The organism is Mesorhizobium sp. BH1-1-4, from assembly GCF_020165665.1.
In the GTDB taxonomy this organism is placed as follows: Bacteria; Pseudomonadota; Alphaproteobacteria; order Rhizobiales; family Rhizobiaceae; genus Mesorhizobium.
In genome coordinates, this window is record NZ_JAIUIN010000013.1 from 55354 (window position 1) to 111147 (window position 55794).

At 63.9% G+C, this 55794-nt stretch carries 55 protein-coding genes and 1 tRNA gene (2 of these 56 cut by a window edge); 21 read left to right on the forward strand and 35 right to left on the reverse strand.

The window, feature by feature from the left end:
* Positions 1–437: the end of a magnesium-protoporphyrin IX monomethyl ester anaerobic oxidative cyclase gene (gene bchE, locus LB569_RS21040; RefSeq protein ID WP_224693938.1), read on the forward strand. The gene continues 1132 nt to the left of window position 1, outside the view; the window shows 437 of its 1569 coding nt (coding positions 1133–1569); its start codon lies beyond the left edge, outside the window; the stop codon is at positions 435–437.
* 7 nt (positions 438–444) lie between these two features.
* Here the strand turns inward: bchE and argB are convergent, their stop codons facing one another.
* Together argB and LB569_RS21050 are read right to left on the reverse strand one after the other, a co-directional pair.
* The gene (argB, locus tag LB569_RS21045) at positions 445–1338 is read right to left on the reverse strand and encodes an acetylglutamate kinase (RefSeq protein WP_140703007.1); all 894 of its coding nucleotides are present in this window, start codon (positions 1336–1338) and stop codon (positions 445–447) included.
* A gap of 103 nt (positions 1339–1441) precedes the next feature.
* Positions 1442–2941: an amidase gene (locus LB569_RS21050; RefSeq protein WP_224693939.1), complete on the reverse strand. Its 1500-nt coding sequence runs from the start codon at positions 2939–2941 to the stop codon at positions 1442–1444.
* 138 nt (positions 2942–3079) lie between these two features.
* Between LB569_RS21050 and LB569_RS21055 the strand changes: the two genes are divergently transcribed.
* The 4 genes from LB569_RS21055 to msrB all read left to right on the forward strand — a co-directional run bounded on the left by LB569_RS21055 (position 3080) and on the right by msrB (position 5852).
* Positions 3080–3619: a sigma-70 family RNA polymerase sigma factor gene (locus LB569_RS21055; protein ID WP_027040874.1), complete on the forward strand. Its 540-nt coding sequence runs from the start codon at positions 3080–3082 to the stop codon at positions 3617–3619.
* On the forward strand, positions 3616–4338 hold the full coding sequence (locus LB569_RS21060; RefSeq protein WP_224693989.1) for an anti-sigma factor domain-containing protein: 723 nt from the start codon (positions 3616–3618) through the stop codon (positions 4336–4338). The genes LB569_RS21055 and LB569_RS21060 overlap by 4 nt, the downstream gene beginning before the upstream one ends.
* A gap of 224 nt (positions 4339–4562) precedes the next feature.
* On the forward strand, positions 4563–5120 hold the full coding sequence (locus tag LB569_RS21065; RefSeq protein WP_224693940.1) for a fasciclin domain-containing protein: 558 nt from the start codon (positions 4563–4565) through the stop codon (positions 5118–5120).
* A gap of 228 nt (positions 5121–5348) precedes the next feature.
* Positions 5349–5852, forward strand: a complete 504-nt coding sequence (gene msrB / locus LB569_RS21070) for a peptide-methionine (R)-S-oxide reductase MsrB (protein ID WP_140703001.1) — start codon at positions 5349–5351, stop codon at positions 5850–5852.
* Between the two features lie 163 nt (positions 5853–6015).
* Here the strand turns inward: msrB and LB569_RS21075 are convergent, their stop codons facing one another.
* Positions 6016–7572 carry a DHA2 family efflux MFS transporter permease subunit gene (locus tag LB569_RS21075; protein ID WP_224542423.1) on the reverse strand — a complete coding sequence of 519 codons (1557 nt, stop codon included), beginning with the start codon at positions 7570–7572 and terminating at the stop codon, positions 6016–6018.
* A 124-nt stretch (positions 7573–7696) separates the two neighbouring features.
* A complete protein-coding gene (locus LB569_RS21080) occupies positions 7697–8887 on the reverse strand; it encodes an HlyD family secretion protein (RefSeq protein WP_140702997.1) in 1191 nt (396 codons plus the stop codon).
* A gap of 127 nt (positions 8888–9014) precedes the next feature.
* Between LB569_RS21080 and LB569_RS21085 the strand changes: the two genes are divergently transcribed.
* Entirely contained in the window at positions 9015–9749 is a 735-nt protein-coding gene (locus LB569_RS21085) for a TetR/AcrR family transcriptional regulator (protein ID WP_224693941.1), read from the forward strand.
* Positions 9750–9975: 226 nt separating this feature from the next.
* On the opposite strand, the gene yihA is transcribed toward LB569_RS21085, so the two are convergent.
* The 3 genes from yihA to LB569_RS21100 all read right to left on the reverse strand — a co-directional run bounded on the left by yihA (position 9976) and on the right by LB569_RS21100 (position 11768).
* On the reverse strand, positions 9976–10635 hold the full coding sequence (gene yihA / locus LB569_RS21090; RefSeq protein ID WP_140702993.1) for a ribosome biogenesis GTP-binding protein YihA/YsxC: 660 nt from the start codon (positions 10633–10635) through the stop codon (positions 9976–9978).
* Positions 10632–11270 (reverse strand): CatB-related O-acetyltransferase, encoded by a 639-nt coding sequence (locus tag LB569_RS21095; RefSeq protein WP_224693990.1) that lies wholly within the window; start codon positions 11268–11270, stop codon positions 10632–10634. The genes yihA and LB569_RS21095 overlap by 4 nt, the downstream gene beginning before the upstream one ends.
* Positions 11271–11393: 123 nt before the next feature.
* On the reverse strand, positions 11394–11768 hold the full coding sequence (locus LB569_RS21100; RefSeq protein ID WP_224693942.1) for a hypothetical protein: 375 nt from the start codon (positions 11766–11768) through the stop codon (positions 11394–11396).
* Between the two features lie 324 nt (positions 11769–12092).
* Here LB569_RS21100 and LB569_RS21105 point away from each other — a divergent pair, with 324 nt between their 5' ends.
* Together LB569_RS21105 and LB569_RS21110 are read left to right on the forward strand one after the other, a co-directional pair.
* Complete coding sequence (locus LB569_RS21105; RefSeq protein ID WP_224693943.1) at positions 12093–13388, forward strand: HlyD family secretion protein; 1296 nt, start codon at positions 12093–12095, stop codon at positions 13386–13388.
* Entirely contained in the window at positions 13385–14932 is a 1548-nt protein-coding gene (locus LB569_RS21110) for a DHA2 family efflux MFS transporter permease subunit (RefSeq protein ID WP_140702987.1), read from the forward strand. The genes LB569_RS21105 and LB569_RS21110 overlap by 4 nt, the downstream gene beginning before the upstream one ends.
* A 193-nt stretch (positions 14933–15125) precedes the next feature.
* On the opposite strand, the gene LB569_RS21115 is transcribed toward LB569_RS21110, so the two are convergent.
* The 4 genes from LB569_RS21115 to rpmH all read right to left on the reverse strand — a co-directional run bounded on the left by LB569_RS21115 (position 15126) and on the right by rpmH (position 18202).
* On the reverse strand, positions 15126–15686 hold the full coding sequence (locus tag LB569_RS21115; protein WP_224542375.1) for a fasciclin domain-containing protein: 561 nt from the start codon (positions 15684–15686) through the stop codon (positions 15126–15128).
* Between the two features lie 178 nt (positions 15687–15864).
* Positions 15865–17685, reverse strand: a complete 1821-nt coding sequence (gene yidC / locus LB569_RS21120; RefSeq protein ID WP_140702983.1) for a membrane protein insertase YidC — start codon at positions 17683–17685, stop codon at positions 15865–15867.
* Positions 17686–17699: 14 nt separating this feature from the next.
* Positions 17700–18053: a ribonuclease P protein component gene (rnpA, locus tag LB569_RS21125; protein WP_140702981.1), complete on the reverse strand. Its 354-nt coding sequence runs from the start codon at positions 18051–18053 to the stop codon at positions 17700–17702.
* Positions 18054–18067: 14 nt separating this feature from the next.
* Positions 18068–18202 carry a 50S ribosomal protein L34 gene (rpmH, locus tag LB569_RS21130; RefSeq protein ID WP_008833937.1) on the reverse strand — a complete coding sequence of 45 codons (135 nt, stop codon included), beginning with the start codon at positions 18200–18202 and terminating at the stop codon, positions 18068–18070.
* 275 nt (positions 18203–18477) lie between these two features.
* Here rpmH and LB569_RS21135 point away from each other — a divergent pair, with 275 nt between their 5' ends.
* Positions 18478–19965, forward strand: a complete 1488-nt coding sequence (locus LB569_RS21135) for an ATP-binding protein (protein WP_224693944.1) — start codon at positions 18478–18480, stop codon at positions 19963–19965.
* Positions 19966–20234: 269 nt separating this feature from the next.
* Positions 20235–20311 (forward strand) — tRNA-Arg (locus tag LB569_RS21140).
* 337 nt (positions 20312–20648) lie between these two features.
* On the opposite strand, the gene LB569_RS21145 is transcribed toward LB569_RS21140, so the two are convergent.
* Both LB569_RS21145 and LB569_RS21150 read right to left on the reverse strand, forming a co-directional pair.
* Positions 20649–21437 carry an SDR family oxidoreductase gene (locus LB569_RS21145; RefSeq protein ID WP_224693945.1) on the reverse strand — a complete coding sequence of 263 codons (789 nt, stop codon included), beginning with the start codon at positions 21435–21437 and terminating at the stop codon, positions 20649–20651.
* On the reverse strand, positions 21434–21763 hold the full coding sequence (locus LB569_RS21150; protein ID WP_224693946.1) for a nuclear transport factor 2 family protein: 330 nt from the start codon (positions 21761–21763) through the stop codon (positions 21434–21436). Before LB569_RS21150 ends, LB569_RS21145 begins: the two co-directional genes overlap by 4 nt.
* 67 nt (positions 21764–21830) lie before the next feature.
* Here LB569_RS21150 and LB569_RS21155 point away from each other — a divergent pair, with 67 nt between their 5' ends.
* Positions 21831–22826 (forward strand): LysR family transcriptional regulator, encoded by a 996-nt coding sequence (locus tag LB569_RS21155; RefSeq protein WP_224693947.1) that lies wholly within the window; start codon positions 21831–21833, stop codon positions 22824–22826.
* A gap of 271 nt (positions 22827–23097) precedes the next feature.
* Here the strand turns inward: LB569_RS21155 and LB569_RS21160 are convergent, their stop codons facing one another.
* From LB569_RS21160 to LB569_RS21185, 6 genes are all read right to left on the reverse strand, one after another.
* Positions 23098–24756, reverse strand: coding sequence for an FAD-binding dehydrogenase (locus LB569_RS21160; RefSeq protein WP_224693948.1), 1659 nt, complete (start codon positions 24754–24756; stop codon positions 23098–23100).
* Positions 24757–24797: 41 nt separating this feature from the next.
* The gene (locus LB569_RS21165) at positions 24798–25787 is read right to left on the reverse strand and encodes a Gfo/Idh/MocA family protein (protein ID WP_224693949.1); all 990 of its coding nucleotides are present in this window, start codon (positions 25785–25787) and stop codon (positions 24798–24800) included.
* A 171-nt stretch (positions 25788–25958) separates the two neighbouring features.
* Complete coding sequence (locus LB569_RS21170; RefSeq protein ID WP_224693950.1) at positions 25959–26879, reverse strand: IS110 family transposase; 921 nt, start codon at positions 26877–26879, stop codon at positions 25959–25961.
* A gap of 258 nt (positions 26880–27137) precedes the next feature.
* Positions 27138–27713, reverse strand: a complete 576-nt coding sequence (locus LB569_RS21175) for a YceI family protein (protein ID WP_224693951.1) — start codon at positions 27711–27713, stop codon at positions 27138–27140.
* A 70-nt stretch (positions 27714–27783) separates the two neighbouring features.
* On the reverse strand, positions 27784–28353 hold the full coding sequence (locus LB569_RS21180; RefSeq protein ID WP_224693991.1) for a cytochrome b: 570 nt from the start codon (positions 28351–28353) through the stop codon (positions 27784–27786).
* A 202-nt stretch (positions 28354–28555) separates the two neighbouring features.
* Positions 28556–29446 carry a LysR family transcriptional regulator gene (locus LB569_RS21185; RefSeq protein WP_224693952.1) on the reverse strand — a complete coding sequence of 297 codons (891 nt, stop codon included), beginning with the start codon at positions 29444–29446 and terminating at the stop codon, positions 28556–28558.
* A gap of 96 nt (positions 29447–29542) precedes the next feature.
* Here LB569_RS21185 and LB569_RS21190 point away from each other — a divergent pair, with 96 nt between their 5' ends.
* Positions 29543–30538, forward strand: coding sequence for an aldo/keto reductase (locus tag LB569_RS21190; protein ID WP_224693953.1), 996 nt, complete (start codon positions 29543–29545; stop codon positions 30536–30538).
* A 221-nt stretch (positions 30539–30759) separates the two neighbouring features.
* On the opposite strand, the gene LB569_RS21195 is transcribed toward LB569_RS21190, so the two are convergent.
* From LB569_RS21195 to infC, 7 genes are all read right to left on the reverse strand, one after another.
* Positions 30760–31362 (reverse strand): nucleotidyltransferase family protein, encoded by a 603-nt coding sequence (locus LB569_RS21195; RefSeq protein WP_140702964.1) that lies wholly within the window; start codon positions 31360–31362, stop codon positions 30760–30762.
* 46 nt (positions 31363–31408) lie between these two features.
* A complete protein-coding gene (gene pheT / locus LB569_RS21200; protein ID WP_224693954.1) occupies positions 31409–33817 on the reverse strand; it encodes a phenylalanine--tRNA ligase subunit beta in 2409 nt (802 codons plus the stop codon).
* Positions 33818–33860: 43 nt separating this feature from the next.
* On the reverse strand, positions 33861–34991 hold the full coding sequence (gene pheS / locus LB569_RS21205) for a phenylalanine--tRNA ligase subunit alpha (protein ID WP_224693955.1): 1131 nt from the start codon (positions 34989–34991) through the stop codon (positions 33861–33863).
* Positions 34992–35103: 112 nt separating this feature from the next.
* Positions 35104–35505, reverse strand: coding sequence for a 50S ribosomal protein L20 (gene rplT, locus LB569_RS21210; RefSeq protein ID WP_006201247.1), 402 nt, complete (start codon positions 35503–35505; stop codon positions 35104–35106).
* A gap of 19 nt (positions 35506–35524) precedes the next feature.
* A complete protein-coding gene (gene rpmI, locus LB569_RS21215) occupies positions 35525–35728 on the reverse strand; it encodes a 50S ribosomal protein L35 (RefSeq protein ID WP_006201248.1) in 204 nt (67 codons plus the stop codon).
* A gap of 192 nt (positions 35729–35920) precedes the next feature.
* Positions 35921–36568, reverse strand: coding sequence for a methyltransferase family protein (locus LB569_RS21220; RefSeq protein WP_140702956.1), 648 nt, complete (start codon positions 36566–36568; stop codon positions 35921–35923).
* Positions 36569–36746: 178 nt separating this feature from the next.
* A complete protein-coding gene (gene infC / locus LB569_RS21225; RefSeq protein ID WP_010912915.1) occupies positions 36747–37283 on the reverse strand; it encodes a translation initiation factor IF-3 in 537 nt (178 codons plus the stop codon).
* 222 nt (positions 37284–37505) lie between these two features.
* Here infC and LB569_RS21230 point away from each other — a divergent pair, with 222 nt between their 5' ends.
* The 4 genes from LB569_RS21230 (at position 37506) to LB569_RS21245 (ending at position 40894) form a co-directional block, all read left to right on the forward strand.
* Complete coding sequence (locus tag LB569_RS21230; RefSeq protein WP_224693956.1) at positions 37506–38291, forward strand: alpha/beta hydrolase; 786 nt, start codon at positions 37506–37508, stop codon at positions 38289–38291.
* Positions 38292–38293: 2 nt separating this feature from the next.
* Entirely contained in the window at positions 38294–39436 is a 1143-nt protein-coding gene (locus LB569_RS21235; protein ID WP_224693957.1) for a benzoate/H(+) symporter BenE family transporter, read from the forward strand.
* Between the two features lie 117 nt (positions 39437–39553).
* Positions 39554–40036, forward strand: coding sequence for a DUF2852 domain-containing protein (locus tag LB569_RS21240; RefSeq protein WP_224693958.1), 483 nt, complete (start codon positions 39554–39556; stop codon positions 40034–40036).
* 99 nt (positions 40037–40135) lie between these two features.
* A complete protein-coding gene (locus LB569_RS21245) occupies positions 40136–40894 on the forward strand; it encodes a M48 family metallopeptidase (protein WP_224693959.1) in 759 nt (252 codons plus the stop codon).
* Positions 40895–40900: 6 nt separating this feature from the next.
* On the opposite strand, the gene LB569_RS21250 is transcribed toward LB569_RS21245, so the two are convergent.
* Together LB569_RS21250 and LB569_RS21255 are read right to left on the reverse strand one after the other, a co-directional pair.
* Positions 40901–41524 carry a hypothetical protein gene (locus LB569_RS21250; protein WP_224693960.1) on the reverse strand — a complete coding sequence of 208 codons (624 nt, stop codon included), beginning with the start codon at positions 41522–41524 and terminating at the stop codon, positions 40901–40903.
* A gap of 69 nt (positions 41525–41593) precedes the next feature.
* Positions 41594–41812 (reverse strand): hypothetical protein, encoded by a 219-nt coding sequence (locus LB569_RS21255; protein ID WP_224542391.1) that lies wholly within the window; start codon positions 41810–41812, stop codon positions 41594–41596.
* A gap of 112 nt (positions 41813–41924) precedes the next feature.
* Between LB569_RS21255 and LB569_RS21260 the strand changes: the two genes are divergently transcribed.
* The 5 genes from LB569_RS21260 (at position 41925) to LB569_RS21280 (ending at position 47230) form a co-directional block, all read left to right on the forward strand.
* Positions 41925–42584, forward strand: coding sequence for a phosphoribosylanthranilate isomerase (locus tag LB569_RS21260; protein WP_224693961.1), 660 nt, complete (start codon positions 41925–41927; stop codon positions 42582–42584).
* An 86-nt stretch (positions 42585–42670) separates the two neighbouring features.
* On the forward strand, positions 42671–43891 hold the full coding sequence (trpB, locus tag LB569_RS21265) for a tryptophan synthase subunit beta (protein ID WP_224693962.1): 1221 nt from the start codon (positions 42671–42673) through the stop codon (positions 43889–43891).
* 62 nt (positions 43892–43953) lie between these two features.
* Positions 43954–44793, forward strand: coding sequence for a tryptophan synthase subunit alpha (gene trpA, locus LB569_RS21270; RefSeq protein ID WP_224693963.1), 840 nt, complete (start codon positions 43954–43956; stop codon positions 44791–44793).
* 45 nt (positions 44794–44838) lie between these two features.
* The gene (gene accD, locus LB569_RS21275) at positions 44839–45765 is read left to right on the forward strand and encodes an acetyl-CoA carboxylase, carboxyltransferase subunit beta (RefSeq protein ID WP_140702937.1); all 927 of its coding nucleotides are present in this window, start codon (positions 44839–44841) and stop codon (positions 45763–45765) included.
* A gap of 139 nt (positions 45766–45904) precedes the next feature.
* Entirely contained in the window at positions 45905–47230 is a 1326-nt protein-coding gene (locus LB569_RS21280; RefSeq protein WP_224693964.1) for a bifunctional folylpolyglutamate synthase/dihydrofolate synthase, read from the forward strand.
* A 73-nt stretch (positions 47231–47303) separates the two neighbouring features.
* On the opposite strand, the gene LB569_RS21285 is transcribed toward LB569_RS21280, so the two are convergent.
* From LB569_RS21285 to LB569_RS21315, 7 genes are all read right to left on the reverse strand, one after another.
* Positions 47304–47717 carry a type II toxin-antitoxin system VapC family toxin gene (locus LB569_RS21285; protein WP_224693965.1) on the reverse strand — a complete coding sequence of 138 codons (414 nt, stop codon included), beginning with the start codon at positions 47715–47717 and terminating at the stop codon, positions 47304–47306.
* Entirely contained in the window at positions 47714–47959 is a 246-nt protein-coding gene (locus tag LB569_RS21290; protein WP_140703905.1) for a type II toxin-antitoxin system VapB family antitoxin, read from the reverse strand. Before LB569_RS21290 ends, LB569_RS21285 begins: the two co-directional genes overlap by 4 nt.
* A gap of 85 nt (positions 47960–48044) precedes the next feature.
* Entirely contained in the window at positions 48045–48326 is a 282-nt protein-coding gene (locus LB569_RS21295; RefSeq protein ID WP_023681396.1) for a cupin domain-containing protein, read from the reverse strand.
* 135 nt (positions 48327–48461) lie between these two features.
* Positions 48462–48782 (reverse strand): thioredoxin, encoded by a 321-nt coding sequence (gene trxA / locus LB569_RS21300; protein WP_224693966.1) that lies wholly within the window; start codon positions 48780–48782, stop codon positions 48462–48464.
* 74 nt (positions 48783–48856) lie between these two features.
* Positions 48857–52363, reverse strand: a complete 3507-nt coding sequence (gene addA, locus LB569_RS21305) for a double-strand break repair helicase AddA (protein WP_224693967.1) — start codon at positions 52361–52363, stop codon at positions 48857–48859.
* Complete coding sequence (gene addB / locus LB569_RS21310; protein WP_224693968.1) at positions 52360–55494, reverse strand: double-strand break repair protein AddB; 3135 nt, start codon at positions 55492–55494, stop codon at positions 52360–52362. The genes addA and addB overlap by 4 nt, the downstream gene beginning before the upstream one ends.
* Positions 55491–55794, reverse strand: the end of a protein-coding gene (locus LB569_RS21315) for a nucleotidyltransferase family protein (protein ID WP_224693969.1). It continues 425 nt past the right edge of the window; the window shows 304 of its 729 coding nt (coding positions 426–729); its start codon lies beyond the right edge, outside the window; the stop codon is at positions 55491–55493. The genes addB and LB569_RS21315 overlap by 4 nt, the downstream gene beginning before the upstream one ends.

A 55794-nucleotide genomic window follows, 5' to 3' on the forward strand; every position in this document is an offset into this window, starting at 1 on the left:
GCTGGACGCCGTTCTTCCGCATCGCGCGCGACCGCAAGGTCATCCAGCAGGACGCGCGTCTATGGGATTACAAACACCAAGTCCTGCACATGACCCGGCTGAAGCCGTGGATGCTGTTCTTTTCGGTCAAGCTGATCGAAGTGGCGGTGCAATCGCGGCCGAAGGCTTTGGCGCGCATCCTGTTTCATCCCGATCCCGAGCAGCGGCACTCGATGCGCTGGTACACGCAAATGGGCCGCCGCGTCTGGTTCCGCGAGGTCTGGGGATTCCTGGCGACGGACCGCCGTGTGAAGGATGGTCCGACGCTGGCCGAATTCTGGGGCGCGCCGCAGGACGCCGAAGAGGAATCGATGAGGGTTTCACGCCCGGCGCGAAAGCTGGCCGTCCCCGTCATCGAGGGCAGTCAGGTGCCAGGAGAACAGAAGTTAGCCGGCTGATCGTCGGCTACGGCACGATCAGCGTGCCGGCGCCGTGCTCGGTGAACAGTTCGAGCAGCACCGAATGCGGCGTCTTGCCGTTGAGGATGACGACGCCCTCGACGCCCCGCTCGATCGCCTCGATGCAGGTCTCGACCTTCGGGATCATGCCGCCCGACACGGTGCCGTCCTTGATCAGCGCCTTGGCCTCGGCGACCGTCAGCTCATCGATCAGCTTCTTGTTCTTGTCGAGCACGCCGGGCACGTCGGTGAGGAACAAAAGGCGCGAAGCCTTGCAGGCGCCGGCGATGGCACCTGCAAACGTGTCGGCGTTGATGTTGTAGGTGTGGCCGTCGCGGCCGGGCGCCACCGGCGCCAGCACCGGGATCATTTCGGAGCGGGCCAGAAGATCGAGCAGCGTGCGGTCGACCTCGACCGGCTCGCCGACGAAGCCGAGATCGAGCACGCGCTCGATGTTGGAGTCGGGGTCGATCATGGTCTTGCGCGCCTTTTCGGCGAAAACCATGTTGCCGTCCTTGCCGCAGAGCCCGATCGCCCATTCGCCCTCGGCGTTGATCAGCGCGACGATCTCCTTGTTGATCGAGCCCGCCAGCACCATCTCGACGATCTCGACCGTCTTCTGGTCGGTGACGCGCAGCCCGCCCTCGAACTTGGATTCGATGCCCATCTTGGCCAGCATGGCGCCGATCTGCGGACCGCCGCCATGGACGACGATCGGATTGACGCCGGACTGCTTGAGCAGAGCGATGTCGCGGGCGAAGGCCTTGCCGAGTTCGAGATCGCCCATGGCATGGCCGCCATATTTCACCACGACCGTCTTGTGCTCGTAGCGCTGCATGTAAGGCAGCGCGCGCGACAAGAGGGCGGCCTGCATTTCGGCGGTGGCGGCGACGTCCGTCATCGGCGTGGTTCCCTGGATAATACTAGCTAAGGACGGCGGCGTCTTAGCGGGAATTGACGCGAGCCGCAAATGGCATTGCTGTCATAGTCGGTTCACGGTGTCGTCATTGTGACGGCACCATCAGCGGCGCCCTGCGGCCAAGCCAGCCCGAGATTTTCTCCATCTGCGCGGCGAACGACAAAAGCGTTTCCTCGTCGCCCGGCCGGCCGGCGGCCTGGATGCCGAGCGGCAGGCCGGCCGCCGTGACATGGACGGGCAACGCGATCGACGGCTGGCCGCTGACATTGTGGATCGCCGGCCAGTGCGTGAACCAAAGGCTCTTGTCCATCAACTGGCCGAACAGGGGCTTGATCCTGAGCAACGGGGTGAGGTGAAGCTTGTCGAGCAGGTTTTCGATCAGTTCGTCGGCACCTTTGGGATCCATGGCGCCGCAGGGAAGCGGCGGGTGCGCGATGATGGGCATGAGGACGGCGTCGTACTGCGCGGTTTCCTCGATCATCCGCCGTGAGGCGGCGTGCAGCCGCTGCAGGCTGGCATAGACCTCGCCGGCCGAGACCAATTCGCCCAACCGGCCGAGCACCCGCGTGGCGCGCTCGATGTCGCCCGTCACGGAGCGGCCGACGCGCAGCGCTTCACCCCGCAATGAACCGGCAACGGCGGAGGCGACCGTCGTGCAGAAATCGGCGAAGAACTCGCGGCCGATGAAGGGCAGCTCGATGTCCTCGACGGTATGGCCGCCCTCGCGGGCGAGCGCCACCGCAATGTCGAGCGCCTTGAGCGTCTCGGCCGAGATCGGCAGGCCGAGGGGTGATTTGCGGTACACCGCCAGCTTGAGCTTGCCGGGATCGCGCGCGGCGGCCGCGGCGAACGGGCCCTTGGGCGGCAGCGCGGCATAAGGCGCCAGCGGATCGGGACCGTGAGTGAGGTCGAGCAGCACGGCGCAGTCGCGCACCGAACGGGTGACGGCGTGATCGACGACCATGCCGTACCAGCTCTCGCTCACCAGCGGCGACAGCGGAATGCGGCCGCGCGAGGTCTTGAGGCCGACAAGCCCGCTGCAGGCGGACGGCACCCGGATCGAGCCGCCGCCATCCGAAGCATGCGCCACCGGCACGACGCCGGCGGCGACCAGTGCCGCCGCGCCGCCGGACGATCCGCCGGTGGTGTGGCCGGTGTTCCAGGGATTGCGGGTGATGCCGAAGGCTTTCGACTCGGTCATCAACCGCAGCCCGTGTTCCGGCGATGTCGAGGTGACGATCGGGATCAGTCCGGCGGCGAGGTAGCGCTCCGTCATCACCGAGTTGAAATCGGGCACCCAGGCGGGAATGCGGCTGCCGCCATGCGTGGGCACGCCCTTGACGGCGATGCCGAGATCCTTGATGGCAAAGGGCACGCCGGCCAGCGGCAGCGAACGGTCGATGCTCTTCGCCCGGACCCGTGCCGCCTCATAGAGCGGCTCCGCCGTGGCGTTGATTGCGGGCCTTGTTGCCTCCGCGCGGGCGATCGCCGCTTCAGTCAGCTCGATCGCTGTCAGTTCGCCCTTGCGCACCAGACCGGCAAGGCCGGTTGCGTCTTCTTCCCACAGGACCCGTTCGACCGACATGCGCGCTCCCCCCGTTTGCCGCCACGCTAGTGAGCGGCAATTCCCTTGGCAATCGCAGCCTGCGCGTGGCGCCGAACTTTAGGTGCACAGCATATTTCCGGCGTTGCAAATACAACGCAATCGCCTAATTTGGCTCGCATGACGCCGCAGGACATTACCAAGCTGATCGTCCGGACTTCGATGAAGGATCGGGCAGCGTTCGATCTGCTTTACCGACAGACCAGTGCGAAACTTTTCGGCGTATGCCTTCGTGTATTGAACGACCGGGGAGATGCTGAAGAAGCGCTGCAGGAAGTCTTCGTCAAGATATGGACGAAGGCGGATCGCTTTGCTGTCTCCGATCTGAGCCCGATCTCCTGGTTGGTAGCGATCGCGCGCAATCATGCGATCGATCGCATCAGGGCGCGGCGCAAGCCCGCCGCCGATATCGATGCCGCGCTCGACGTGGCCGATCCGGCGCCGGGGCCTGAAGCGATGGTGGTGGCGGGCGACGAATCCGAGCGTATCCATCATTGTCTCGACGAGTTGGAAAAAGACCGGGCGGCGGCCGTCCGGGGCGCTTATCTCAAGGGCGAAAGCTATGCCGAACTGGCGGAACGCCACGGCGTGCCGTTGAACACGATGCGTACCTGGCTGCGCCGCAGCCTGATGAAACTGAGAGAATGTCTGGAAAGATGACGCTGGCAGAGGACAACGGACCGGAACGAGGGGGCGACGACCTGTTCGCCGCCGAATACGTTCTTGGCGTGTTGCCGGTCGAAGAGCGGCAGATAGCCTCCAGGCGCATCGACGCCGAGACCGATTTCGCGCGGCTCGTCGATGGCTGGGAAGTTCGCCTGTCGCCGCTGGCCGCGGCCTATCCGGAAGTCGAGCCGCCGGCTTCGGTGAAGCGGGCGATCGACGGCCGGCTATTTTCATCCGCCGCCGCGGCACCTGCCGAACCGCGTGCCGGCCTGTGGTCCAGCCTCGCCTTCTGGCGCGGACTAGCCGCCGCGGCGGTCGCCGCACTGGCGATCTACATTGCGATCCCTTACGTCAACCCACCGGTCGCACAGCCGCAGGCTCGGCTCGTCGCCTCGCTGGCTGCCGATGGCAGCGACGTCAAATATCTGGCCGTTTATGATGCGGCGCATCACGAGGTTGGCCTGTCGCATGTCTCCGGTGAGCGTGCCTCCGGCAAGGACTTCGAACTTTGGATGATCGAGGGCAAGAATCCGCCGGTGTCGATGGGTGTCATCCCGGTCGGGTCAACAGCGCATATCGTCGTCTCGCCGGCAGCCCAGCAGAAGCTTGCCCAAGGTGCGGTGCTGGCCGTCAGTCTTGAGCCCGCCGGTGGTTCGCCTACCGGGCAGCCCACCGGGCCGGTGGTGGCCGCGGGCGACCTGAAGAGCATCTGACCTCGTCTCCTCACCGCGAAACCGTCACCAGAATAATTCCAATGCATCTTATGTCATGCGTGTCTAAACAGACGCGTAAGCCGGCAAAATATTGAGTCGAATAAATCTCTCGACCGCACGATTAAATTGAAAATTCAAAAACATTCTGAAACTCACGCGTTTGTGTCTCGTATCTCCTCGCGTCCCCAAAGATGGGAAGAGAAAACCCGAGGAGTTTTAATACAATGCGTAGATTCGCCACCCTTTTGCTCGCCGGTACGATCGCTGTCTCGGCGCTTGCCACGGCTGCTTATGCTGAAAACCCGATGGTCGGCGGCGCCGCCATGTATGCCAACAAGACCATCGTCGACAACGCCGTCAATTCCAAGGATCACACGACCCTGGTCGCCGCCGTCAAGGCCGCCGGCCTGGTCGAGACCTTGCAGGGCGCCGGCCCGTTCACCGTCTTCGCGCCGACCAACGAAGCCTTCGCCGCGCTGCCGGCCGGTACGGTCGACACGCTGCTCAAGCCCGAGAACAAGGACAAGCTCACCAAGATCCTGACCTGCCATGTCATTGGCGCCAAGGCCATGGCGGCTGACGTGGTCGCGATGGCCAAGGCCGACGGCGGCACACACAAGGTCAAGACGGTCGGCGGCTGCGAACTGTCGCTCAAGGCCGATGGCGGCAAGGTCACCGTCACCGACGAGAACGGCAATGTCGCCAATGTGACGATCGCCGATGTCGAACAGTCCAACGGCGTCATCCACGTCATCGACAAGGTTCTGCTCCCGAAGATGTGATCGGGTGGAGGATGTAACGGGGAGGCTGTCGCGGACGAACCCGTTGCAAGAGCTCTCCGTCGATCGCGTCGTCTCGCTCCCGTGATCCGCTATCGACATGCGTGCTCCGCGCCGTTCCATGGTCAATCGTGGAACGGCGCGGGGTTCGTTTGAGAGCAGCCGCCACCGGCTTTTGACTTTCGCGTGGCGGGTATAGTTTGGCAAAACGGACGACAGGAGGAACTGGTCATGAACCGTCGCGACTTTCTTTTGAGCGGTGCCGCCGCCATCGGCGTCGTTGGAGCCGCGGCAGCAATGCTGCGCATGGGCGCCCCGCAGGCCGCACTGGCCGCCGAGAAATTCGAGGTCACCAAGACCGACGACGAATGGAAGGCCATCCTGTCGCCGGCCGCCTTCAATGTGCTGCGCAAGGAGGGCACGGAGTATCCCGGCACCAGCCCGCTGCTCAACGAACACCGCAAGGGCATCTTCGCCTGCGCCGGCTGCGACCTGCCGGTCTATCCCTCGGAGACGAAATTCGATTCCGGCACCGGCTGGCCGAGCTTTTGGCAGGAGATCGCCAACGGCATCGGCAAGACCGAGGACCGCTCGCTGGGCATGACCCGCACCGAAGTGCATTGCCGGCGCTGCGGCGGCCATCTCGGCCACGTCTTCGACGATGGCCCGGCGCCCACCGGCCTGCGCCACTGCATCAACGGCGTGGCGCTGAGCTTCAAGCCCGCGACCGCCTGACGACACCAAGGGCAATAAAAAACTCCGGGCTTTGCGGCCCGGAGTTTTTTGCGTGGGTCAGAGCTTCGGGCGTGGACTGGAGGAGCTTCCCGAAACCGCTGCCCACTTTTCTTTGTTTCACGCAGTTCCAGGAAAACCACTTCACCATTTCCTGGAATTGCTATCAGTGCCCGCCGCCTCCGCCACCACCGGGCGCGGCCGGCTTCTTGATCAGCATGGTGAAGAACCCCAGCGTCCCGAACAGCACCGTAAGCAGATAAAACACATCCATGAACGACAGCAGCGCCGCCTGCTGCTGGACCATGCCCGACAGCTTGGAGATCGCCGCAGTTGAGGCATCCAGGCCGGTGGTCTGCTCGAAATTGAGCGTCATGTTCTGCAGCTTGGTCTGCGCGGCGGCACTGCCCCACTGCACGTGCTCGGCGAGCCGGGCGTAGTGGAAGGCATTGCGGTCGATCAGCACCGTGTTGATGAGGGCAAGGCCGACCGCGCCGCCGAGGTTACGTGTCAGGTTGAACAGGCCGGAGGCATTCTTCAACCGGTCCGGCGGCAAGGTGCCGAGCGCGATGTTGTTGATCGGCACCATGCACAGCATCATCGAACAGCCGCGCAGGATCTGCGGGATGAGCAGCTCGTAGAAATCCCAGTCGGCGGTCAGGTGCGTCATCCACCACGTTCCCGTGGCGAAGCCGAAAAGGCCGATCATCATCATCAGCCGCAGATCCATCTTGCTGGACAGGATACCGGAAATGGGCGCGGTGACGAACATGGCCAGGCCGCTGACGAACAGCGCTTCGCCGATCATCATCGAATCGTAGCCGCGGATGCGCCCGAGGAAGACCGGATAGAGATAGGTCAGGCCATAGAGGCCGATGCCGATGACGAAGGAAAACAGCGAGCCGAAGGCGAAGTTGATGTTGCTGAACGCCTTGAGGTCGACGATCGGTTCCTCGGCGGTGAAAACCCGCCAGAAGAAGATCACCGCGCCGATGGTCATGACGATGGCGCAGATGAACACGCCCTGGTCCTGCATCCAGTCATTGTTCGGGCCTTCTTCCAGCACATATTCCATGCAGCCGAGGAAGGCCGCCATGCCGGCGAGGCCCCACCAGTCGAACTTCGAGAACAGCTTGAGATTGGGCTTGTCGAAATCGATCAGCGTCCAGGCCGCGGTCGCCACCAGAATGCCCGGCACGACATTGACCAGGAACAGCCAGTGCCAGGAAAAGGCGTGGCTGATATAGCCGCCGACGGTCGGGCCGATGGTCGGCGCCAGCGTCGCCACCAGGCCGATCATCGGCGAGACGATGGCGCGGCGCGACGGCGGAAAGATGGTGAAGGCGGCGGCGAAGACGCTCGGGATCATGCCGCCGCCTATGAAGCCCTGCACGGCGCGGTAGACGATCATCTGGTCGATGTTGGTGGCGGTCGCTGCAAGGGCGCTGGCCGCGGTGAAGCCCGCCGCCGCGACGGTGAACAGCACGCGCGTCGACAGCATGCGACTGAGGAAGCCCGACAGCGGGATCATGACCACCTCGGCGATCAGATACGCCGTCTGCACCCACGGGATCTCGTCGGAGCTTGCGCTGAGGCCGGCCTGGATCTCGGCCAGCGAGGCCGAGACGATCTGGATGTCCAGGATCGCCATGAACATGCCGAACACCATCGCCAGGAAGGCGATGACGCGGCGCGTCGAAATCGTGTCGGGCGCGGCCGGCATTGCCGGCGGCGATCCTGCGGTGATGGTTGCGGTTGCCATTTCCTGGCCCTCCTTGGGGCCTCGTTGAGGCAGGCCGGGCGGCTCGGTGCTTCAATCAGCCACCAAGCCGCCCTCCGAAAAGCGCTTAGTTGCTGGTCGCGGCGGGCGCGGTACGGCTGTCGACGGCCACGACGACGCTCAAGCCGGCGCGCAGCTTGCCGGTCTTCAGCGCATCGGCGGGCACGTCGATGCGGACCGGCACGCGCTGCACCACCTTGGTGAAGTTGCCGGTGGCGTTTTCCGGCGGCAGCAGCGAAAACACCGCGCCCGAGGCCGGCGCCAGCGAGGAGACGGTCCCCTGGATGGGCTGGCCGTCGATGGCGTCGACCGAGATGTTGACCTTTTCGCCGGGCACCAGCCGGGCAAGCTGCGTCTCCTTGAAATTGGCGACGATGTAGAGCTTGTCCATCGGCACGACCACGGCGAGCTTCTGGCCGGGGCTGACCAGATCGCCCTGTTCGACGGAGCGATTGCCGACGACGCCGTCATATGGCGCCTTGAGCACGGTGAAGGAGAGGTCGCGCGCGGCCTTGTCGCGGCCGAGCTGCAGCGAGGCCAGCGTGCTGGCGGATTCCGCGCGCTGCGCCTCGAGCACGCCGATATTGGCCTGCGCGGCGGCGATCTGCGCGTCGGCGCCGACGAGCGCCGCCTTGGCCTGGTCGAGCGCGGTCTGGGCGTCGTCCAGCTGTGCCTGCGTGCCGACATGCGTCTTGACCAGTTGCGCGGCGCGCTGCTGGGCACGGCCGGCATTGTCGGCGGCGGCTTGGTCGGCGACCTTCTGCGCCTGTGCCTGCTGCAGGGAAGCCTGCGCGGCCTTGGTCTGCGCGTCGATGCGGTCGAGCGTCTTGGCCAGCGTGGCGATCTGCGCCTCGGCCTGGGCAACGGCGATCTTGTAGTCGCCGGCATCGATCGTCAGCAGCGGATCGCCGGCCTTGACCTGCTGGTTCTCGCTGACCAGGACCTGGTCGACATAGCCGGAAATTTTTGGCGAGACGAACGCCATGTCGGCCTGGACATAGGCGTCGTCCGTCGAGATCATGAAGCGGCCCGTGGTCCAGTAGTCATAGCCATACCAGGCGCCGCCACTCAAAAGGGCAAGGCCGATGATCGGCAGCAGGAGGGAGCGCACCGAGCGCTTCTTCTTGGCCGGGGCTTCCGCTTCAGGTGGCGGTGCGACAGCCGGCTGGACATGCACGTCGGGCGCTTCCGTCGCCGGGGCAACCTTGGCGTTGGGGAAAGGACGGACTTCGGCGGTGGCGGGCGTGTTCGAGGACATGACATCTCTCTAAAATTATAATACTGAACCGTTCGGTTCGATCCGGGTGTTGACATAGCGCGGAAAGAGGACCATATCAAGGGAAATCGAACCGGTTGGTTCGAATTATTTTCGAGGTGTCACTTTGATGGTTGAGACTGTGAGCAACGCCGAAACCGACCAGTGCGAAGACCTGCTGGACGGTCTGCGCCGTGGCCGCCCGGCGGCCGGACAGGATCCGGTCAAGCGCGGCCAGATCATCGACGGCGCCCGTCGTGTCTTCATAGAAAAAGGCTTCGAGGCCGCTTCCATGAACGACATCACGCGCGAGGCCGGCGTGTCGAAAGGCACCATCTATGTCTACTTCGCCAACAAGGAAGAGCTGTTCGAGGCCCTGATCGAGGAAGAGCGCGGCACCATCTTCAAGAACATGTATGACGTGCTCGACCGCGCCGACGATTTGCGCCAGACGCTGGTCAAGTACGGCAAGGTGCTGTCGATGAAGATCACCTCGGCCAGGGTCATCCAGGCGCAGCGCACGGTCATCGGCGCCTCCGACCGGATACCCGACATGGGCGCGCGTTTTTACGAACGCGGCCCCAAACGCGGCCATGACAAGGTCGTGACATTCCTCAATGTCGCCATCGAACGGGGCCTGCTTGAGATCGACGATGTCGATCTTGCCGCCTATCAATTCACCGAACTGTGCCTGGCCGGCCTTTTCAGGCAGTGCATCTTCGCCTACCGCACCAAGGCGCCGAGCCAGGAGGAAATCGACCACATTGTCAGGTCGGGGGTCGACATGTTCCTCAAGGCCTACGGCACCGAGAGGCTGGCCGAGGAAGAGAGCCACCAGCTGATCGCAATCGAGGCGAAGCCTTAGCCAAGGTTCCGGACGTCGCTTGCCTGGCGCGTCTTTTGGCGGTCGGCGGGAACCTTAATCCCTTCGTCATCCTCGCGTCTCCGCGACGGAGCTTCGCTCCTGCTCCGCCCGTGGATGACGAAGTTGGCGAGGCTTCGGTCAATTCCGAATGTCAGAGACGGTCCGCCGGAAAAATCATAATCCCCGCCGCCAACGGCCCTAACGCCATCAGCCCTGTCCCGCGCTGCTAACCGCCATTGGCTGCAAGCACGATAGCAGCCTGCAAGTCCTCCAGGCCTTCGGCCTTTTCCGAGGAGGTCGCCAGGACGAACGGAAACGCCGCAGGACGCTTCTTGATCTTGGCCAGCGTTTCCTCGATCAGCCGCGGCACGCCGGCGGCCTTGATCTTGTCCGTCTTGGTCAGCACGATCTGGTAGGACACCGCCGCCTTGTCGAGCAGCGACAACACCTCGTCGTCCTTGGCCTTGATACCGTGGCGGGCATCGATGAGCACATAGACCCGCTTCAGCGTGACCCGGCCCTTGAGGTAGTCGAAGACCAGCTTGGTCCAGTCGTCGACTTTTTCCTTGGGCGCACTCGCATAGCCGTAGCCCGGCATGTCGACCAGCGCCATCGGCGGCAGGTCGGCGCCCTCGCCGGAAAATCCGTCCGGCACGAAGTAGTTGAGTTCCTGCGTGCGCCCCGGCGTGTTCGAGGTACGCGCCAGCCCCTTCTGGTTGACCAGCGCGTTGATCAGCGAGGACTTGCCGACATTGGAGCGGCCGGCAAAGGCGATCTCCGGCGGTCCTTCCGGCGGCAGGAATTTCATGGCCGGCACGCCCCGGATGAAGATCCACCCGCGCGTGAACAGGTCGGTTTGGATCGCGGTGCTGTTGGGAACGTTCAAGCTGCTGCCTCCAGAAGAGAGATATCGGAGCCCCGGATGGCATCGAGGTTGCGGCCGATCTTGTCCACCGGCCAGTCCCACCAGGCCACCGCCACGAGCCGCCGGATCGTCCTGTCGTCGAAACGCGTCTTGACCACCGTGGCCGCGTTGCCGGCAACGATCGCATAGGGCGGAACGTCATGCGTCACCACCGATTTGGCGGCGATGATGGCGCCATGGCCGATTTCCACGCCAGGCAGGATCACCGCCTCCATACCGATCCACACATCGTTGCCGACGATCGTATCGCCGCGCACTTCCTTCGACCATGTCTGTGGGTCAAAACCCTTTTCCCAGCCATGGCCGAAAATGTTGAATGGATAGGTTGAGAAGCCGGACATGGCGTGATTGGCGCCATTCATGATGAAGCGCGCGCCTTCGGCGATGGCGCAGAACTTGCCGATGATGAGACGATCGCCGATGAAGGGATAGTGATGCAGCACGCATTTTTCGGCGAATTTGTCCGGCCCCTCCGGGTCGTCATAATAGGTGAAGTCGCCGATCTCGATGTTCGGCGCCGTCACCAGAGGCCTGAGGAAGCCGACGCGCGTGTGCATCGGGATCGGGTGCTTGATGCCGGGATTGGGTCCATCCATGTCGAAGTCCGTCCAGGAAGTGATAGCCACGCGGATCCGGAAATCCGCGCGCCTGGTCAAAATAACGTGATCCGCCCTATAGCACCAATCGGCTGACGAGCGAGCCTTCCTTGCTCACCGCGCTCATTTGTTGCCGCGGCAGATCACGATCGGGTTGGACAGCGCGCTGTCGAAACCGCTGCCCTGGTAGACCTGAACGTTGGAGGCTCCGGGCGGCAGCATGAAGCTGCCTTCGACGACCTTCTGATCTCCCGCCATGGTGTGGAGATCCCAGCTAAAAGTGCAGAATTGCGGCGGCGCCTTGGGTTCGACGTGGCTGCAATTGAGCTGCGCACCGCCCAGCATGGCGGCGCCGCCGCAGCTGACCGCGTCCTTTGCAACAGCGGCACCGGAGCATCCAACCAGAGCCGTGACGGCTGCGATCCTGATCCAGTTCATCGTCGAAATCCTTGCCGGCAAACGCCTATCGCCCGGCACTTCCCGCGTGCCGTGGCCCATCAGATTTTTCTTCTGCGCGGCTTAGTGCGTCTTGCGCGCGCCGTCCAGCAGGATTATGTGCATGATGATAATAAGCATGCTCACGAAAACTTGTCCGCAGACGATCCCTTATCATGCCCTCCTCATCCACCATCGGCTTCGTGCCGCGTGACGCCGCGCGCCGGCTTCGACAATGGCCTGGGCATCGGGGGCCTGGGCATCGGGGCTTTGGGCATCGGCCGCTTGGACATTGGCGGCTTGGGCATCGGCTGAAAACGCAACGCTTCATCGAATCCAATCTGTTCGCGGCTCGCACCCTTCGGGCCGTCGACCGGGAGAAAATACATGGCTGACTCGACATCCCCCAAGAAGCCTGCCGGAGAAGAAACGCCGGCGGGCCGGACCGACCAGATTATCCAGCTCGACAGCGAGCGCGAACAACGGCGGGCCAATGTCGTCATCGACAATGACGAACTGGAAGCGCCGGTCGCCTTGGAGCCGGCGGCGCTCGAGGCTCCGGCCAAGGAGCCGCAGTCACAGCAGGCTCCTCCTGTCGCTGTTGCTCCCCCTGTGCCGGCCAAGCCAAAGCGCGGCCTGACGCGGCCGGTGCTTTTTGCCCTGCTTCCCGTCGCCCTTGTCGTCGGCGGTTACTACTATGTCACCGGCGGTCAGCTTATGACGACCGACAATGCCTATATCCAGGCGCAGTCGCTCGGCGTCTCCACCGACGTCTCCGGTACCGTGCAGGAGATCGACGTGCACGAGAACCAGGCGGTGAAGAAGGGCGATGTGCTGTTCCGCTTGCGACCGGCCTCCTTCGAGACCGCTCTCGCCGCCGCCCAGGCCCAGCTCGGCACGGTGCGCAACCAGGTTCTGACCCTGGAGGCGAGCTACCAGCAGTCGCTGTCGCAGATCGAGCAGGCGCAGGCCGACATCCCCTATTACGAAGCCGCCTTCCAGCGGCAGCAGGATCTGCTCAAGACCTCCACCGCCTCGAAGGCTTCTTTCGACAGCGCCCAGCACGATCTCGTCGCCGCGCGCCAGAAAGTGTCCGTCGCCAAGGCGCAGGCGCAGGCCACGCTCGCGCAGCTCGGCGGCGACGCCAACCAGCCGGTCGAGAAGAACCCCTTCTACCTGCAGGCCCAGTCGGGCGTCGACGATGCGCAGCGCAACCTCGCCGATTCCGTGGTCAAGGCGCCGTTCGACGGGATCGTCACCAATGTCGACGCGCTGCAGGTCGGCAAATATCTCCCGGCCTCGCAGCCGGCGTTCAGCCTGGTCTCGTCGACCGATCTGTGGATCGCGGCGGAACCGAAGGAAACCGAGCTGACCTATGTCAGGCCGGGACAGACGGCGACGATCAGCGTCGACACCTATCCGGGTGCCGTCTGGCACGGCAAGGTCGCCTCGATCAGCCCCGCGTCGTCGTCGAGCTTCTCGCTGCTGCCGGCGCAGAACACCACTGGCAACTGGGTCAAGGTCGTGCAGCGCATTCCGATGCGCGTGACGATCGATGGTATCGAGGGCAATCCGCCGCTGCGCGGCGGCATGAGCGCGGTGGTCGATGTCGAGACGGGTCATGCGCGCGGCCTGCCGGATTTCGTCACCAACCTCATCGGCTTGTTCGGACAAAAGTCATGACCAGCGCGTCCGCGACAGCTGCCACGCCGGTGGTCGCCAATCGCGGCGCCATCACCGCATGCGTGATCCTGGCCGTCATCATGCAGGCGCTCGACACCACCATCGCCAATGTCGCGCTGCCTTATATCCAGGGCAGCGTTTCGGCCAGCGCCGACCAGATCAACTGGGTGCTGACCTCCTACATCGTGGCAGCCGCAGTGATGACGCCGCCTTCGGGCTATCTTGCCAATCGCTTCGGCCGCAAGCGCATCCTTCTGACCTCGATCACCGGCTTCGTCGTTGCCTCCGTTCTGTGCGGTTTCGCGCAGTCTTTGCCGCAGATCGTCGGCTTCCGCCTGCTGCAGGGCCTGTTCGGCGCCGCACTCGTGCCGCTGTCGCAGAGCATCCTGCTCGATATCTACAGCGTGGAGGAGCGCGGCTCCGCCATGGCGCTGTTCGGCATTTCGGTGATGGTCGGGCCGGTGCTGGGACCCGTCATTGGCGGCTGGCTGACCGAGAATGTCAGCTGGCGCTGGGTGTTCTACATCAACGTTCCGATCGGCGCGCTGGCTTTCGCCGGCGTGTCGCTATACGTCCTGGAAACCAAGCTGGACTTCAAGGCAAGGCTGGATTGGCTGGGTTTCGGCATGCTCAGCATCACCATCGCCGCCTTGCAGATGTTTCTCGATCGCGGCGAACAGCTCAACTGGTTCTCGTCATCCGAGATCATCGTCGAGGCGGTGATCTGCGCGTCGGCCTTCTACATCTTCCTCGTCCACACCTTCACCGCCCGCAACACCTTCGTCAATCCGAGGCTTTTCCTCGACCGGAATTTCGCCGTCGGCATGGTCTTCATCTTCATCATCGGCATCACCTATCTCGCCTCGCTGGCGCTGATGACGCCCTATCTGCAGACGCTGATGGGTTATCCCGTGGTGACGGCCGGCATTGTCATGGGGCCGCGCGGGCTTGGCACGATGGCCTGCATGTTCCTGGTTGGCCGGCTGATCGGCAAGGTCGACACGCGCTGGCTGCTGCTCATCGGCCTGCTGGTCACCGCCTGGGCAATGTACGACATGACCGGCTGGACGCCCGATGTCTCGCAATGGACCATCATCTCAACCGGCTTCATCCAGGGCGCCGGGCTTGGCTTCCTGTTCGTGCCGCTGACCACCATCACCTTCGCCACGCTGGCGCCGGAGCGGCGCGCGGAAGGCACCGGCCTCTACAATCTGTCGCGCAACATCGGCTCCAGCGTCGGCATATCGGTGGTCACCGCGCTTCTGACGCAGAATGTGCAGATCAACCACGCCAACATCGCCACCTATGTCACGCCCTTCAACCAGGCGTTCAGCGATCCGGCGATCTTCCAGGCGATGAACCCCTACACCGCCGCCGGCCGCGCCGCGCTCGACGGCGTCGTGACACTGCAGGCGACTGTTATCAGCTACATGAACGACTTCAAGCTGATGATGATCCTGTCGCTGGCGGCGATCCCGCTGGTGCTGCTGCTGCGCAAGCCGGGAACGCCGGCCAAGGTCGACCATAGCGCCGTCATGGAGTGATCGGCCTGGGCGGTCGAGTTTCGATGCTGACCGTCCTCACGGCATTAAAGGAAACCGGGGCCCTGTGAGGGACGACAGGGCCCCGGCCTGGCCGACACGGCTTCCCAGGAAACATGGCACCTCGTGGTGAGGCGGGGATGGCGGACCGAGAAAGCCCCAACGGCCCGCCAACGCCCCCTTTCGCCGGAAGCCGTTACTTCGGCAACAGCACCTTGTTGACGACATGGATGACGCCATTCGACTGGTTGACGTCGGCGATCGTCACCTTCGCCTCGCCACCGGACTCGTCCATGATGTAGAGCTTGCCCTTCTTGACTTCGGCGGTGAGCGTGTCGCCCGAGACGGTCTTCATCTCGTATTTGCCGCCCATCGCCTTGGCCTTCTTCATCATCTCGGCGCCCGAGATCTTGCCCGCCACGACATGCGCGGTCAGCACCTTGGTGAGCTTGTCCTTGTTCTCGGGCTTGAGCAGCGTGTCGACCGTGCCTTTCGGCAGCGCCGCGAAGGCTTCGTTGGTCGGGGCAAAGACGGTGAACGGGCCAGCACCCTGCAGGGTGTCGACCAGGCCGGCCGCCTTGACGGCGGCGACCAGCGTCGTGTGGTCCTTCGACTTGACCGCGTTCTCGACGATGTTCTTGGTGGCGTACATCGGCGCGCCGCCGACATTCGGGTTCTTGGCATAGGCGGGAGCGGCAATCGCCATGCCGGCGACAAGGGCTGAAATGGCGATGGTCCTGAATGTGGGCAAGCGCATGTGGTCTTCCTCCGGGTGAGGGCTGATCGGAATTGATAGCCTTTGGAACGCACACGCAGTCACGCCCCGCGCGTGCTCGCAGTTTCGCCGATCACGGGAACGTGAACAGAGGCCTGCCCGAACGAAAAAGCGCCGGACGAGCCGGCGCTTTTGACATTGTTTGCCTTCAGGAGGGCGGCTATTCCGCCGGTGACGGTTTCTTGCGGAACAAGGCCACCAGATTGTCCCACAGTTCGATCTTGGCGCCCTGGCGCTTCATGATCACGCCCTGCTGCAGGATCGACAGCGTGTTGTTCCAGGCCCAGTAGATGACCAGGCCGGCCGGAAAGCCCGCCATCATGAAGGTGAAGATCACCGGCATCCAGGTGAAGATCGCGGCCTGCGTCGGGTCCGGCGGCGTCGGGTTCATACGCATCTGCAGGAACATGGTGACGCCCATGATCAACGGCCACACGCCGATCATCAGCATGTGCGGTAGGGTGACCGGGATCAGCCCGAACAGATTGAACAGCGAGGTCGGATCGGGCGCGGCCAGATCCTGGATCCAGCCGAAGAACGGCGCGTGCCGCATCTCGATGGTGATGTAGAGCACCTTGTAGAGCGAGAAGAAGACCGGGATCTGCAGCGCCACCGGCCAGCAGCCGGCGAGCGGATTGATCTTCTCGGTCTTGTACAGCTCCATCATCGCCTGTTGCTGCTTCATCTTGTCGTCCGCGTATTTCTCGCGGATTTCAAGCATCTTGGGCTGCACCTTCTTCATGTTCGCCATCGATGCGTAGGACTTGTTGGCGAGCGGGAAGAAGATGGCCTTGACGATGACGGTGGTGGCCAGGATCGCCAGGCCGAAATTGCCGAGGAATTTGTAGAGCGTGTCGATCAGCCAGAACATCGGCTTGGTGATGAAGTGGAACCAGCCCCAGTCGATCAAAAGGTCGAACCGCTTGATGTGGCGGTCTTCGGCATAGGCGTTGATCTTGCCGACTTCCTTGGCGCCGGCGAAGATTTCGGTCTCGACGGTCGCCGACTGGCCGGCATCGACATTGATGGCGTCGGTCAGGAAGTCGGACTGGTAGCGATGGCGGCCATCCTCGAAATAGGCGTAGCGCGGCTGGAAAGGCTGCTTCTCGGTCGGCACCAGCGTGACGGCCCAATATTTGTCGGTGATGCCGAGCCAGCCATCGGTCGACTTGCCAGGCTGGTACTGCTTGTCCTTCTCGACGGACGCATATTTGTGTTCCTGCAGGCCTTCCGTGCCGGTGAAGCCGATCAGGCCTTCATGCAGCACATAGGTGCTGGCCACCGCCGGCTTGTCGTAGCGCGTGACGCGGCCATAGTTGAACAGCGAAACCGCGCTCGAGCCGGCGTTCTGCACCGTGTCCGACACGGTGAACATGTAGTTGGCGTCAACCGAGAAGGTGCGCTTGAAGGTCAGCCCCTTGTCGTTGGTGTAGGTGAGCGTCACCGGCGTCGACGGGGTCAGCGTCGGATTGCCGTCGACGTTCCACACCGTTTCCGCGCCCGGCACCGCGCCGGTCTTGTCGTTGCCGACAAAGCCGATCTCGGCGAAATAGCCCGTGGGCAGCGCCTGCGGGTTGAGCAGTTCGATCTCGGGCGAATTCTTGTCGACGGTCTCGGTGTAATGCTTGAGCTTGAGGTCGTCGAGCCGCGCGCCGGTCAAATTGATCGAGCCTTCGAGGCTCGGCGTGTCGATCTTGACGCGCTTGGAAGCCGCCAGCGCCTGGTCGCGGCCGGCAGCGGTGACGACGTCCCCGCCGGGCGCATTGGGGATGGCGCCCGGAGCGGTCGTTCCCGGCGCCGGTGTCGACGCCCCCGGATTGGCGGCGTCGGCCGCCTTCTTCTGGTCCTCGACGCGCTGCTGCTCGACCTTGGCGGCCTCGCGCTGCGCCTCGACGCGCGGGTTCATGTAGAAAACCTGCCACAAAGTCAGGATCAGCACCGACAGCGCGATGGTGATGAAGAAGTTCCGGTTGTTTTCCATCGAGAGCCCTTGGCCTATCGTGTTCCGCGAAGTCGGCGGGAGAGTTCGGCCTTCAACTGGCCGAAGGGGGCGCGCAGCGCATCGTCGCGCCCGACGATGACATAGTCATTGCCGGGCATCATGTCATCGGCGGCGTGGGTACGCACGGCTTCTTTCAGCCGCCGCCTGACGCGGTTGCGAACAACCGCGTTGCCGACCTTCTTGGTGACGGTGTAGCCGACGCGCGGCACCCCGCCATCGCCGCGGTCAAGGACCTCGACGAGGAAAAACCGCCCGCGGCGCTTTTCACCGCGGCGGACGGCCAGGAATTCCGCGCGTTTCAGAAGCCGCTTGGGACTTTGACCCACTGGCTTGCCGGTTGCGGGCAACGATCTCGTCTCGCTTAGGCGCTGAGCCGCTTGCGGCCGCGATTGCGGCGAGCTGCGACGACGCCACGGCCACCCTTGGTAGCCATGCGGGCACGGAAGCCGTGCCGACGTTTGCGGACGAGTTTGGACGGTTGGTAGGTACGCTTCATTTGTTTTAATACCGCGGGGTGCGGCCCTTCTTGTGTCTGTCATTTGTAACAGGAGCTTTGCCGGGCCGGTTTTGGCGCGATCGAAACCGCGCCGGGACGAATGGCCCGAGCGTGAGCGGGCTTATAGAAAGAAGGGTTTTGGAAGTCAATCCGGCGTCGGCGCGCCAAAGACGCACGTCTTTTGAGCATCTATTTTTCCGACCAAGGGCGAAATTGGCAAAAAAGCCGTAATCGCATAATCTTGGCTGATCAAGTGATTGTGAAGATCGAGTCGCATGAGCGAAGCCAGTCAAGCGGGAGAAGGGACCGGAACGGCGTCGGACGCCGTCCGTACGGTGCCGCTGTCGCGCGGACTGTCGACGAAACTGCTGCTGCTCACCATCGTTTTCGTGCTTTTGGCCGAAGTGCTGATCTTCCTGCCCTGGATCGCCAGCTATAGGCTGAGCTGGCTCAAGGAGAGGCTGAGCACGGCCGCCGCCGTGTCGATCGTGCTGGTGCAGGGCGAGTCGACCTCGCTGTCGCGCACGGCCCAGAATGACGTGCTGATGGCGATCGGCGCCAAGGCGATCGCGGTGCGCGACGGCGGCGTCTCGCGGCTTCTGGTGGTGGCCGACATGCCGCCACAGGTCGATGAGCACATCGATCTCGCCAGCGTCGGCATGGTCAAGGGCATGACGGGCGCGCTGGATACGCTGTTTTTCGGCGGCGACAGGATGCTGCGCGTCTTTGGGCCGGTCGGCGACAGCGACAAGGAGTTCGAGCTGATCATGCCGGACTACTCCTTGCGCAAGGCCATGCTCATCTATTCGCGCAACGTCGCCTTCGTCTCGCTGCTGATCTCGCTGTTCACGGCCATGCTGGTTTACGCCGCGATCGACCTGATCATGATCGGCCCGATCCGCACCATGACGCGCTCGATGCTGTCCTTCTCCGAGGCTCCCGACGACCCCGGGCGGATCATCCATCCGGCCGACCGCGCCGACGAGATCGGCGTGGCCGAACGCGAATTGTCGCAGATGCAGGAGCGGCTGCAGAAGATGCTGGCCGAGCAGAAGCATCTGGCCGACCTCGGCCTCGCCGTGTCGAAGATCAACCATGACATGCGCAACATCCTGGCCTCGGCCCAGCTGATGTCGGACCGCCTGCGCCAGGTCAAGGATCCGACCGTGCAGGCTTTCGCGCCCAAGCTTCTGCGCGCGCTCGACCGCGCCGTCTCCTATTCGGAGGGCGTACTTCACTATGGCCGCACGCAGGAACCGCCGCCGTCACGCCGCAGGGTGCGGCTGCGCCAGCTGGTCGAGGACGTGCACGGCCTGCTCGCCATCGAGGAGGGCATCGAGTTCATCAACGCCGTCGAGGCGGCTTTCGAAGTCGATGCCGATTCCGACCAGCTCTTCCGGGTGCTCACCAACCTGTGCCGCAACTCGGTGCAGGCGATGGCGGCCGATACCGAAAGCGCCGTCGTGCGCCGGCTCGCCATATCGGCCGAGCGCATGGGCAGCGTCAGCCGCATCGCCGTCACCGACACCGGCCCCGGCCTGCCGCCGAAGGCGCGCGAAAACCTGTTCGCGGCCTTCCGCGGCTCCGCGCGCAGCGGCGGCACCGGTCTCGGCCTGGCGATCGCCCACGAACTGATCCGGGCACATGGCGGCTCGGTGGAACTGGTCGAGTCGATCGGCGGGCGCACCACATTCGCCGTCACCATCCCCGACCAGCCGGTGCGCCTCGACCAGGCCCGTGGCAGCCTGCGCCGCCCGGCCTGACGCTTCCCTGCCGTTTCCCCAGGGGGTTCCCCGCCTTCCACGCCAGTTGTTCCTGCCTGGCCTCGCCTGATCGTCCGCTTCTGGATCAAGGCGGCCCAGGGCGGCTTCAGAATGCCGGATCGGCGCCTGCATCGCCGGATGACAGGCTTGCGACAAAACTTTTGCCGGATCGGCTTGCTTTTCGCAAATTCAGTCGTTAGGGAACTGCACACATTCGCGGCCGGTCTTTCGGATCGGATCGCGGGGCCGTCGAAAACATGGCCTGATGCGCGCCCGTAGCTCAGCTGGATAGAGCACCAGACTACGAATCTGGGGGTCAGGAGTTCGAATCTCTTCGGGCGCGCCACTCTTCAAGCAAGTGCTTGAAATCGCTTTAAGCGTTGATTTTACAGCATTCTGACCTGCACGTTTGCTACTGACGGAGCGTAAAATGGCGCGCATTAAATAAGTCCAGCGGCGGGCAAATCGGTTCGAATTCGGTATCACCTACCAGAAGACATCGCTGGTATAACCTAAGTAGCGCGGCTTGGCCCGCGTAACGCGCAAGCTTTGGCGCGGCGGCCGGTGATCATGCGACCGCAGTCGCTCCTGAGGCCGGAGAGCAGAGGTTGAGGCCATGAGGGCATGTTCATACGTCTGTCCACGCTGGGCCAACTCGGCCAAGCGTGGACGGGCCCCTTTGATCAGACGGTCGGGACGGTGCCGCCGTCGACAACGAGCTCCGAACCATGGATCGAAGAGGCGCGATCCGAGGCCAGAAAGGCGATGGCTTCGGCGACCTCGAACGGATCGGCTCCGCGCCCGATGGCAATGCCGCCAAGGCCGGCCAGGACGAGTTGGCGCGCGTCCTCGATAGTGCCACCGTTGGCGGCTTGGATGCGCTTGAGAAATACATCGGTCCCCTCGGTCATGATCCAGCCGGGAGAGACGACGTTGACCCTCACGCCTTTGGGACCCAGTTCCTTGGAGATGGACTTGCTGTAAGTCCGCAGTGCGGCCTTGGCGCTGGCGTAGGCGGTTGTCGCGTCGGGAAGCGGCAGGACCGACTGGATGGAGGTGACGTGCACCACCACGCCGCTGCCTCGCTCGATCATCTGCGGAATCAGGAGCCGGTCGAGGCGGACGGTGGCCAGGAGGTTCAGGTTCAGCTCGGAAAGCCAGTACTCGTCAGTCAGGGCGACAAAGCCACCGCCCGGGGTGGTCGAGCCGCCGAGCACATGGGCGAGAATGTCGACGCCGCCCAGACGCTTGAGCGCCGCACTGGCGAGGGCTTCTCCGCCCTCAGCCGTGGTCAGGTCCGCCTGTACGAATTCGACGCCATCGATGGGCTCCAGGGTTCCGCGGGCGGAAGTGATTACCCGGGCGCCGCCTGCCAGGAAGCGTTCGACGGTGGCGCGGCCCAGACCCTTGGTGCCGCCGCTGATAAGCACGCGCTTTCCCGCGAACTCGGTCGGATCAGCCTTGATGGTCATGCCGTGATCTCCAGCGCTTTGATGGCGTTGCTTTCGAGTGTGAAGCGGTAAGTGAAGCGGATCGGGCTGCCCCTGAAGTCGCCATGGGCAGGGCCTTCGACGACGACCTGACCGTTTTCGTGGCGAACGGCATCCGGCGTGAAGATCGCCTTGACCGGGATCACCGCTTCTTCGAACAAGGCCCGCATTCCGGCGTAGCCCTCGTGACGGCCTCCATCAGCAAAAAGGACCGCGTCGCGCGTGAAGGGGCTCAACATTCCGTCCACATCGAGGCGGGCGTTGGCGGCCACATACGCGGCGATGGGCGGTGGAAGTTCGAGCGTCATTGTTTTTTCCTTCTTACTGCGGTGCAGCCTTGAACGCTGCAAGTGTGTTTGCCCTGCCAAGATAGCGATGGACAAATGGCGCGATAATCAGGACAATTCGGCATGTCGCATCACGAAGTTCGGGATAATTGTGCAAAGTAGCCTGATGGACTTAAACGCAGTTCTCATGGTTGCGCGCCGGGGCAAGTTTCGCACGGCTGCGCTTGAGCTAGGGGTCTCAACGACCGCGCTCAGCAATGCGGTGGGAAAGCTGGAGCGCACGCTCGGGGTACGGCTCTTCAACCGGACGACGCGAAGCGTCTCCTTAACGGAGGCAGGTCAGCGGTTCGTTGCGCAAGTCGCACCTGCCGTGCAGGACATTCATGAGGCGATGGAGGTTGCGCGCTCTCAACAGGCCACCCCTTCGGGCACGCTGCGCATCAACGCCTTTCCGACGGCGGCACGGGAAATCTTCTCGTGGCTCGTCCTACCGTTCCTGTGCGTGCACCCTCAGGTCCACATCGACATCGTCACAGAGGGTCGCCTGGTGGACATTGTAGCGGGCGGCTTCGACCTTGGCGTCCGTAGCTCAGACCTTGTGCCGGCCGACATGATCGCACTGCCGTTAGGTGTCGCGCGGCGCAACGTTGTGGTAGGCGCACCGAGCTATTTGAAAGCGCACGGGACGCCCCTGATCCCCCAGGACCTCGCCGAGCATTCCTGTCTCCGCGTCCGGCTTCCCGATGGCGCGATCTACCGTTGGCCGTTCGAGAAGGATGGACAATCGGTCCATATCGACGTTGAGGGCCCCGTCACCCTCGACGAAGCGAGCCTCGCACGTACCGCCGCCCTCGCTTCCGTCGGCCTCACTCTGGCGATGGAATTCGACGTCCGCGACGACATCGAGGCAGGCCGCCTCGTGCGCGTGCTTGAAGATTGGACACCCACGCTCTCTCCCTTGAGCCTCTACTATCCCAGTCGCCGCAACCCAACCGCTGCCTTCAAGGCGTTCGTCGATTTCGCGCGGCGGCAAAGTGGAGCCAGCAACACCCTGAAGCCATCCATAGGTTGGGAAGCGCCATGAGCCCGCGCATGCTTTCCGTGCTGGCTGCATAAAGCAGACCGGCAGCTTCCGACCCCGAATCAGTCATTGCCAAGAAGTCCGTGCCAGCTCGGTCGCAACTGGTATTTGTCACGGGTTCATGCTCCAGGCATGCTACGTTACGATGAAAATAGACAAACAGAACAATGAGTAAGTGGATCGTGCGCTGCATCTCTTCGGGCGCGCCAAATCTTCCTTGGACTTCAATTCGTTGGTTGCGCGGTCGATGGCATCGGCTTTGCGGCCCGTCCTCTCACCCCACCGAGCGTGCCGCCGCCCTTCCCGCACCGCGCCCCGAGAAAATACAGCCGCCGAGGAACGTGCCTTCGAGCGCCGCATAGCCATGCACGCCGCCGCCGCCGAAGCCCGCGGCCTCGCCGACGGCATAGAGACCCGGCACCGGCTGGCCGTCGGTATCGAGCACGCGGCTGTCGAGATCGGTCTGCAGGCCGCCCAGCGTCTTGCGGGTCAGGATGTTCAGGCGCACGGCGATCAGCGGGCCGTTCGCCGGGTCGAGCATCTTGTGCGGCTTGGCCGTGCGGATCAGCCGGTCGCCCAGATAGGCGCGGGCGCCGCGCAGCGCGGTGATCTGCATGTCCTTGGAGAACGGATTGTCGAGCTGCCGATCGCGGGCGCGGATCTCACGCTCGACCGTTGCGACGTCAAGCAGCGGTTCGCCGTCGGCCAGCGCGTTCATGCGCGCCACCAGCTTCGGCAATTCGGCCTCGACGATGAAATCCTCGCCCTTTTCCATGAACGCCTTGACCGGGCCGGGGATGCCCGACGTGGCGCGGCCGAGCACCTGGCGCCAGCTTTTTCCCGTCAGGTCGGGGTTCTGTTCGGAGCCCGACAGCGCGAACTCCTTCTGGATGATTTTTTTGGTCAGGATGAACCAGGAATAGTCGAAGCCGGTGCTCATGATGTGGCTCAGCGTGCCCAGCGTGTCGAAACCGGGATAGAGCGGCACCGGCAGGCGCTTCCCCCGGGCATCGAGCCACAGCGAGGACGGGCCGGGCAGGATGCGGATCGCATGCTCGGTCCAGAGCGGCGCCCAGTTCCTGATGCCCTCGACATAGTGCCACATGCGGTCGCGGTTGATGATCGAGCCGCCGGCTTTTTCTGATATGGCCAGCATGCGGCCGTCGACATGGTCGGGCACGCCGGTGATCATGCGCTTCGGCGCGGTGCCCAGCCGCTGGGGCCAGTTTGCCCGCACCAGCTCATGGTTGCCGCCGATGCCGCCGGAGGCGACGATCACCGATTGGGCATGAAACTCGAAATCGCCCGATATTTCGCGCGAACTCTTGTGGCCACGTTCGACGGTGCTCGGCTCAAGGATCTCGCCGCGCACGCCGGTCACGGACGCGCCAGTTCGCGTCAGCTCATTGACCCGGTGACGGAACCTGAAGTCGATCAATCCACGCTTTTGCGCCTCGCGCACGCGCAGCACGAAAGGTTCGAGCACGCCGGGGCCGGTGCCCCAGGTGATGTGGAAGCGCGGCACCGAATTGCCGTGGCCGATGGCATTGCCGCCGCCGCGTTCGGCCCAGCCGACGACAGGAAAGAACTTCAGTCCGCGCTCCGTCAGCCAGGAACGCTTCTCGCCGGCGGCGAAACCGACATAGGCCTCCGCCCATTTGCGCGGCCAGTGGTCTTCGGGCCGGTCGAAGGCTGCGGTGCCCATCCAGTCCTCGAGCGCCAGATCATGGGAGTCGCGGATGCGCATGCGCCGCTGCTCCGGTGAATCGACCAGGAACAGCCCGCCGAACGACCAGAACGCCTGGCCGCCCAGCGACTGTTCCGGCTCCTGGTCGACGATGATGATTTTTTTGCCGGCCTCGGCAAGCTCGGCGGCGGCGACCAGCCCGGCAAGGCCGGCGCCGACAATGATGACGTCCGCGTCGTCAGCCATTTTTCCTCCCCAGGATTAGCCGGCAAATTTAATACGAGGGCTTAGACGTTTTCCCAGCCGCCCTTGTTTTCGCCGGCGCGGAAGATGGCGTCGATGACCTTCTGGTTGGCGACCGATTCCTCCAGCGTGAAGACCCGCTCCTTGCCGCCAAGTGCCGCCCGCGCGAAGGTCTCGACCTCGAGCCTGTATTGCTGCGTGCCGGGGAAGCGGAACACCTGCGCTTCGCTGTGGTTCTGGTTGTGCAATTCGACGCGGTGATGGTCGTAGAGCCCGGCATTGAACGGCGAAAACACTTCGATGAAACCCTTCTCGCCGTGGAACACCATCACCTGGCGCGCCGCCATCTGGGTCGACAGGTAGAAGGACAGTTCGAAGTCGCCGAAATCGGCGCGGATCGAGGAGTAGATGTCGGTGCCGAATGTCTTGTCGCGCTCGATCGTCGCCTGGAGGCGCAGCGGCTCCTTGCCGGTCGAGAACCGCGTCGACACGGTCGGGTAGACGCCGATGTCGGGCAGCGCGCCGCCGCCGAGATCGAGTTTGTTGCGCATGTTGCTGGGGTCGACATTGTAGTAGGAGAAAGCGCCCTGGACATGGCGCAGCCGGCCGATGGCGCCGCTGGCGATGAGGTCGCGCACCTTGATCCATTGCGGATGGTAGATGACCATGAAGGCTTCGCAGACCAGCACTTTCTTGCTGTCGCGCAGCTTGATCAGCGGTGCGATGTCCTTGGCGTCGAGCGCCAGCGGTTTTTCGACCAGCACATGCTTGCCGGCCTCGATGGCTTTTTCAGTCCATTCGACATGTTGCGAGGTCGGCAAGGGGATATAGACACCGTCGACCTGGTCGGACGCGAGCAATTCCTCATAGGAGCCGAAGGCGTGGCGCGCACCGAAGCGCTCGCCCAAGGCCTTGGCCTTCGACAGGTCGCGGCTGGCGATTGCCGACAGCACCCCGTTCTCCGCCTCGACCATTGCCGGCAACAAATGCTCGCGGCCGATCTTGGCCGTCGACAACACACCCCATCGGAACATCTGGCTTCTCCATGTCGATTTATCGGTGACGAGGTTTGCCCGAAATCGCGGGAAAAGCCAATGAAAGACACGGGTCACAATGCACCTTCGTCCGTGACTTCGCCGAAGGATGCAACGGCGCAGAATTTTGGAGCGCCGCCATGCCTTGAGGTCACGGAATGGCAACTGTGTTCATGCGAATGCTTTTTTATCACGGATGATGGCGTTGAGGACGACGAGGAGCTTCCTTGCAACGGCAATGATGGCGAGCTTCTTTGACCCTGATCGGGCTGCGATGGCACTGTAGAAAACTCGGAAGCGATCACAGGCTCGGATGGCGCCCAGCGCAGCCATGTAGAGGGCACGGCGCACGCGCGCTCGGCCACCCTGGATCTGGCTCCTGCGATTGAGCTTGCCGCTCTTGTTGTCGAAAGGGGCAAGGCCGGCGAGTGCCGCGATCGACTTGGGTGAACGCTGGCCGAGTTCGGGCAGGTGCGCCAGCAGAGATAACGCGGTGATCTTGGAGACACCAGGTACGGAGACCATCAGCGCGTTGTCGCGAGCAGTATCCTCGACTTGATGAATGGTTTCGGCGATCAGGCTCTCGAGCGCCTTAATGCGTGTGTTGAAGCTGGCGATCAGCTCTTCGAGTTCGGCGATGACAATCTCATCGAAGGCCTCGCTGCGAAGCTTCTTCAATCTTGCCTTGATATCGACCAGTTGGTCGCGGTGGCGGGCAAGCGATTGAAGATGTTCACTTTCTTCGTGCGGCGCCGGCTCGGCTTCAGGGTGATAGCGACGGCCGTAGCCGCTCAACATCCTGGCGTCGAGAGGATCGGTCTTGGCGCGCCGTGCCGTCGACTTCGCATAGTGGTGAGTGTGTGTCGGATTGTGCCGCGAGAACGCCACGCCTGCCTTGGCCAGCGCATGTCGCAGCAGCCGGTCATGGGCCCCTGTTGCCTCCATGACGACAAAATCTCGGCCGGGGTGAAGGCCTGCCACATAGGCAGCGATCGCATCGGCTTGGTTGTCGATGCGCTGGCAACGGCTGCTTGCCTCATCAAAAAAATCGAGCCACTGCTTGGAGATGTCGCAGCCGACATAGTTCTGCATTATCATGTCCACGCCTCTTCCTGTGGTGCGAGGTCTGCTGCTAACAGCCCCGTGCAACTGTTCAGGTTGATGGTTCACCGGTGGGAAGGGGCCGAGCCATGCCACGGCCTGTCCTCCAAAGGACGACCAGGATCCTGTCGGTCTCCTTCCCACCTCAACTATAGCATGGCAAAAACACACAGGATCCTAGGGCTTCCGCGACGCCGCTCGCGACTGCTCCACCCTACGATGACGAAGTCACGGATGTCCGCTCTGAACCTATCCTCGCTTCCCCGTCAGGGTCATGTCGAAGTCGACGACATTGGAATAGAGCGGCGTGCCGACATCCATGCCGTAGCGCGACCTCAGCACCTTGCCGGTGACATGGAATTTGATCGTCCCGCCCTTCAGCCCATCGAGCTCGGCGGTGAACTTTTCTGCAAACGTCTTGCCGCGCGCCGTCAGCCGGCCGGTGACGAGCGCCGTCGTGTCGCCGGTGCGGGTCACGCTTGTCGAACGGAACTGGATTTCGGGGCTGTTGGCGGCATCGAACACCGCGTCGGAGCGCAGGAAGGCGTCGATGCGGCCTTGGCCGGTGGCGACGCTTTCGGGATAGATGGTGAGGTCGACCTTCGAGCGACCGACATCATTGTTGTCGATGCGGATCGTGCCCTTGAAGCGGGCGAAGGCGCCATCGAAGCCGCCGCCACCGGCCTTGCCGATGGTGAAGCGGATCGCGGAGCCGGCCTGGCTGATCGTGTAGCTGCCGGCGGCATCGCCGAGCATGACTGCCGCGTAGACGGGCATGGCAAGGCAGGCGGCGGCAGCCGCCAATCCGAGGATTCGCGCACGCATTGGGGTGTTCCTTGTTTAGGAGGCAACGCTCTCTCGCGTCCTCATCTCACAAACGAGACCAAAGCCCGTTCTATTCCCCGGCTGACGAAGGCGTGATCATGCGCGTGAGCACTTGGTCGCGCAGCAGGAAGTGGTGGCGCAGCGCCGCGGCGACATGCAGGGCAACAAGTGCCGCGCCGGCATAGGCGAGATACCAGTGCGCCGACGCCCAAAAGCTTTCGGCGGCGTCGGATTCGATGAGCGGCAGGTTCGGCATGACGAACAGGTTGAACGGCATGCTGGGGATTTCCAGCGTCGAAACCGACACCAGCGCCCAGCCGGACAGGGGCAGGGCGAGCTGGAAGGCATAGAGCGCCAGATGCGCCAGCGGCGCCGTCCGCCGCTCCAGGGGGCCAACGGAAGGCGGCAAGGGAGGCGCCTTGTTGCCGAGCCGCCAGGCGATGCGCAGGATGATGAGGCCGAGCAGCAGAAAGCCGAACGATTTGTGCAGTTGGATCAGTTCGAAAGCGGCGCGCTGGCTCTCGATCCGCACCATGACAAAGCCGAGCACTAACTGACCGATGAAAATCAGGGCGATCAGCCAGTGCAGGAGGATGGTTGCCCAGCTGTAGCGGGTGGGGGTGTTGGTGAGCGGGCGCATGTGGGACCAACGCTGCTGAACCATGCTTTCTTCCCGGACGGCAGCGCTGCCCCTCATTGCCCTGCCGGGCATTTCTCCCCGTAAACGGGTAGAAAGAAGCCTTCGCCGATGGTTTCGCCAATCTCCGAAGTCGCCAGTAAGGCGCCGGCAGGCAGATGAGAGGCGGCGCCGACGCTGATAATCCTGCCGATCTCGCCGGCGCCTATCCGCTCACCTTGAAGAAATCGACGAACGCCCTCAGCGCCGGCCGCATCTGGCGGCGGCTGGGATAGTAGACGAAGAAGCCGTCGAAGCACGGACACCAGTCCTCCAGCACGCGGATCAGCCGGCCGTCGGCGAGCGGCGCCCGCACATAGGGCTCGAAGACGAAGGCGAGGCCGGCGCCGTCGATCGCGGCCTGGGCGATCAGATGGTCCTCGTCGAGGATCAGCGGCCCTTGCGCGGCGATTTCGATCTCCTCGCCGCCCTTCTCGAATTCCCAGCGGTAAAGGATGCCGCTGGAAAAGCGGAAGCGGATGCAGCGGTGCTCGGCCAGCTCTCGCGGATGGCGCGGCGGCGGCATGGCCTTGAAATAGGAGGGCGCGCCGACGACGGCGCCGCGAAGATCGGGGCCGATGCGCACGGCGATCATGTCGCGCTGCAGGCTTTCGCCGAGCCGCACGCCCGCGTCGAAACCGCCTTCCACCACGTCGGTAAAGCGGTCCTCGATGACGATCTCCAGCACGATCTGTGGATACGCCGCCGCAAAGGCGCCGAGCCGTGGCGTCAGCGTCAGATGCGCGGCCGTGCGCGGCACGGTCAGCCGCAGGTTCCCGGCTGGTCGGTCGCGCGCCTCGACCGCTGTTTCCAGCGCCAGATCGATCTCGGACAGGGCCGGGCGCAATCGCTCCAGCAATTGCGCGCCTTCCTCGGTCGGGGCGACACTGCGCGTGCTGCGCGCCAAAAGGCGCACGCCAAGCCGTGCCTCCAGGCTGGAGACCGCATGGCTCACCGCTGAAGGCGCGATCGCCAGTTCCCTGGCCGCACCGCGAAAACTGCCGCATTGGGCAACGGTTGCCAGCACCGCAAGCTGTGAGAGATGTGCCCGATTCATTGATCTATTTCTTGGAACGAGCCGTACTAAGAAGAGCCGATTATCGAACGGCCTGCAAGGCGCTATTTCTGCCGCATCACAACAAGGAGACGCGTGATGAAAACCCGCAAACTCGGTACTGAACTCGAAGTCTTCCCGGTTGGCCTTGGTTGCATGGGCATGAGCTTCGCCTATGGCGGCCAGCCGGAAGCCGAGGCGATCTCGACCCTGCACCGCGCCGTCGAGATCGGTGTCACCTTCTTCGACACGGCGGAGGTCTACGGTCCCTACGAGAACGAGATCCTGCTGGGGAAGGCGCTGAAGCCGGTTCGTGACAAGGTGACGATCGCCACCAAATTCGGCTTCAAGATACTGGAGGAAGGCACCGGCTTGGATCGCATGGCCGGTGTCGACAGCCGTCCCGAGCACGTCAAGGCTGTTGCCGAGGCGTCGCTGAAGCGGCTGGGCACCGATGTCATCGATCTCTACTACCAGCACCGCGTCGACCCGAACGTGCCGATCGAGGAGACGGTCGGCGCCATGGCCGAGCTGGTGCGTGAGGGCAAGGTGCGCGCGCTCGGCCTGTCGGAGGCAAGCGCCGCCACCATCCGCCGGGCGCATGCCGTCCACCCGATCGCGGCCGTTCAGAGCGAATATTCGCTATGGAGCCGCGACCCTGAAGACGATGTCTTTGCTGTCTGCCGCGAGTTGGGCATTGGCTTCGTGCCTTACAGCCCGCTCGGTCGCGGCCTTTTGACGGGGGCGATTGCCAAGCCCGAAACGCTTGACGACGGCGACTGGCGCCGCACCTTGCCGCGCTTCCAGGCCGAGGCCATGGAAGCCAATGCTGAGGTGATCGCCACGCTGGAAAGACTGGCGGCCGAAAAGGGCGTGACCTCGGCGCAACTGGCGCTCGCCTGGGTGCTGCACCAGGGCGACTTTATTGTCCCCATCCCCGGCGCACGAAAAATCCGCCATCTGGAGCAGAACACGGCGGCGGCCGCGATCGAGCTGAGTGCCGCGGAGGTGGCGGCGATCGGCGATGCGCTGTCGCCTGATAAGGTGATGGGCAAGCGCTATACGGAGGAACTGCTGGCGCTGGTGAATGGGTAGGCAATGGGGCGCTTCGGCGCCCCATCTTGTTGAAAGCTGGCGCGAGGCACCCCCCTCTGTCCTGCCGGACATCTCCCCCGCAAGGGGGGAGATCGATGTCGCCGCCGCCTTCGCCAATCACCAACGTTGCAGGGTGGGCGACGAGCACGAAGCTGCCAATCTCCCTCCTTGCGGGGGAGATGGCCGGCAGGCCAGAGGGGGGTGCCTCGAGCCTAGTTCTCTTACCACGGCACCACGCTAATCTCCGGCCAATACTCCCGCGCGCGCTTTCCCTTCACTTCATGCGTGCGCTGATTATCCAGCACCCGGTTCGGCGTGATGCGAAACGAGAAGATGTCGTCGAGCCCGAACGGTGCCACCAACTCCAGCTCCCTGTCCCGGCCGTACCGCACCCCCACCGCATGCGTCTTCGAGGCAAAAAAGCTGACGGACTCGCTGGCGCTCGCATAACGCGGGCAAGGCTGCCCGAATTTCCGCGGATACCACAGATGCACCCGGGCCTGGTTGCGCACCTCGACCGGCAGAGGCAGTCCCTCGAAATGTGCCGCCGCCCGGCGGATCACCGCGTCCTCGGCCTCGTAGGACAGGTCGGAGTCATCGAAATAGAAAAGGTCGACGTCCCTGATGCCGTAGCCCAACGGCTTGCCGGTCAGGTGATTCCAGACGCTGTTGTAGAGAGCGCCGGACACGACCAGCCAATCCGGCAAGGCGAGTTCACGCACCCGCGCCAATGTATCGGCGAGCAACTGATCAGCCGCCACGATGTCGAGGAACACCATGCGTTGCGCTTCGAACGGCAGTCCGGAATGGCGGAGATGGTTCATCGCCCTTTGGAGAGCGATTCGCCATGCTCCGGCAATCCTGAACTTTCTATGCCCGCAGCACGCCGCCCGTCTGCTTGCCGACATTCTCGACGATGCGCTTGGCCAGCGCCTCGAAATCCTCGTCGGTCAGTGTCTTCTCGACCGGCTGGATCGACACTTCGATGGCAATCGATTTTTTGTCGGCGCCGAGCGACGCTCCCTCGAAGATATCGAAGACCGAGACGCCAGTGATCAGCTTTTTGTCGGCGGCCAGTGCGGCGCGAACAAGCGTGCCCGCCTCGACCGCCTTGTCGACGACGAAAGCAAAATCGCGCTTCACCGCCTGGAAGGCGGAGAGCTCCAGCTTCGGCTTGGTCTTGGTCGGCTTGGCCTTCGGCTCGGGCACGGCGTCGACGAACACCTCGAAGCCACAGAGCGGTCCGGATACGTCGAGCCCTTCCAGCGTCTTCGGATGGAACTCACCGAACGTGCCGAGCACGGTCTTCGGACCGAGCTTGATGGTGCCGGAACGGCCGGGATGATACCAGGCCGGTCCGCCCGCCTCGATCTGCAGCCGGTCGACCGGCGCGCCACAGGCTTCGAGCGCGGCGATGGCATCGGCCTTGGCGTCGAACACGCCGACCGGACCGGAATTGCCGGCCCAGCTACGGCCGGAGCCGTCGAGCTTGGCCGTACCGCGGCGCACACCGGCGGCGACGCGGCGTTGCTGGTCGGCGCCATCGCCCTCATAGGTGCCCGAGACCTCGAACAGCGCCACGTCGCCAATGCCCTTGTCGGCATTGCGTTGCGCGGCCGAAATCAGCCCCGGCAGCAGCGAGGGCCGCATGTCGGACATGTCGGCGGCGATCGGGTTGGCGAGCTTCAGCGCCGTCTGGCCGCCGCCGAACAGTTCGGCGTGCCTGGCCGGAATGAACGACCAGGTAACGGCCTCCATCATGCCGCGCACGGCAAGCGAACGCTTGGCGGCACGGGTGCGGATCTGCAGCGTCGTCAGGATCTTGCCATTGACCGCGTCATGCGCGCCGAGCGGCTGCGGGGCGATGTTGTCGACGCCATGGATGCGCATCACTTCCTCGACCAGGTCGGCCTTGCCATCGACATCGGGGCGCCAGGAAGGCACGGTGACGTCGACGACGTCGCCCGATCCCTGCGCGTGGAAGCCGAGCCGCGACAGGATGTCGAGGCTCTCCGCCCGAGGCACTTCGATGCCGGTCAGCCGCTTCACTTCCGACAGCGGCAGCGTAACGATCTTCGGCTGATGTCCGGCATAGCCGGCCACTTCGGTTTCCGTCGGCGTGCCGCCGCAGAAGTCGATCACCAGCTTGGTCGCCAGTTCGATACCAGGCACCATGAATTCGGGATCGACGCCGCGCTCGAAGCGGTAGCGCGCATCGGTGATGATGCCGAGGCTGCGGCCGGTGCGGGCCGTGGTGATCGGATCCCAAAGGGCGGATTCGATCAGCACCTCCGTCGTGTTCTCGTCGCAGCCCGAGTGTTCGCCGCCCATGACGCCGGCAATGGATTCGACGCCATTATCGTCCGCGATGACGCACATCTCCGGCGTCAGCGTGTATTCGCGCCCGTCGAGCGCCTGAACCTTCTCGCCATCCCTGGCGCGGCGCACGACCAGATTGCCGGCGACCTTGGCGGCATCGAAGACGTGCAACGGCCGGCCGCGATCGAAGGTGACATAATTGGTGATGTCGACCAGCGCGCTGATCGGCCTGAGACCAATGGCGATCAGCCGCTGCTGCAGCCATTTCGGCGAGGGGCCGTTCTTCACCCCCTTGACCAGCCTGAGCGCGAAGCCGGGGCAAAGCTCCGGCGCCTCGATCGTCACCTTCACCGGGCACATGCCGCTGCCGACATGCGGCATGATCGCGCCGCCGACCAGGCGGCCAAGCCCGCTCGCCGCCAGGTCCCTGGCGATGCCGTACACGCTGGTGGCATCGGGCCGGTTCGGCGTCAGATTGATCTCGATGACCGGATCGTCGAGATGGGCATAGGCGGCAAAGCTGGTGCCGACCGGCGCATCGGCTGGCAGGTCGATGATGCCATTGTGCTCGTCCGACAGTTCCAGCTCGCGCTCGGAACACATCATGCCATGGCTTTCGACGCCACGGATCTTGCCGACCGTCAGCGTCACGTCGATGCCGGGCACGTAGGTGCCGGGCGCGGCGAAAGCGCCGATCAGGCCCGCCCGCGCATTGGGTGCGCCGCAGACGACCTGCACCGGCGGCTTGCCGTCACCGGTGTCGACGGTCAGCACGCGCAGCCGGTCGGCATCGGGATGCTGCACCGCCGTCAGCACCTTGGCGATGACGAAGGGCTTCAGGCCCGCCTTGTCGTCGACATGCTCGACCTCGAGGCCGATCGAGGTGAGCCGCTCGACGATCTCGGCGAGCGTGGCGTCGGTCTCGAGATGGTCCTTGAGCCAGGAGAGGGTGAATTTCATTGGGCTGTTCCGTAATAGATGGCAGCGGGAGTAGTCGGGACTGTCACGCGCTCAGGCCCCCGAACAAGGTCGGCATGTCGAGCGGCCTGAAACCGTAATGCGACAGCCAGCGCACATCCGCGTCGAAGAAGGCGCGCAAATCCGGCATGCCGTATTTCAGCATGGCGATGCGGTCGATGCCCATGCCCCAGGCAAAGCCTTGATACTCGTCGGGATCGAGCCCGCCGGCCCTCAGCACGTTCGGGTGGACCATGCCGCAGCCGAGGATTTCCATCCAGTCGGAGCCTTCACCGAAGCGCACTTCGCCCGGCCGCGAGCGGTCGCACTGGATGTCGACCTCGAGGCTGGGCTCGGTGAACGGGAAGAAGGACGGCCGGAAGCGCATCTTGACCGAAGGCACCTCGAAGAAGGCCTTGCAGAACTCTTCCAGCACCCACTTCATGTTGGCGACGTTGGCCGACTTGTCGATCACCAGCCCCTCGACCTGATGGAACATCGGCGAGTGGGTGGCGTCGGAATCCTGGCGGTACGTCTTGCCCGGAATGACGATGCGGATCGGCGGCTTCTGCTTCTCCATGGTGCGGATCTGCACCGGCGAGGTGTGGGTGCGCAACAGCTTGCGCTCGCCCTTCTCGTCCGGCTGGAAGAAGAAGGTGTCGTGCATCTCGCGCGCCGGATGACCTTCCGGGAAATTCAGCGCGGTGAAATTATAATAGTCGGTCTCGATATCGGGACCTTCGGCGATGGCGAAGCCGAGATCGCCGAAGATCGCCGCGATCTCGTCGATGACCTGGCTGATCGGATGGATGCGGCCGCGCTCGGCCGGCGACTGCCGCACCGGCAGCGTCACGTCGACCTTTTCGGCCGCCAGCCGCGCGGCGATCGCCACATCCTTGAGCTCAGCCTTGCGGCCAGTCAGCGCCTCGGTGACGCGATTTTTCAGGCCATTGATCGCCGGGCCCTTCACCTGCCGCTCCTCGGCGGTCATGGCGCCAAGCGTTTTCAGCATCTCGGACACGGTGCCCTTCTTGCCGAAGGCGGCGATGCGCACGGCCTCGATTGCCGGCTCGTCGGCGGCCGAGGCGATGTCAGCAAGCAACGAAGCTTCCAGGGCTTCAAGATTTCCAGCGGTGGCGTTCACGGCGAAACTCTCTCGATCGGCGACCGATACCATTTTGGTTTCGGTGTCACCATTTTGGTTACATCAGGCATAAAAGAACCCGCGCCAGCTGTGCCAGCGCGGGTTCCCCATAATCAGAATTGCGAATGCTTGGGAAGCGCTGGTCTTAGGCGACAGCGCTTTCAAAAGCATTCGGCGTGGTGTTCTTCAGATATTCGAGCGCGACCTTGGCCTTGGCGACCAGGGCGGCGAAAGCCTGCGGCTCGTGGATGGCCATGTCGGACAGGATCTTGCGATCGATTTCGATGCCGGCCTTGTTCAAACCGTCGATGAAGCGGCCATAGGTCAGGCCATGCTCGTGGGTCGCGGCGTTGATGCGCTGGATCCACAGCGCACGGAACGAGCGCTTGCGGTTCTTGCGGTCGCGGTAAGCGTACTGCAGCGACTTTTCCACCGCCTGCTTGGCGATGCGGATGGTGTTCTTGCGGCGGCCGTAGAAGCCCTTGGCGGCTTTCAGGACCTTCTTGTGCTTGGCGTGCGAGGTGACGCCTCTTTTTACGCGTGCCATGTCATGATCTCCTTAAAACTTAAAGGCCGTTCGGAAGAAAATTCTTGATGACCTTCTTGCCATCCGGTTCAGCCAGAACCATCGTGCCGCGGGCATTTCGAATGAACTTGTTGGAACGCTTGATCATGCCGTGACGCTTGCCGGCCGCAGCCGACAGGACTTTACCCGTACCTGTGATCTTGAACCGCTTCTTGGCGGCCGATTTGGTCTTCATCTTGGGCATTTTGCTACTCCGTATTGTTGGCGCACGATCGCGCTTCTTGTTCGCTTCGGGCCGACCAAAGCCCGAAAAGCAAATGAAACCGCCACGGCATGCCCTGCCGGGCGGTTTTCTTGGAACGGCGGTGCTATAGATCAAACAGAGCCGGCGCGCAACACCCACCCCGTCGCGCCGATGCGCGACGGGCAATCCCAATCAGGGCAGCGTGAACCAGACCGGCAGCATGCCCGACAGTTGCGCGCCGTCGATCAGTTCGAAGGCCGGCAGCGCGATCAGGAACACCAGCCCGTCGAGCAGCGTGGTCAAAAGCAGGCGCGGCTTGAAGCTGCCGGTGTCGCCTTCCTGGTAGAGCGAGAGCTTGGGGAAGAAGCGCGGCACGCGCGCCAGATAGTCGGCATAGGGTGCGCCGAGCGCTTCCTTGAGGAATTTCTCCTCGCGCAGGATGACGATATGGAAGGCGCCGGCGCACAGGACGGCGAAAAGGATGATGCCGGAGAACGAGCCGATCTGCGCGCCAACACCGGCGGCAGCCACGGTCGAGAACACGTAGAGCGGATTGCGGGTGATCGAGTAGGGGCCGCCGGTCACCACCTCGGACGACTTGCGCCCGCCTATATAGAGCGTCGCCCAGAGGCGCCCGACGATGCCGAGGAAAATCAACAGCACGCCGAACATCTCGATCGTTTCATGCACCGGCGTGTCCGGCGGGAAGGTCGACTGGCCAAACAGCAGCGCCAGAAACAGCACCACCACGAGCACCGCAAGCACCAGCCGGCGCATCTGCTGGTAGTTGCCCAGCCCGTGTTTGACGTCCTTGACGTCCGAAACCTTCTCGTTGGCCATGCCGGGAATCCGATCGTCGAAGAGCTTTGCCGGCGATCACGGCTTTGAGCTAAGAACAGGGCGTCCCGCCGATCGCCGGGACGCCCTGTAGCACGATTCAGGCGGATTTAGAGCGCGGTTGCCCGCCTAACCTTTTCGTGACCGTGCCGTGATGTCAGGCACGTCAAACAACGCAGGCCTAGCGCGGCGCCAGCACCATCATCATCTGGCGACCTTCGAGCTTCGGCTCGGCTTCCACCTTGGCAATGGTCGCCACTTCCTCGCGCACCTTGTTCAGGAGCTGCATGCCGAGTTCCATATGCGCCATCTCGCGGCCGCGGAAGCGCAGCGTCAGCTTGACCTTGTCGCCTTCCTCGAAGAAGCGGCGCACCGCCTTCATCTTGGTCTCGTAGTCATGGCTGTCGATGTTCGGGCGCATCTTGATCTCCTTGATCTCGATGACCTTCTGGTTCTTGCGCGCCTCGGCCGCCTTCTTCTGGTTGGCGTATTTCAACTTGCCAAGATCGAGGATTTTTACGACGGGCGGCACTGCGTTGGGCGATATTTCGACGAGATCGAGCCCGGCCTCTTCGGCGAGCAGCAATGCGTCGTTGATGGAAACATCGCCGCGGTTCTGGCCTTCGGCGTCGATAAGCTGGACCCGGGGAACCCGGATGTCACGGTTGGAGCGCGGCCCATCCTTGGTCGGCGCCGCTGCTTTGAAAGGTCTGCGAATGGTCGTGGTCTCCTTGGCCGTTTCGTTCAGGATTTGTCAGTCTTGATGCGTGGACGCGCCAATGTGGTGAGCGCGCGGGCGGAGTCAATAGCATAGCATTGACAGAAAATCACCCTGATCGCGGGCCTGCACCAAACAAAGAAACAGCGCGAGCACTTTTCGCCACGCTATCGGCTGTGTCACAAGGGCCGCGTGCCAAAAGACGGGCCCGAGGAAAAAGCCATGACCGCCACGCCCCCACCCCTTCTGGCTCCAACCTTTCTGGACGTCGATGGATCACGCATCGCGGTGCGCCATGCGGCCGGCGCCGCACCCGGCATCGTCTGGCTCGGCGGCTACAAGTCGGACATGCTGGGCACGAAGGCGCAGACGCTGGCGGACTGGGCGGCACGGGAAGACCGCGCCTTCCTGCGGCATGACTATTCCGGCCATGGCGAATCCGGCGGCGTCTTTGCCGATGGCACGATTTCGACATGGTTATCGCAAAGCCTTGCTGTCTTCCGGCATTTCGCCAAGGGCAGCCAGATCCTGGTCGGCTCCTCCATGGGGGCCTGGATCGCACTGCGCATGGTGCGGGAATTGCGCAAGACGGGCGACGCAAGCGTCGTCGGCCTGGTGTTGCTGGCGCCGGCGCCAGATTTCACCAGCGACCTGATCGAGCCGGTGCTGACCGAGGCGCAGAAGCGCGACCTCGCCGAAAAGGGGTTCTTCGCGGAGCCATCGGACTATTCCGCCGAGCCCTACATCTACACACGCGCCCTGATCGAGGACGGACGCGAAAACCGGGTGATGACCGGGCCGATCGACACGCATTGCCCGGTTCACATCTTGCAGGGACTGGCCGATGCCGATGTGCCGTCGAGCCACGCTCTGAAGCTCGCCGCCCTGCTGCCGGCCGACGATGTCACGCTGTCGCTGATCCCTGACGGGGATCATCGCCTGTCGCGCCCGCAAGACCTCGACATGCTGGTGCGGGCGGTCGGCGACATGGCCAAGCGAGGCGAGTGACGATGCGCCTTTCCATCCCGATCTCGGCTTTCGTCGCGGCCATCGTCGGCTTTGGCGGCACGCTTGCCATCGTCATTGCCGCCGCCAGGGCGGTCGGCGCGACGCAGGTCGAGACGGCGAGCGGCGTGACGGCGATCTGCCTGGCCATGACGGTCGAGTGCCTGTGGCTGTCATGGCGCACGAAAATGCCTGTCATCACCGCCTGGTCGACGCCGGGTCTGGCGCTGGTCGCCGCATCGAGCGGCTTCACGATCGGCGAGGCCGTCGGCGCCTATATCGTCACCGGCGTCCTTTTGGTCGCCACCGGCCTGTTTGGGCCGCTGACCCGCCTGATATCGAGAATACCGGCCTCGGTCGCTTCCGGCATGCTGGCCGGCATCGTCGTCACCTTCGCCATCAATGCCATGAAGGCGATCCCGGCGGACCCATGGCTCATCCTGCCGCTGATCGCGGCGTTCTTTGTCATCCGGCTGTTCAATCCGGCGCTGTCGGTGCTGGCGGTGCTGGTTGGCGGTGGTCTTGCCGCCTTCCTGACCGGCCGCGTCGGCGGCTTGCCCGCGCCCGAATTGTCGACGCTGACGTTCATTGCCCCCCATTTCACCGCCAAGGCGATCATCGGCCTGGCGCTGCCGCTCTATCTCGTCACCATGGCCTCGCAGAACCTGTCGGGGCTGGCCGTGCTGCGGGCGGCCGGCTACCACCCTGAACCCGGGCCGCTGATCGGCGTGACCGGCCTGTTTTCGCTTCTGTCGGCGCCATTCGGGGCCGGGACAACCAATCTGGCGGCGATCTCGGCGGCGATCTGCACCGGACCGGACGTCCATCCCGATCCGGCCGAGCGCTGGAAGACCGGCCCGTTCTATGCGCTTGCCTATCTCATCTTCGCGATTTTCGGCGCTTCGCTGGTGGCGATCTTCGCCGTCCTGCCGCAGAGCCTGATCGTGCTGGTGGCGGGTCTTGCGCTGATGGCCTCACTCGCCAACGCACTGTCCATCGCGCTGAAGGACGAAGGCGAACGCATGCCAGCCACCGTGACCTTTGTCGTCACCGCCTCCGGGCTGACGCTGTTCGGTGTCGGAGCTGCATTTTGGGGCCTGGTCGCCGGCCTGGTCGTGCTGTTCCTCGATATGCTCAAAAAGCGATAATCATTTCAGAACCTTGTCCGGTTTTGCCCGGCATTGCCTTGAATCGCCGTTTTCGCCTTCCCATTTCGATTCCACGCAGCCGGTTCTGGCTGTCTCCAACCGAAGGAATGGGAGAAAATGAACACATCTGCATTGATCCGCCCGGCCTGGACGCCGGCGACCATCGCGTTGATGGTGATCGGTTTCATGGTGTTCTGGCCGCTCGGCTTCGCCATGCTTGCCTACATCATCTGGGGCGACCGGCTCGAGGGCTTCAAGCGTGACGTCAATCGCGCGACCGACGGCATCTTCGCCGGCTGCCGCCGTGGTTCCGACAAGGCCGCGCGCTGGGGCAACGGTTCCGCCCGCACCGGCAACGTCGCTTTCGACGACTGGCGCGAAAAGGAGCTTGAGCGTCTGAACGAAGAGCGCCGCAAACTCGACGAGATGCTGACGCAGTTCGACGAGTATGCTCGTGAATTGCGCCGCGCCAAGGACCAGGACGAGTTCGACCGCTTCATGGCCAACCGCAACAAGTCGACGGCTCCGGCCAAGACCGATCCGGACACCGGAACGGCCCCCACCAAGCGCGGCAAAGGCTCGAACCTGCTCGACGACTGAAGCCCAGCGACAGGGCCAAGGTATGATGACGGCGTCGCGCGAGCGGCGCCGTTTCTTTTTTGTTCTATTCGTTTTCCTCGAATCGCGTATCGTCCCGCCATGACCATCGGGTTCTTCCGCAATCTGACGAAGCCCAAGCCCACGCCTGTCGTGGAGCGGGAATATTGCGTCGCCGGCCGCACGCTGCCGCTCAAGATCGTCGAGAGCGCCAGGGCAAAGCGCCTGACGCTGCGCATCGATTCCGGCGGCCAGGGCCTGCGCATCACCGTGCCGCCGGGCCTTCGCCGCGGCGAGGTGGACAGGTTCCTCGACCGCCACCAGGACTGGCTGGAGCAGCGCCTGGCCAAGGTGCCGACGCGTCCACAAGTAAGACCAGGCATCAAGATCCCGGTGCGCGGCGTGCCGCACCGCATCGTCCACGAGCCGTCAAAGCGTGGCACCGTCACCATATCGCGCGACGAGCGCGGCCCGCTGCTGGTCGTGCATGGCGATCGCATCCATCTGCCGCGCCGCATCGCCGATTTCCTGAAGCGCGAGGCCAAGAAGGATATCGAGAAGCTGGTCATCAAACACACCGAGGCGCTCGGCAAGCGCGCCAAGGCGATCCGTTTCAAGGACACATCGAGCCGCTGGGGCTCCTGCACCTCCGAAGGCAATCTCTCCTTCTCCTGGCGCATCATGATGGCGCCGCAGCCGGTCATCAACTACCTCGTCGCGCATGAGGTGGCCCATCTCAAGGAGATGAACCACGGCCCGAAATTCTGGAAACTGTGCGAAAAGCTCTGCCCCGACACCGACCGCTGCAAGGACTGGCTGAAGCGCAATGGCGGGGCGTTGCAGGCCATCGTGTTCGAGTGAGGGGTTTCAGCCGATTGTAGCCTTGGATGGCAGGTGTTTCAGAAGATCATGGAATTCCTCTATCCAACGACCAATTCTCTTAGTGGTCTCATCCACCATTTCTGAGGTTAATTTGTTATTGTTCGCTCTGATATCCAAATTATTTTGTTTCTTAGTCAGGTTTTTGGACTGAACTAAAATATCTCTATTTAGCTGAATATATCGCCCATCGTCGTCGCGAGCCAAAGCCGTATGTGCATACTTGTTTCGCAGCTTTCCAATCGCTTCATGCGCCTTCAAAATTTCCTTGATTTTTCTCCACCACTCTTCTGAGATATGGTGCTCATCAAATCTCGCATCGGCGATATTCTCAGCTATTTTCCGCCGTCCGCGAGTGCTGTCGATGGCTAGAAATATCGAGAATATCGCGTTTGTATCTGCGATCAAGCTGACCGGTTGCCCGCTAGCAGCGGCCTGGACTTTATCAGCATCTGAAAGATCGACATGGCCCATTAGCCTCATAATTAAGAGTGCCAGATAGTGTTCGGATGAACTCCAAGCTATTGTCATTCGCCCAAGTGCGTAAATGATCTTGTCCTCGTCCTCTGGGGTTGGAGCGCCAGGAAATTTCAATTTTAGGGATTTGCCCATTCAGCCGCACTCCGATCCTCAAGGTCAATAAGCCTGCGCCTTAGAGTTATCGCTCGTCTGTCAGGTGGTTCAATCGTCATTCGCCGCATTCAACTCCTCCGGCCGCAGCCCCTCATCGCCATGGTGCGGCCACGGCAAAAAATTGCCATCGAATTCATCGCCGCCGAAATAATCCAGCGCCCGATGCGCCTCGGCGCCGTTGAAGGCGGCCTTGTCCATGAGATGCGCGATCACCTCGCGCGCCTGTGCGATCTTCTGCTTCAGTTCGGCAACGGTCTGGTCGGCCATGGCTGTGCTCCCGCCTTGCATGCTGTCCATCCATAGGTAGCGCCTTTGGCCTTGCCGGCAAACAGCATGCTTTTTCTCGACTCTTGCAGCTTTTCATGTCAATTCCCGCGCCATGGCGCTCGACATCAAGATCTGCGGCTTGAAGACCGACCAGGCAATGGCCGCGGCCCTTGCCGGCGGCGCCAGCCATGTCGGCTTCATTTTCTTTGCCAAAAGCCCGCGCTACGTCGAACCGGCCGAAGCTGGCCGTCTGCGCGAAGCGGCGCGCGGCAAGGCCCTGGCGGTCGCCGTCACGGTCGACTCCAGTGACGCCTTCCTGGACGGGATCGTCGAGAAAATGCAGCCCGACATGTTGCAGCTGCATGGTTCGGAAACGCCCGACCGGGTAACCGAGTTGAAAGCGCGTTATGGCCTGCCGGTGATGAAGGCGCTGCCGCTCAGCGAGGTCGCCGACCTCGATCGGATCAAGCCGTTCATCGGCATCGCCGACCGGTTCCTGTTCGATGCCAAGCCGCCAAAGGGTTCCGAACTGCCGGGCGGCAACGGCGTCGCCTTCGACTGGCGCATCCTCGCCGGCCTTGACGCCGGCGTCGATTACATGCTTTCCGGTGGGCTCAACGCCGCCAACATCGGCGATGCCCTTCGGCTTGCCAATCCGCCCGCCATAGACATTTCCTCTGGCGTGGAAAGCGCGCCGGGCGTCAAGGATCCGGCGCTGATCGAGCAGTTTTTCCGGGCCGTCCGGGCAGCGCGCGACGACCGCGCCGCCTGAACAGGCTCAAACCAGAGCATGTCCCGGAAAAGTGGAATCCGGTTTTCCGACAAGGACATGCTCACTACATCAAGGAGCGATCGGCGATGAACAAGCCGGCGACACCCAATTCCTTCCGCACCGGGCCCGACGAACAGGGCATGTTTGGCATTTTCGGTGGTCGTTTCGTTGCCGAAACGCTGATGCCGCTGATCCTCGACCTGGAGAAGAACTGGAACGAGGTCAAGAACGATCCGGATTTCAGGGCTGAGCTGACCGATCTGTCGACCCACTATGCCGGTCGACCGTCAAAACTGTATTTCGCCGAAGGCCTGACCAGGCATCTTGGTGGCGCGAAAGTCTATTTCAAGCGCGAGGATCTGAACCACACCGGTTCGCACAAGATCAACAATTGCCTCGGCCAGATCCTGCTCGCCAAGCGCATGGGCAAGAAGCGCATCATCGCCGAGACCGGCGCCGGCCAGCATGGCGTGGCGTCCGCCACGGTCGCCGCCCGCTTCGGCTATCCCTGCGTCGTCTATATGGGCGCGACCGATGTCGCCCGCCAAAGCCCCAACGTCTTCCGCATGAAGCTGCTTGGCGCCGAAGTGCGGCCGGTGACCGCGGGCCACGGCACGCTGAAGGACGCCATGAACGAGGCCCTTCGCGACTGGGTGACCAATGTCGAGGACACCTATTACCTGATCGGCACCGCCGCCGGCCCGCATCCCTATCCCGAACTGGTGCGCGACTTCCAGTCGGTGATCGGCACCGAGGCACGCGCGCAGATCCTCGAACAGGAGGGCCGGTTGCCCGACACCATCATCGCTGCCGTCGGCGGCGGTTCCAACGCCATCGGCCTCTTCCATCCCTTCCTCGACGACAAGGATGTGCGCATCATCGGCATCGAAGCCGGCGGGCGCGGCCTCGACGGCATCGAGCATTGCGCTTCCATGAATGCCGGCTCTCCCGGCGTACTGCACGGCAACCGCACCTATCTCCTGCAGAATGCCGACGGCCAGATCATGGACGGCCATTCGATCTCGGCCGGCCTCGACTATCCCGGCGTCGGCCCGGAACATTCCTGGCTGCGCGATTCCGGCCGCGTCGAATATGTGCCTGTTCTCGACGACGAGGCGCTGGAGGCCTTCAAGCTGACGACGCGCGTCGAAGGCATCATCCCGGCGCTGGAATCCGCGCACGCCATCGCGCATGCGGTCAAGATCGTGCCAGCCATGGACAAGGACCAGATCGTCATCGTCAACCTGTCCGGCCGTGGCGACAAGGACGTGCACACGGTGGCCTCGATGCTGGGCATGGAGATCTAGGCCCTTTGGATCGTTTCGATTTGGGAGTTGATTATGAGCAAAATTCGTCCAAAGGGCCTGACATGACCACCCGCATCGACCGCCGCATGGCGAAGCTTAAAGTCGAAGGCCGTCCGGCGCTCGTCACCTATTTCATGGGTGGCGACCCCGACTATGAAACCTCTTTGTCGATCATGAAGGCGCTGCCCAGGGCGGGCGCCGACGTGATCGAGATGGGCATGCCGTTCTCCGATCCGATGGCCGACGGCCCGGCGATCCAGGCCGCGGGCCTCAGGGCGCTCAAGGGCGGCCAGACGCTGGTGAAGACGCTGAAATTGGCGTCCGACTTCCGCGCCGGCGATGACGAGACGCCGATCGTGCTGATGGGCTATTACAATCCGATCTATATCTACGGCGTCGACCGCTTCCTCGTCGACGCCAAGGCGAGCGGCATTGATGGGCTGATCGTCGTCGACCTGCCGCCGGAGATGGATGAGGAGCTCTGCATTCCGGCGCTGAAGGCCGGCATCAACTTCATCCGGCTGGCGACGCCGACCACCGACGACAAGCGCCTGCCCAAGGTGCTGCAGAACACATCGGGCTTCGTCTATTACGTCTCTATGACCGGCATTACCGGTGCGGCACTCGCCGACACCGGCAAGGTGGCGTCGGCCGTCAAGCGCATCAAGGGTCACACCGACCTGCCGGTCTGCGTCGGTTTCGGCGTCAAGACCGCCGAACAGGCGCGCGTCATCGGCGCCAACGCCGACGGCGTGGTCGTCGGCACGGCGATCGTCAATGCGGTTGCCAATGTGCTGGGCCCGAAGGGCGAGAAGACCGCCGATCCGGCCGAAGCCGTCGCCACGCTGGTCAGCGGCCTCGCGCAAGGCGTCCGCTCGGCCCGCCTTGCTGCCGCCGAATAGTTTTCTTATTTCTTCCCACTCTTCGTCAGGACAGGAGCCGAAGCGATGAACTGGATCACCAATTACGTTCGCCCGAAGATCAATTCGATGCTCGGCCGGCGCACCGACATGCCCGAGAATCTCTGGATCAAGGATCCCGAGACGGGCGAAATGGTGTTCCACAAGGATCTGGAATCCAACCAGTTCGTCATCCCGTCATCCGGCCATCACATGAAGATCTCGGCCAAGGAGCGGCTGAAATTCTTCCTCGACGACGGCAAATACGAACAGCTCGACAATCCCAAGGTCGTGCTGGATCCGCTGAAGTTCCGTGACGAGAAACGCTATGTCGACCGGCTTAAGGACGCCAAGGCCAAGACCGGCCTGGAAGACGCCATCATCAATGCGCTTGGGACCGTCGAGGGCCTGCCCGTGGTGGTGACGGTGCAGGATTTCGCCTTCATGGGCGGCTCGCTCGGCATGGCCGCGGGTGATGCCATCGTACATGGCTTCGAGGTCGCCTTGCAGCGCAAGCGGCCGCTAATCCTGTTCGCCGCTTCCGGCGGCGCCCGCATGCAGGAAGGCATTTTGTCCCTCATGCAATTGCCGCGCACCACGGTCGGTGTCGACCGTCTGAAAGAGGCCGGCCTGCCCTATATCGTTGTGCTGACCAACCCGACCACTGGCGGCGTCACCGCCTCCTACGCCATGCTGGGCGACGTGCACATTGCCGAACCCGGCGCGCTGATCGGTTTTGCCGGGCCGCGTGTCATCGAGCAGACCATTCGCGAGAAATTGCCGGACGGCTTCCAGCGCTCCGAATATCTGATGGAGCACGGCATGGTCGACATGGTGGTGTCGCGGCTGGAGCTACGCCAGACCATCGCGCGCCTCTTGAAGATGCTGCTCAAGATGCCGGAAGAGCAAAAGCCGCTGGAGCCGGAAATCCTGCCTCCCGCCGTGGTTGCCGCCGACGCCAGGCCCCAGGCCTGATGCGACACGAGGCCTGAGGACGCGACACCAACTGCCGCGAACTGCGATTGCGCCGCCTCCATGGCGCGCTGTAGCCTTCTGATTGCCATGGCCGTTTCGGGATGATTCTGCTTCTCGGGCCATGCGCCGGGATTGTGCCATGACGACGCTTGCCGCCGACCGCGAAATCGCAGCCCTGATGGCGCTTCACCCGAAAGGCTTCGACCTTTCGCTCGACCGGATCACACGGCTGCTGAAGCGGCTGGGCAATCCGCAGGACCTGCTGCCGCCGGTCATCCACATCGCCGGCACCAATGGCAAGGGCTCCTGCGCCGCCTTCTCGCGGGCGCTGCTGGAAGCCTCCGGTCGGCTGGTCCATGTCCACACCTCGCCGCATCTGGTCAGCTGGCACGAGCGCTACAGGCTGGCCGCCGAGAGCGGCGGCAGGCTGGTGGACGATGACATCTTCGCCGAGACCATCGCCCGCGTCGCCGAGGCCAATGCAGGCCAGAAGATCACCGTCTTCGAAATCCTCACCGCCGTTACCTTCATCCTGTTTTCGGAGCATCCGGCCGATGCCGCCATCATCGAGGTCGGTCTCGGCGGCCGTTTCGACGCCACCAATGTCATCGCGCGGCCAGCCGTGTCGGTGATCATGCCGGTGTCGATGGACCACGAGGCGTATCTGGGCGACCGTGTCGAACTGATCGCCGCCGAAAAGGCCGGCATCATGAAACGCGGCTGCCCGGTGGTCATCGGCGCGCAGGAAAGCGAAACGGCGCTGCAGGTGCTGATCGACACCGCCGAGCGGCTCGACTGCCCGACCCTCGTCTACGGCCAGGATTTTCTCGCTTTCGAGGAAAACGGCCGCATGGTCTACCAGGACGATGACGGCCTGATGGACCTGCCGCCGCCGCGCCTGCCCGGTCGCCACCAGTTCGCCAATGCGGCGGCTGCGATCGCGGCGGTCAAGGCGGCCGGCTTCGAGATCAGCCACCGCGCCGCCGAGAAGGCGATGACAAACGTCGCCTGGCCCGGCCGCATGCAGAAGCTGATGCAGGGCCGGCTGGCGGAACTGGCGCCGAAGGGCGCCGACATCTGGCTCGACGGCGGCCACAATCCGGGCGCCGGCGTGGTCGTCGCCGAAGCGCTGGCCGAGCAGGAGGAAAAGAACCCGCGTCCGCTCTTCCTCATCTCGGGCATGATCAACACCAAGGACCAGAGCGGCTATTTCCGCGCCTTCAAGGGCCTTGCCCGCCATGTCTACACCGTGCCGGTGAGTATGAGCGACGCCGGCGTGCCGAACGACGAACTGGCCATCCGCGCCACCGAGGCCGGGTTGACGGCCGAGCCGGTCAGTTCCGTCGCCAGCGCGCTGATGCTGCTGCGCGACACCTGGGACGGCCCACCGCCGCGCATCCTGATCGGGGGTTCGCTTTACCTGGCCGGCGCGGTATTGGCGGAAAACGGCACGCCGCCGACCTGAGGCACGACAATTACGTTTTAGGTGGCTTGCGGTGGCGATAGGGGAAATGCGGCCCAGTAGGATCTCACCCGTTTCAGAAATCCCACGGCGAGATCAGGTCAAGGCTTGTGGCGCTGAAGTCGTTAAGATTGCGCGTCGCCAGCCGGCCTCCGTTCACGCGCGCTATCGCTGCGATCATGCCATCGGGCGCTGACATTCCACGGCCTTGGCGCGCCGCCGCCCCCATGATGTCGCCGTAAGCCAAGGCAGCCTCTTCCGTCAGTCCAAAAATCCGGTCGGCAAATCGACGGCGCCATTGTGAAAGGCCCTGCTCCAGCCGATCGGCACGTTCATCAGGTCTTATCTTTTGAATGCCGAAGGCAATTTCTGCAATCGCCACTGTGGGAAGGGCCAATTCGGCATCATTGCGGACAAGCCACGCCAGGACGGCCGCATCCGGCGCCTTCCTAAGGGTCTCCGAAATCACATTGGTATCGACAAAAATCAAAGTTCAGGCCCTGGATGGACCTGGCGACCTTCGCGGATAATCCTCTCCAGATCGATGTCGGTGCCGGTTGATGCAAGCCGGGCATAGAAGGTGGATGCCGGTTCGCGGCCCGCTTCACGAATCTCGTAGGATTCAAGCGCACGTTCGACCACATCGGCGATCGAGCGATTTTCCCGGCGAGCAAGCCTATGAGCCAGGTCGCGCGCTTTTGCGCTGCGGACTGAGAGCTGTGGTTCGGCCATTTCAAACTCCCGTTCGAAAATGGACATATATGCCGATCGGGGCCTGCCATCAAGATGGCAGACGATGGCATGCCATCATCTGCAGCTATTTCAGCTCGATTTCGATAAAAGCGTACTCGCCGTCATTGGCGCTGATGACATCATGTTCGACGCCCTCCTTGCGGAAATAGGGTGCGCCTTTCTTCATCTCGGCGAAGGATTCGCCGTCCTTGGTCACCAGCTTCACCTTGCCGTCCATCAGCGGCACCACGACATAGTCGTGGCCATGGCGGTGCCAGCCGGTGTTGTCGCCCGGCTGGAAGCGGTACTCGGTGACGATGACACGCTCATTGTCGATGAAGACGGTTGCCTTGGCGGACCCGGTCATTTTCTCGCTCCCTGTTCCTGCTGCCAAGAGAAGACATGGAGTGTCCCGACGTGAGGGCCAGAGCGTCCGAAGCGATGACGCCAACAAAAAGCCCGGCGCGACGGCCGGGCTTTTTGTATTTACAAGTTCAGGCGCTCAAAGGCTGCCGTTGATCCAGTGCGACAGCGCGGTCTTGGGCGCTGCGCCCACTTTCATGTCGGCCATTTCGCCGCCCTTGAAGATCATCAGGGTCGGAATCGAGCGCACGCCGTACTGGGCGGCAAGTTCCGGATTCTCGTCGATGTTCAGCTTGGCGATCTTGACCTTCGCGCCGAGTTCAGTGGCGATATCCTCAAGCGCCGGCGCGATCATCTTGCAGGGGCCGCACCATTCCGCCCAGAAATCAACCACGACCGGTACCTGGGCATTAAGCACATCGGCCTGGAAATTATTCTTGTCGACCTTGACGGTGGTCATGCGGAAATCCTTTCGAAAATTTTCGTCCCACCAAATGTGGTGGCTGCCGCGCCCTTCTTCAAGCAGTTCTTGTGTCACGCTCCCGTGAGTCGGGCAAGGGCGTCGTCCATGGCCCGGGGCGGCAGCTCGATCAGCCTTGGCGCTTCGGTGAACAGCAAGGCCGCCTTGATTTCCCGCCCGGGATAAAGCGGCTTGAGCAGGGCGCGATAGAGCGCGAGCTGAAGCAGATAGGCCGGCGGGACTTCGGCCAGTGAGGCGGGTGCGGGCCGGTTGGTCTTGTAGTCGACGATCGAGACCGTATCCGGTGTCACCGCCAGCCGGTCGATCTTGCCGGAGATGGAGCGGACTTTGCCCTTGACCTCCAGGCCGCCCATGATCGCGACCTCGGCACGCGACGACGGCGCGAACAGTTGACCGAGGCCGGGGTCGGCAAGGATGGCCATGACCGATGCCAGGGCTTTTTCACGCTCGGCTTGCGGCCACCCCGCACCCGTTCGCGAGAGGTAACGCTCCGCCGCGCTTTGGCGCTCGTTCTCGGCCATGCCAGGCAGCATCTGCAGCAACCTGTGCAAAGCGAGCCCGCGCAGCACGGCAAAACCCGGTTCGGCATCGGCGTCCAGCACCGGCGAGGCCTTGTCGACAACCGCTTCCTTGCCTTCCTCGATCAGCGCCGAAGCGCCCGACGGCGACAACGGACGCGGCAGGTCCTCGAAAGGCGGCAACGGCCGGAACAGGGTTGTCGGCAAGGGACCGAACGCATCGGCCCGCCGCGCCTGCTCGCCCGGACTTGGCGCAACGGGAGGCAGTTTGGTGACGTGGAACCGGTAGACAGGCTCGCCGCCGGCCGGATGCGGGCGCTGTTCGCTTTCGGGCGCGCCGGTCAGCGCGCGGCTGACGATCGAATGCCAAGTGCCGATGTTCGGCGCCCGCTTGCCGTGATAACCGCAGACAACAAGCCGGTCCTCGGCGCGCGTCATGCCGACATAGAGCAGCCGGCGGTATTCGTCGTCGGCGAGTTCGCGGGCGCGAGCGGCCGCCGTTTTAGAGAAGCCGTTGGCGACGTCGCTGGCCGAGCGCCAGAGATAGCCCTTGCCGTCCCAATGCCGGCCCGTGCCGTCGAAAGGCATCAGGCGCGGCAAATGCTGGTCGCTGAACGGGGCCGACCCGCCGTCGACCAGGAACACCACCGGCGCCTCCAGGCCCTTGGCCGCGTGCACGGTCATGACGCGCACCTCGTCACGGGTCTGGTCCATCTCTCGCTTGATCTCGGGGCCGGCGTTTTCCAGCGTCGACAGGAAGGCTTCCAGCCCGGGCAGGCCGGTCCGCTCCTCGGCAAGGCAGAAGCTCAGGAACTCGTCGAGAATATCGCCGGCCTCCGGCCCCAGCCGCGCAATCATCCTGCGGCGCACGCCATCGCGTGCCAGCAGGGCGGCATAGAATTCGAACACCGGCTTGAAAGCGGCCTCATCAGCCCAGGCGTCGAGCTGTGCGACGATCGCCGCGAGCGCTTCGCTTTCGCCGGCACGCTGGCGCAGCGATGCCGCCAGCGACAGGCCGGGCGGCCTTTGCGCGGCGAGCGCGAACAGCGCCTCCTCCTGTAGGTCGAAGATCGGGCTGCGCAGGACGGCGGCGAGCGACAGGTCGTCCTGCGGCTGGATCAGTAGATGGCCGAGCGCGATCAGGTCCTTGACCGCTATATGGCCTGGCAGGCTCAGCCGGTCGGCGCCGGCGACCGGAATGTCGCGACGCTTGAGCGCCCGGGTCAGCGCATGAACGAAGCTGTCGCGCTTGCGCACCAGCACCAGCACGTCGCCTGGCTTGAGCCGCTTGCCACGGCCCTCGATGATTTCGCCCTTGCCGATCCACCCGGCAATGGTGGCCGCGACATTCTCGGCGACGCGCACCGCCGGCGCATGGGCATGGTCGATCGCCTGTGACCAGTCGTCGGGCTCGTCGACGGCCTCGGCGCCGATTGACGGCCACACCTCTACATATCCAGGCGCATCGGTGCGGATCGCCTTGTGGTTCAGCGGATCGGGGTCGTGGCTGATGCCGCGCCGAACGATCGGATCGGCAAAGACGCGGTCGACGGCGGCAAGGACATCGTCGGTCGAGCGGAACGACCAGGTCAGCTTGAGGTCGGCGAAGGATGCCTCGGCATCGCGGACCCGTCCGGCGAACAGCATCCGGCTGTCGGCGAAGGAGTCCGGCGCGGCACCTTGGAACGAATAGATTGACTGCTTCTCGTCGCCGACGGCAAAGACCGTGCGGTGCACCCGGTCGCGTGCACCGAAGCCGGCAAAGAATTCTTCCGCCAGCCGCTTCACCACCTCCCATTGATCCGGGCTGGTGTCCTGAGCCTCGTCGAGCAGGATGTGGTCGATGCCTTGGTCGAGCTTGTATTGCACCCATGGGCCGGCATCGGGCCGCGCCAAAAGGTTCACCGTGCGGGTGATCAAATCGTTGAAGTCGAGAAAGCCGCGGCCGCGTTTCAATACTTCGTAGCGTGCGATCAGCCAGTCGGCGATGGTCAGGGCCGCGCGTGTACCCTCCAGCATCCGGAACAGCGCCAGCCGGTCGACGGTCTCGATGATGGCGCTAGCCGCCGACAGATAGCGCTCGGCGAGATACGGCAGCCGGTCGGCCAGCGCCTTCTTGAAGGCCTTCGCCGGATCATAGGGATCGCCATCGGTCTTGAGGAAGGCTCTTGCCAAGAGTTGCAGCCGGCGAACGGGATCGACCTCGGCGAAAGCCTGACACGCATAGGGCAAGATGTTGTTCAGCACCGATCTGGCGTCGGTCGCTTCGGCTGCCTGGACAAAGCCGGCAAAAAAGTCCGGCAGGAAGCCGGGCAGCGGCCATATCGACGCCGCTATGCCCTCGGCGGTTTGGCCGGAGTTGAAATGGAATTCATCGAACAAGGGCTGGAAGCCGTCGCGCCCGACAGCATCGAGGAAATCGCGCAACCCGTCGCGCTTGCGCACGATCTCGCCGAGGAGGGCGTCGAGACCGGCCTCGCCCCCACGTTCCAGCACAGTGGCGAAGGCCTCGGCTAAATTCCTGTCGCCCGCGGCGGAAATCATCTCGCGGCGCGCGGCGGCAAAAAGCGAGGCCTCCATCTGGCTGTCGAGCATTTCGAAATGGGCGGGAATGTTGGCTTCCAGTGGGAATTGGTGCAGCACGGATTCGCAGAAAGCGTGGATCGTCTGGATCTTCAGCCCGCCAGGCGTCTCCAGTGCCTCCGCGAATAGGCGGCGGGCTCTGCGCATGGTGTCGCGATCGGGCCGGCGACCCTCCAGCGCCTCGACCTTGGAAGCCAGCTCGGCGTCGCCAAGCGTCGTCCACTCCGACAGCGTCGAAAACACCCGGTTCGACATGTTGGCGGCGGCGGCGCGGGTATAGGTCAGGCACAATATCTTCGACGGATCGGTGCCGTTGAGCAGCAGCCGGATGACACGCTGAGCCAGTACATGGGTCTTGCCGGATCCTGCATTGGCCGACACCCAGGCGGAATTGCCGGGATCGGCGGCGCGGGCCTGGCTGGTCGCTGTGTCAGTGGGGATGGGGTAGGCTTTCTTCATACCTCCCCTCCCTCGTCCCCGGCGTCTCCGCCGGCGGACCATTCGAGCACGCGGGCGAGATGGTCGTAGGCGCCATCGGTTTCGCCTTCACGAAACGGCAGCGCGCGCGACAGGTAGCCGGTCGCCGGGTCGGCATAGTGGATCAGCAGCTTTTCCAGCCGCGCCCAGGCCTCTTCGGCGAGATCGGTTGCCGTGCGCGGCTGGCGGTTGTGTTCGAGTATGGACTCCTCGAACACCTCGCCATTCGGCTTCAGCCTGATGAAGGCCAGTTGCGACGGTTCGCGCGCGCCCAGATCCTTGAACGCGCCACGCCGCAGCAGCGCGCCCTCCAGCGCCAGCTGAGGCGCCAGCAGCGTATGCGCCTGCGCCTTGGAGGGCGAGGAGCCGGTCTTGTAGTCCAGAATGTCGGCCATACCGCCCGCCAGCAGATCGACGCGGTCGGCGTAGCCGGACAGCGTCACACCGGATTGGCCGACCACGGTTTTGCCGGCGCGCTCCTCGGCATGCCGCTGGACCACCGCATCGGCGCGCGTGCGCTCCCATTCGATGATGTTGGCGGCGAGCTTTTCGAAACGCGGCCACCACACGGCCTCGACATCGGCTGGAAGCGCCGCCTCGGCAAAGCAGGCGCGGCCGGCGGCGATGAGCCCGGCCAGCGCGTCCGGCGCGCGCGGGTCGGCCACCTCCGACGAGAAGAGATGCAGGATGGCGTGAAACAGCGTGCCGCGTTCGGCCGCGCCGGGATCGCGGATCAGCGGATCGAGCGGCAGCAGGCCGAGAATCCGTCTTGCATAGATGGCGTAAGGATCGCGGCGCAGCGTCTCGATCTCGGTGACCGAGAAATGGCCCGGGCGTACCGGCAATGGCGGTTTCGGCTGCGGCCGTGGCGCGAAGTCCCGCTTCGGTCCCGTGTCGAGCGCGCGCGCCCAGGCGAGCAGCTCGTCGCCGCGCCGGCGCAGTGCCGCTGCGTGCTCGTTGCCGATGAAGGTGGTGAGCCGCTGCAACCAGCGCGACGGCACCGCGGGCGCATCCCCGGCCCGCGCGGAACGCGCCAGCACCACGTGTCTCGCGCCCATGGCCATCTGGAAATCATGCGCGGCAAGACCGATGCGCCGCTCCGGCGGTTCGAGGTCGATGCCGGTCTTCATCAGCCGGGACATGAAGCGGTCGCTCTCCGGCTTGCGCGGCCAGACCCCTTCGTTGAGGCCGCCGATGACCAGTGTGTCGACATGCTGGAGCCGGGCTTCCAGCGCGCCCCAGATGGCGATGTTCCTGTCGGTGCCTTGCGCCGGCTTGACGGTCTCGGGCGCGATCAGCGCATCCATCACGTCAGGCCATTCGATTGCCGCGAAGGACAGCGGCGCGGCAGCCGCGACCAGCCCGCGCAAAAGTTCGGCGAGCTTTTCGCCGGCATCGCCGGCGTAGAGTTCGCCAAGACCGCCGTCCGCGGCGCGGCCGAGATTCTCCAGCGCAACGACGCTGGCCTCGACCAACGCGGCAAGGCCGACTTCCGCCTGGCCGCGAAAGGCCGAGAGCGGCGCCAGCGCTTGCTTGAGACGTTCAAGCAAATTCCGCGCGCTTTCGATGGAGCGCACGGTCAGGCGGGCAAACCAGAAGGGCGGCCGGCTGTCACCGCCGAGCCCGGTGAGGCGGGCCTCGAAAAGGTCCGGCAGCGAAGCGATGTCGGGGCGGCCGGTGCCGCCGCGCAGCGCCACCAGTTCGACCAGTTCCGCCGCGTGGCGCACATCGGCGCGTTCCAGGCCAAGGCCGAGCAAGGGATGCTTGAGCAGCGACAACAGGCCGACGGGATCGCCCGGCCGGAACACCGCCTCGAGCGCCAGCCTGAGCAGGCTGGCCGCCGGCGTGTTGGAAAGCGGCGTGCCGCCGGAATCGTCCGCAACGACGCCGAAGCGCTTGAGTTCGACGCTGACACGGCGTGCCAGGGCGCGGTCGCCGGTCACGAGAGCGGCCCTTTGGCCGGGTTCTTCCACTGCCTGCTTGAGCGCGACGGCGATCGCCACGGCCTCGTCGCGCTCGCTTGCCGCTTCGAGCAGCGCCACCTCGGCGAAGGCGCCCGTTATGTCGGGCGCCGAAAACCCGTTTCGTGTTTCCGCCCACAATTCGGTGGTCTCGGCCGGCCGCAGCGCCTCGCCGACAACGGCCGCACGGAGCGCGAGCTTCGGCTCGGCGGCGCCGATTTCCTCGACGTCGCCGCGCAGCACGCCGATCTTGCCGATCAGCTTTGCCAGGCCGTATTGCGGATGGCCAAGCACGGCTGGAGGCGCGCCGGGCGCGACGAGCGCCTGGAAGGAGGCTTCGTCGAGCATCTGGTCGAGCCCTGGCAGCACGATGGCGCCTCCGGACAGGCTGGCGATGGTCGCAAGCAGTTCCGCCGTGGCGGGTATGGAGCCGGTGGAACCCGCTGCTATGACCGGCCCGGCGGGCGGATTGCGCCGCAGCCGCGCCGCCTCGGCACGGATCAGGGCGCTGCGATGCGCGGCCGGGTTGGAGCGGTCGCGCTCTTCGAGGAATTTCGGCCAGGCATCGGTGACGATGCCGAGGAATTCAAGCGTGACCTGCCACCATCCGGCAAGGTTGCCGCTCACCAGGCCCGCGAGTTTGGCCCAGTCGGTGCCTTCGGTCTCGATCTCGTCCATCAGTCCGGCCAGATCGCGGGCCAGCCAGATCGCATCGGCGGTGGAGGCAGGCACGACGATCTCCTCGGCGAAGAGGGCGGCGACATGGGCGGGCAACCGCCGTTTCCACGCCCGCACCAGCGGGGTCAGCAGCAACAGCCTTTCGGTGGCGCTAATCGGTGGCGCGAGATCGATGGCCGCCGATGGATCGGCCTCGAACAGGACCTCGTCCTCGTCGAATTCGCCGAGCGGACGGATCACCGGCAGGATCGCCGAACCGCCCCCGCCACGCGCTTTCAGGCTGTCGACGAAAACGCCGCGCAAGGCGCGCGCGGCGCGGCGCGTCGGCACGTAGATGGTGACGTCGGCCAGAGCGAGCGGGTCGCCGTCGAAACGAAACCCTGGAACCAGGCGCCCGGCAAGCAGCGCCTCGGCCAGCGTCGGCAGAAACGGCGCTCCGGAGGGAATGGAGAAAACGCGGCTTGAGCCGCTCATTGCGATCCGATGAGCGCGCCGGCGACCGCCGCTTCGGCGAGCGGGATGGCATCGGGCGTGCCAACCGTTATCCAGTGGCCATGCATTGGCATGCCGAACAGGCGGCCGGCGGCAATCGCCTTGTCGAAATAGGCGTTGAGGGAATGTGGTTCGGCGGCCACGTCCTTGAACAGGCGCGGATGGATGATCGCGGCGCCGGCATAGATCAGTCCCGCCGGATCGCCTTTCGAACGCCGCAAGGCACCGTCCGGCGCCACCAGGAAATCGGTGGAGCCGCAATGTCCGGTCGCCTGATGGAGA

What these genes read in the sequence shown, in the direction of transcription:
- addB (WP_224693968.1), bottom strand. Translation starts at nt 55,494, where the DNA reads ATGAGCGGCTCAAGCCGCGTTTTCTCCATTCCCTCCGGAGCGCCGTTT.
- LB569_RS21085 (WP_224693941.1), top strand. Translation starts at nt 9,015, where the DNA reads ATGGTTGAGACTGTGAGCAACGCCGAAACCGACCAGTGCGAAGACCTG.
- trpB (WP_224693962.1), top strand. Translation starts at nt 42,671, where the DNA reads ATGAACAAGCCGGCGACACCCAATTCCTTCCGCACCGGGCCCGACGAA.
- rpmH (WP_008833937.1), bottom strand. Translation starts at nt 18,202, where the DNA reads ATGAAGCGTACCTACCAACCGTCCAAACTCGTCCGCAAACGTCGGCAC.
- LB569_RS21170 (WP_224693950.1), bottom strand. Translation starts at nt 26,879, where the DNA reads ATGCAGAACTATGTCGGCTGCGACATCTCCAAGCAGTGGCTCGATTTT.
- LB569_RS21065 (WP_224693940.1), top strand. Translation starts at nt 4,563, where the DNA reads ATGCGTAGATTCGCCACCCTTTTGCTCGCCGGTACGATCGCTGTCTCG.
- LB569_RS21240 (WP_224693958.1), top strand. Translation starts at nt 39,554, where the DNA reads ATGAACACATCTGCATTGATCCGCCCGGCCTGGACGCCGGCGACCATC.
- LB569_RS21250 (WP_224693960.1), bottom strand. Translation starts at nt 41,524, where the DNA reads ATGGGCAAATCCCTAAAATTGAAATTTCCTGGCGCTCCAACCCCAGAG.
- pheS (WP_224693955.1), bottom strand. Translation starts at nt 34,991, where the DNA reads ATGGTATCGGTCGCCGATCGAGAGAGTTTCGCCGTGAACGCCACCGCT.
- trxA (WP_224693966.1), bottom strand. Translation starts at nt 48,782, where the DNA reads ATGACCACCGTCAAGGTCGACAAGAATAATTTCCAGGCCGATGTGCTT.
- LB569_RS21175 (WP_224693951.1), bottom strand. Translation starts at nt 27,713, where the DNA reads ATGCGTGCGCGAATCCTCGGATTGGCGGCTGCCGCCGCCTGCCTTGCC.
- LB569_RS21095 (WP_224693990.1), bottom strand. Translation starts at nt 11,270, where the DNA reads ATGGATGGACCCAATCCCGGCATCAAGCACCCGATCCCGATGCACACG.
- pheT (WP_224693954.1), bottom strand. Translation starts at nt 33,817, where the DNA reads ATGAAATTCACCCTCTCCTGGCTCAAGGACCATCTCGAGACCGACGCC.
- LB569_RS21245 (WP_224693959.1), top strand. Translation starts at nt 40,136, where the DNA reads ATGACCATCGGGTTCTTCCGCAATCTGACGAAGCCCAAGCCCACGCCT.
- LB569_RS21260 (WP_224693961.1), top strand. Translation starts at nt 41,925, where the DNA reads ATGGCGCTCGACATCAAGATCTGCGGCTTGAAGACCGACCAGGCAATG.
- LB569_RS21255 (WP_224542391.1), bottom strand. Translation starts at nt 41,812, where the DNA reads ATGGCCGACCAGACCGTTGCCGAACTGAAGCAGAAGATCGCACAGGCG.
- LB569_RS21290 (WP_140703905.1), bottom strand. Translation starts at nt 47,959, where the DNA reads ATGGCCGAACCACAGCTCTCAGTCCGCAGCGCAAAAGCGCGCGACCTG.
- LB569_RS21135 (WP_224693944.1), top strand. Translation starts at nt 18,478, where the DNA reads ATGAGCGAAGCCAGTCAAGCGGGAGAAGGGACCGGAACGGCGTCGGAC.
- LB569_RS21295 (WP_023681396.1), bottom strand. Translation starts at nt 48,326, where the DNA reads ATGACCGGGTCCGCCAAGGCAACCGTCTTCATCGACAATGAGCGTGTC.
- LB569_RS21155 (WP_224693947.1), top strand. Translation starts at nt 21,831, where the DNA reads ATGGACAAATGGCGCGATAATCAGGACAATTCGGCATGTCGCATCACG.
- LB569_RS21105 (WP_224693943.1), top strand. Translation starts at nt 12,093, where the DNA reads ATGGCTGACTCGACATCCCCCAAGAAGCCTGCCGGAGAAGAAACGCCG.
- LB569_RS21165 (WP_224693949.1), bottom strand. Translation starts at nt 25,787, where the DNA reads ATGTTCCGATGGGGTGTGTTGTCGACGGCCAAGATCGGCCGCGAGCAT.
- LB569_RS21230 (WP_224693956.1), top strand. Translation starts at nt 37,506, where the DNA reads ATGACCGCCACGCCCCCACCCCTTCTGGCTCCAACCTTTCTGGACGTC.
- LB569_RS21100 (WP_224693942.1), bottom strand. Translation starts at nt 11,768, where the DNA reads ATGGGCCACGGCACGCGGGAAGTGCCGGGCGATAGGCGTTTGCCGGCA.
- LB569_RS21195 (WP_140702964.1), bottom strand. Translation starts at nt 31,362, where the DNA reads ATGAACCATCTCCGCCATTCCGGACTGCCGTTCGAAGCGCAACGCATG.
- rplT (WP_006201247.1), bottom strand. Translation starts at nt 35,505, where the DNA reads ATGGCACGCGTAAAAAGAGGCGTCACCTCGCACGCCAAGCACAAGAAG.
- msrB (WP_140703001.1), top strand. Translation starts at nt 5,349, where the DNA reads ATGAACCGTCGCGACTTTCTTTTGAGCGGTGCCGCCGCCATCGGCGTC.
- addA (WP_224693967.1), bottom strand. Translation starts at nt 52,363, where the DNA reads ATGAAGAAAGCCTACCCCATCCCCACTGACACAGCGACCAGCCAGGCC.
- LB569_RS21110 (WP_140702987.1), top strand. Translation starts at nt 13,385, where the DNA reads ATGACCAGCGCGTCCGCGACAGCTGCCACGCCGGTGGTCGCCAATCGC.
- yidC (WP_140702983.1), bottom strand. Translation starts at nt 17,685, where the DNA reads ATGGAAAACAACCGGAACTTCTTCATCACCATCGCGCTGTCGGTGCTG.
- LB569_RS21180 (WP_224693991.1), bottom strand. Translation starts at nt 28,353, where the DNA reads ATGCGCCCGCTCACCAACACCCCCACCCGCTACAGCTGGGCAACCATC.
- LB569_RS21150 (WP_224693946.1), bottom strand. Translation starts at nt 21,763, where the DNA reads ATGACGCTCGAACTTCCACCGCCCATCGCCGCGTATGTGGCCGCCAAC.
- LB569_RS21160 (WP_224693948.1), bottom strand. Translation starts at nt 24,756, where the DNA reads ATGGCTGACGACGCGGACGTCATCATTGTCGGCGCCGGCCTTGCCGGG.
- LB569_RS21280 (WP_224693964.1), top strand. Translation starts at nt 45,905, where the DNA reads ATGACGACGCTTGCCGCCGACCGCGAAATCGCAGCCCTGATGGCGCTT.
- LB569_RS21055 (WP_027040874.1), top strand. Translation starts at nt 3,080, where the DNA reads ATGACGCCGCAGGACATTACCAAGCTGATCGTCCGGACTTCGATGAAG.
- argB (WP_140703007.1), bottom strand. Translation starts at nt 1,338, where the DNA reads ATGACGGACGTCGCCGCCACCGCCGAAATGCAGGCCGCCCTCTTGTCG.
- LB569_RS21235 (WP_224693957.1), top strand. Translation starts at nt 38,294, where the DNA reads ATGCGCCTTTCCATCCCGATCTCGGCTTTCGTCGCGGCCATCGTCGGC.
- LB569_RS21115 (WP_224542375.1), bottom strand. Translation starts at nt 15,686, where the DNA reads ATGCGCTTGCCCACATTCAGGACCATCGCCATTTCAGCCCTTGTCGCC.
- LB569_RS21145 (WP_224693945.1), bottom strand. Translation starts at nt 21,437, where the DNA reads ATGACCATCAAGGCTGATCCGACCGAGTTCGCGGGAAAGCGCGTGCTT.
- LB569_RS21060 (WP_224693989.1), top strand. Translation starts at nt 3,616, where the DNA reads ATGACGCTGGCAGAGGACAACGGACCGGAACGAGGGGGCGACGACCTG.
- accD (WP_140702937.1), top strand. Translation starts at nt 44,839, where the DNA reads ATGAACTGGATCACCAATTACGTTCGCCCGAAGATCAATTCGATGCTC.
- LB569_RS21190 (WP_224693953.1), top strand. Translation starts at nt 29,543, where the DNA reads ATGAAAACCCGCAAACTCGGTACTGAACTCGAAGTCTTCCCGGTTGGC.
- LB569_RS21075 (WP_224542423.1), bottom strand. Translation starts at nt 7,572, where the DNA reads ATGCCGGCCGCGCCCGACACGATTTCGACGCGCCGCGTCATCGCCTTC.
- LB569_RS21080 (WP_140702997.1), bottom strand. Translation starts at nt 8,887, where the DNA reads ATGTCCTCGAACACGCCCGCCACCGCCGAAGTCCGTCCTTTCCCCAAC.
- rpmI (WP_006201248.1), bottom strand. Translation starts at nt 35,728, where the DNA reads ATGCCCAAGATGAAGACCAAATCGGCCGCCAAGAAGCGGTTCAAGATC.
- trpA (WP_224693963.1), top strand. Translation starts at nt 43,954, where the DNA reads ATGACCACCCGCATCGACCGCCGCATGGCGAAGCTTAAAGTCGAAGGC.
- LB569_RS21185 (WP_224693952.1), bottom strand. Translation starts at nt 29,446, where the DNA reads ATGAATCGGGCACATCTCTCACAGCTTGCGGTGCTGGCAACCGTTGCC.
- LB569_RS21050 (WP_224693939.1), bottom strand. Translation starts at nt 2,941, where the DNA reads ATGTCGGTCGAACGGGTCCTGTGGGAAGAAGACGCAACCGGCCTTGCC.
- LB569_RS21220 (WP_140702956.1), bottom strand. Translation starts at nt 36,568, where the DNA reads ATGGCCAACGAGAAGGTTTCGGACGTCAAGGACGTCAAACACGGGCTG.